Source organism: Acetobacter tropicalis, from assembly GCF_030644465.1.
Lineage (GTDB): Bacteria > Pseudomonadota > Alphaproteobacteria > Acetobacterales > Acetobacteraceae > Acetobacter > Acetobacter tropicalis.
Window position 1 is genome coordinate 1,033,798 of the sequence record NZ_JAUYUW010000001.1, and the last position, 55,947, is coordinate 1,089,744.

At 58.1% G+C, this 55,947-nt stretch carries 57 protein-coding genes and 1 CRISPR repeat array (2 of these 58 cut by a window edge); of the genes, 12 read left to right on the forward strand and 45 right to left on the reverse strand.

Features of this window, described 5'->3' with window-relative positions; all coding sequences use genetic code 11:
* The 3 genes from QWU00_RS04635 to QWU00_RS04645 form a co-directional block, all read right to left on the reverse strand.
* Nucleotides 1–995, reverse strand: the 5' portion of a protein-coding gene (locus tag QWU00_RS04635; protein ID WP_035378450.1) for a P-loop ATPase, Sll1717 family. The gene continues 457 nt to the left of window position 1, outside the view; only the first 995 of its 1,452 coding nucleotides appear in the window; its start codon is at nt 993–995; its stop codon lies beyond the left edge, outside the window.
* Nucleotides 996–1,469: 474 nt separating this feature from the next.
* The gene (locus QWU00_RS04640) at nt 1,470–2,894 is read right to left on the reverse strand and encodes an inorganic phosphate transporter (protein ID WP_035378447.1); all 1,425 of its coding nucleotides are present in this window, start codon (nt 2,892–2,894) and stop codon (nt 1,470–1,472) included.
* 125 nt (nt 2,895–3,019) lie between these two features.
* Nucleotides 3,020–3,553 carry an RrF2 family transcriptional regulator gene (locus QWU00_RS04645; RefSeq protein WP_035378446.1) on the reverse strand — a complete coding sequence of 178 codons (534 nt, stop codon included), beginning with the start codon at nt 3,551–3,553 and terminating at the stop codon, nt 3,020–3,022.
* An 84-nt stretch (nt 3,554–3,637) separates the two neighbouring features.
* Here QWU00_RS04645 and hmpA point away from each other — a divergent pair, with 84 nt between their 5' ends.
* Together hmpA and QWU00_RS04655 are read left to right on the forward strand one after the other, a co-directional pair.
* The gene (hmpA, locus tag QWU00_RS04650) at nt 3,638–4,870 is read left to right on the forward strand and encodes an NO-inducible flavohemoprotein (RefSeq protein ID WP_035378444.1); all 1,233 of its coding nucleotides are present in this window, start codon (nt 3,638–3,640) and stop codon (nt 4,868–4,870) included.
* A 365-nt stretch (nt 4,871–5,235) separates the two neighbouring features.
* Complete coding sequence (locus QWU00_RS04655) at nt 5,236–5,625, forward strand: DUF488 domain-containing protein (RefSeq protein ID WP_052051201.1); 390 nt, start codon at nt 5,236–5,238, stop codon at nt 5,623–5,625.
* Between the two features lie 151 nt (nt 5,626–5,776).
* Here QWU00_RS04655 and QWU00_RS04660 read toward each other — a convergent pair whose 3' ends face one another.
* Entirely contained in the window at nt 5,777–6,421 is a 645-nt protein-coding gene (locus QWU00_RS04660; protein ID WP_035378437.1) for a hypothetical protein, read from the reverse strand.
* A gap of 775 nt (nt 6,422–7,196) precedes the next feature.
* Between QWU00_RS04660 and purU the strand changes: the two genes are divergently transcribed.
* Nucleotides 7,197–8,042 (forward strand): formyltetrahydrofolate deformylase, encoded by an 846-nt coding sequence (gene purU / locus QWU00_RS04665; RefSeq protein WP_035378434.1) that lies wholly within the window; start codon nt 7,197–7,199, stop codon nt 8,040–8,042.
* Between the two features lie 118 nt (nt 8,043–8,160).
* Nucleotides 8,161–9,527: direct repeats of the CRISPR family, unit length 32 nt; unit sequence GTTTCTATCCACGCTCCCGCACGGGGAGCGAC.
* 319 nt (nt 9,528–9,846) lie between these two features.
* Nucleotides 9,847–10,392 (forward strand): CPBP family glutamic-type intramembrane protease, encoded by a 546-nt coding sequence (locus QWU00_RS04670; protein ID WP_081938971.1) that lies wholly within the window; start codon nt 9,847–9,849, stop codon nt 10,390–10,392.
* 4 nt (nt 10,393–10,396) lie between these two features.
* Here the strand turns inward: QWU00_RS04670 and pnuC are convergent, their stop codons facing one another.
* From pnuC to QWU00_RS04740, 14 genes are all read right to left on the reverse strand, one after another.
* A complete protein-coding gene (gene pnuC, locus QWU00_RS04675) occupies nt 10,397–10,972 on the reverse strand; it encodes a nicotinamide riboside transporter PnuC (RefSeq protein ID WP_035378430.1) in 576 nt (191 codons plus the stop codon).
* A gap of 186 nt (nt 10,973–11,158) precedes the next feature.
* On the reverse strand, nt 11,159–12,787 hold the full coding sequence (locus tag QWU00_RS04680; RefSeq protein WP_035378428.1) for a phosphotransferase enzyme family protein: 1,629 nt from the start codon (nt 12,785–12,787) through the stop codon (nt 11,159–11,161).
* 2 nt (nt 12,788–12,789) lie between these two features.
* A complete protein-coding gene (locus QWU00_RS04685; protein ID WP_035378426.1) occupies nt 12,790–15,510 on the reverse strand; it encodes a TonB-dependent receptor in 2,721 nt (906 codons plus the stop codon).
* Nucleotides 15,510–16,766: a cation:proton antiporter gene (locus tag QWU00_RS04690; protein WP_035378424.1), complete on the reverse strand. Its 1,257-nt coding sequence runs from the start codon at nt 16,764–16,766 to the stop codon at nt 15,510–15,512. The genes QWU00_RS04685 and QWU00_RS04690 overlap by 1 nt, the downstream gene beginning before the upstream one ends.
* Nucleotides 16,767–16,868: 102 nt before the next feature.
* The gene (locus QWU00_RS04695; protein ID WP_035378422.1) at nt 16,869–17,300 is read right to left on the reverse strand and encodes a hypothetical protein; all 432 of its coding nucleotides are present in this window, start codon (nt 17,298–17,300) and stop codon (nt 16,869–16,871) included.
* Between the two features lie 207 nt (nt 17,301–17,507).
* Nucleotides 17,508–17,921, reverse strand: a complete 414-nt coding sequence (locus tag QWU00_RS04700) for a hypothetical protein (protein WP_145912851.1) — start codon at nt 17,919–17,921, stop codon at nt 17,508–17,510.
* Between the two features lie 162 nt (nt 17,922–18,083).
* Nucleotides 18,084–20,702 (reverse strand): hypothetical protein, encoded by a 2,619-nt coding sequence (locus QWU00_RS04705; protein ID WP_304651027.1) that lies wholly within the window; start codon nt 20,700–20,702, stop codon nt 18,084–18,086.
* Nucleotides 20,699–21,259 carry a hypothetical protein gene (locus tag QWU00_RS04710; protein ID WP_035378417.1) on the reverse strand — a complete coding sequence of 187 codons (561 nt, stop codon included), beginning with the start codon at nt 21,257–21,259 and terminating at the stop codon, nt 20,699–20,701. Before QWU00_RS04710 ends, QWU00_RS04705 begins: the two co-directional genes overlap by 4 nt.
* 14 nt (nt 21,260–21,273) lie before the next feature.
* Nucleotides 21,274–21,801 carry a phage fiber-tail adaptor protein gene (locus QWU00_RS04715; RefSeq protein WP_035378416.1) on the reverse strand — a complete coding sequence of 176 codons (528 nt, stop codon included), beginning with the start codon at nt 21,799–21,801 and terminating at the stop codon, nt 21,274–21,276.
* On the reverse strand, nt 21,798–22,421 hold the full coding sequence (locus QWU00_RS04720) for a hypothetical protein (RefSeq protein WP_052051200.1): 624 nt from the start codon (nt 22,419–22,421) through the stop codon (nt 21,798–21,800). The genes QWU00_RS04715 and QWU00_RS04720 overlap by 4 nt, the downstream gene beginning before the upstream one ends.
* A gap of 2 nt (nt 22,422–22,423) precedes the next feature.
* Nucleotides 22,424–23,584 (reverse strand): hypothetical protein, encoded by a 1,161-nt coding sequence (locus QWU00_RS04725; RefSeq protein WP_052051199.1) that lies wholly within the window; start codon nt 23,582–23,584, stop codon nt 22,424–22,426.
* Nucleotides 23,581–24,156 (reverse strand): DUF2612 domain-containing protein, encoded by a 576-nt coding sequence (locus QWU00_RS04730; RefSeq protein ID WP_035378415.1) that lies wholly within the window; start codon nt 24,154–24,156, stop codon nt 23,581–23,583. Before QWU00_RS04730 ends, QWU00_RS04725 begins: the two co-directional genes overlap by 4 nt.
* Nucleotides 24,156–25,313 carry a baseplate J/gp47 family protein gene (locus QWU00_RS04735; RefSeq protein ID WP_392388271.1) on the reverse strand — a complete coding sequence of 386 codons (1,158 nt, stop codon included), beginning with the start codon at nt 25,311–25,313 and terminating at the stop codon, nt 24,156–24,158. Before QWU00_RS04735 ends, QWU00_RS04730 begins: the two co-directional genes overlap by 1 nt.
* An 88-nt stretch (nt 25,314–25,401) precedes the next feature.
* Nucleotides 25,402–25,755 carry a hypothetical protein gene (locus QWU00_RS04740; RefSeq protein WP_035378414.1) on the reverse strand — a complete coding sequence of 118 codons (354 nt, stop codon included), beginning with the start codon at nt 25,753–25,755 and terminating at the stop codon, nt 25,402–25,404.
* A gap of 272 nt (nt 25,756–26,027) precedes the next feature.
* Between QWU00_RS04740 and QWU00_RS04745 the strand changes: the two genes are divergently transcribed.
* Nucleotides 26,028–28,145, forward strand: coding sequence for a catalase (locus QWU00_RS04745; RefSeq protein ID WP_035378412.1), 2,118 nt, complete (start codon nt 26,028–26,030; stop codon nt 28,143–28,145).
* 123 nt (nt 28,146–28,268) lie between these two features.
* Here QWU00_RS04745 and QWU00_RS04750 read toward each other — a convergent pair whose 3' ends face one another.
* The 17 genes from QWU00_RS04750 to QWU00_RS04830 all read right to left on the reverse strand — a co-directional run bounded on the left by QWU00_RS04750 (nt 28,269) and on the right by QWU00_RS04830 (nt 42,765).
* Nucleotides 28,269–28,925 carry a Gp138 family membrane-puncturing spike protein gene (locus tag QWU00_RS04750; protein WP_035378410.1) on the reverse strand — a complete coding sequence of 219 codons (657 nt, stop codon included), beginning with the start codon at nt 28,923–28,925 and terminating at the stop codon, nt 28,269–28,271.
* The gene (locus tag QWU00_RS04755; protein WP_231551615.1) at nt 28,922–29,878 is read right to left on the reverse strand and encodes a baseplate hub protein; all 957 of its coding nucleotides are present in this window, start codon (nt 29,876–29,878) and stop codon (nt 28,922–28,924) included. The genes QWU00_RS04750 and QWU00_RS04755 overlap by 4 nt, the downstream gene beginning before the upstream one ends.
* 40 nt (nt 29,879–29,918) lie before the next feature.
* Complete coding sequence (locus QWU00_RS04760) at nt 29,919–30,254, reverse strand: phage baseplate plug family protein (protein ID WP_222941924.1); 336 nt, start codon at nt 30,252–30,254, stop codon at nt 29,919–29,921.
* The gene (locus QWU00_RS04765; RefSeq protein ID WP_035378405.1) at nt 30,251–31,039 is read right to left on the reverse strand and encodes a phage baseplate protein; all 789 of its coding nucleotides are present in this window, start codon (nt 31,037–31,039) and stop codon (nt 30,251–30,253) included. The genes QWU00_RS04760 and QWU00_RS04765 overlap by 4 nt, the downstream gene beginning before the upstream one ends.
* A 33-nt stretch (nt 31,040–31,072) precedes the next feature.
* Nucleotides 31,073–31,390 carry a hypothetical protein gene (locus tag QWU00_RS04770; RefSeq protein WP_150395665.1) on the reverse strand — a complete coding sequence of 106 codons (318 nt, stop codon included), beginning with the start codon at nt 31,388–31,390 and terminating at the stop codon, nt 31,073–31,075.
* Nucleotides 31,391–32,839: 1,449 nt separating this feature from the next.
* Nucleotides 32,840–33,298, reverse strand: a complete 459-nt coding sequence (locus QWU00_RS04775; RefSeq protein WP_035378401.1) for a hypothetical protein — start codon at nt 33,296–33,298, stop codon at nt 32,840–32,842.
* Between the two features lie 20 nt (nt 33,299–33,318).
* The gene (locus tag QWU00_RS04780; RefSeq protein WP_006558949.1) at nt 33,319–33,756 is read right to left on the reverse strand and encodes a phage tail fiber protein; all 438 of its coding nucleotides are present in this window, start codon (nt 33,754–33,756) and stop codon (nt 33,319–33,321) included.
* Nucleotides 33,757–33,758: 2 nt separating this feature from the next.
* Complete coding sequence (locus QWU00_RS04785; protein ID WP_035378398.1) at nt 33,759–34,916, reverse strand: DUF3383 family protein; 1,158 nt, start codon at nt 34,914–34,916, stop codon at nt 33,759–33,761.
* Nucleotides 34,913–35,755: a phage neck terminator protein gene (locus tag QWU00_RS04790; protein ID WP_150395666.1), complete on the reverse strand. Its 843-nt coding sequence runs from the start codon at nt 35,753–35,755 to the stop codon at nt 34,913–34,915. Before QWU00_RS04790 ends, QWU00_RS04785 begins: the two co-directional genes overlap by 4 nt.
* Nucleotides 35,719–36,093, reverse strand: a complete 375-nt coding sequence (locus QWU00_RS04795) for a hypothetical protein (protein WP_035378396.1) — start codon at nt 36,091–36,093, stop codon at nt 35,719–35,721. The genes QWU00_RS04790 and QWU00_RS04795 overlap by 37 nt, the downstream gene beginning before the upstream one ends.
* Entirely contained in the window at nt 36,090–36,800 is a 711-nt protein-coding gene (locus tag QWU00_RS04800; protein ID WP_035378394.1) for a hypothetical protein, read from the reverse strand. The genes QWU00_RS04795 and QWU00_RS04800 overlap by 4 nt, the downstream gene beginning before the upstream one ends.
* A 265-nt stretch (nt 36,801–37,065) precedes the next feature.
* Nucleotides 37,066–37,569, reverse strand: coding sequence for a DUF4054 domain-containing protein (locus QWU00_RS04805; protein ID WP_035378388.1), 504 nt, complete (start codon nt 37,567–37,569; stop codon nt 37,066–37,068).
* 29 nt (nt 37,570–37,598) lie between these two features.
* Entirely contained in the window at nt 37,599–37,919 is a 321-nt protein-coding gene (locus QWU00_RS04810) for a hypothetical protein (RefSeq protein WP_035378386.1), read from the reverse strand.
* 101 nt (nt 37,920–38,020) lie between these two features.
* A complete protein-coding gene (locus tag QWU00_RS04815; RefSeq protein ID WP_035378384.1) occupies nt 38,021–39,058 on the reverse strand; it encodes a major capsid family protein in 1,038 nt (345 codons plus the stop codon).
* A complete protein-coding gene (locus QWU00_RS04820; protein WP_035378381.1) occupies nt 39,055–39,558 on the reverse strand; it encodes a structural cement protein Gp24 in 504 nt (167 codons plus the stop codon). The genes QWU00_RS04815 and QWU00_RS04820 overlap by 4 nt, the downstream gene beginning before the upstream one ends.
* Before the next feature lie 3 nt (nt 39,559–39,561).
* On the reverse strand, nt 39,562–41,034 hold the full coding sequence (locus tag QWU00_RS04825) for a DUF2213 domain-containing protein (RefSeq protein ID WP_231551614.1): 1,473 nt from the start codon (nt 41,032–41,034) through the stop codon (nt 39,562–39,564).
* A gap of 123 nt (nt 41,035–41,157) precedes the next feature.
* On the reverse strand, nt 41,158–42,765 hold the full coding sequence (locus QWU00_RS04830; protein WP_231551613.1) for a DUF1073 domain-containing protein: 1,608 nt from the start codon (nt 42,763–42,765) through the stop codon (nt 41,158–41,160).
* Between the two features lie 321 nt (nt 42,766–43,086).
* On the opposite strand from QWU00_RS04830, the gene QWU00_RS04835 reads away from it, so the two are divergent.
* The 5 genes from QWU00_RS04835 (at nt 43,087) to QWU00_RS04855 (ending at nt 46,511) form a co-directional block, all read left to right on the forward strand.
* On the forward strand, nt 43,087–44,049 hold the full coding sequence (locus tag QWU00_RS04835; RefSeq protein ID WP_231551612.1) for an alpha/beta hydrolase: 963 nt from the start codon (nt 43,087–43,089) through the stop codon (nt 44,047–44,049).
* A 132-nt stretch (nt 44,050–44,181) separates the two neighbouring features.
* The gene (locus QWU00_RS04840; protein WP_156105400.1) at nt 44,182–44,334 is read left to right on the forward strand and encodes a hypothetical protein; all 153 of its coding nucleotides are present in this window, start codon (nt 44,182–44,184) and stop codon (nt 44,332–44,334) included.
* 57 nt (nt 44,335–44,391) lie between these two features.
* Nucleotides 44,392–44,937 (forward strand): Dabb family protein, encoded by a 546-nt coding sequence (locus QWU00_RS04845; RefSeq protein WP_035378377.1) that lies wholly within the window; start codon nt 44,392–44,394, stop codon nt 44,935–44,937.
* A gap of 14 nt (nt 44,938–44,951) precedes the next feature.
* Complete coding sequence (locus QWU00_RS04850; RefSeq protein ID WP_150395667.1) at nt 44,952–45,314, forward strand: hypothetical protein; 363 nt, start codon at nt 44,952–44,954, stop codon at nt 45,312–45,314.
* 9 nt (nt 45,315–45,323) lie between these two features.
* Nucleotides 45,324–46,511 (forward strand): glutathionylspermidine synthase family protein, encoded by a 1,188-nt coding sequence (locus QWU00_RS04855; protein ID WP_035378373.1) that lies wholly within the window; start codon nt 45,324–45,326, stop codon nt 46,509–46,511.
* Nucleotides 46,512–46,586: 75 nt separating this feature from the next.
* On the opposite strand, the gene QWU00_RS04860 is transcribed toward QWU00_RS04855, so the two are convergent.
* Entirely contained in the window at nt 46,587–46,859 is a 273-nt protein-coding gene (locus QWU00_RS04860; RefSeq protein ID WP_035378501.1) for a hypothetical protein, read from the reverse strand.
* Between the two features lie 493 nt (nt 46,860–47,352).
* Here QWU00_RS04860 and trhO point away from each other — a divergent pair, with 493 nt between their 5' ends.
* Entirely contained in the window at nt 47,353–48,369 is a 1,017-nt protein-coding gene (trhO, locus tag QWU00_RS04865) for an oxygen-dependent tRNA uridine(34) hydroxylase TrhO (protein ID WP_045542727.1), read from the forward strand.
* Nucleotides 48,370–48,478: 109 nt separating this feature from the next.
* Here the strand turns inward: trhO and QWU00_RS04870 are convergent, their stop codons facing one another.
* From QWU00_RS04870 to QWU00_RS04900, 7 genes are all read right to left on the reverse strand, one after another.
* Nucleotides 48,479–48,682 carry a helix-turn-helix transcriptional regulator gene (locus QWU00_RS04870; RefSeq protein ID WP_035378372.1) on the reverse strand — a complete coding sequence of 68 codons (204 nt, stop codon included), beginning with the start codon at nt 48,680–48,682 and terminating at the stop codon, nt 48,479–48,481.
* A complete protein-coding gene (locus QWU00_RS04875) occupies nt 48,679–49,071 on the reverse strand; it encodes a hypothetical protein (RefSeq protein WP_197056305.1) in 393 nt (130 codons plus the stop codon). The genes QWU00_RS04870 and QWU00_RS04875 overlap by 4 nt, the downstream gene beginning before the upstream one ends.
* Nucleotides 49,072–49,405: 334 nt before the next feature.
* Nucleotides 49,406–49,612 carry a cold-shock protein gene (locus QWU00_RS04880; protein ID WP_035378370.1) on the reverse strand — a complete coding sequence of 69 codons (207 nt, stop codon included), beginning with the start codon at nt 49,610–49,612 and terminating at the stop codon, nt 49,406–49,408.
* Between the two features lie 184 nt (nt 49,613–49,796).
* On the reverse strand, nt 49,797–50,414 hold the full coding sequence (locus QWU00_RS04885; protein WP_035378495.1) for a hypothetical protein: 618 nt from the start codon (nt 50,412–50,414) through the stop codon (nt 49,797–49,799).
* A 112-nt stretch (nt 50,415–50,526) separates the two neighbouring features.
* On the reverse strand, nt 50,527–52,047 hold the full coding sequence (gene terL, locus QWU00_RS04890) for a phage terminase large subunit (RefSeq protein ID WP_035378368.1): 1,521 nt from the start codon (nt 52,045–52,047) through the stop codon (nt 50,527–50,529).
* On the reverse strand, nt 52,040–52,801 hold the full coding sequence (locus tag QWU00_RS04895; protein ID WP_150395668.1) for a hypothetical protein: 762 nt from the start codon (nt 52,799–52,801) through the stop codon (nt 52,040–52,042). Before QWU00_RS04895 ends, terL begins: the two co-directional genes overlap by 8 nt.
* Before the next feature lie 6 nt (nt 52,802–52,807).
* The gene (locus QWU00_RS04900) at nt 52,808–53,215 is read right to left on the reverse strand and encodes a hypothetical protein (RefSeq protein ID WP_052051194.1); all 408 of its coding nucleotides are present in this window, start codon (nt 53,213–53,215) and stop codon (nt 52,808–52,810) included.
* A 722-nt stretch (nt 53,216–53,937) separates the two neighbouring features.
* Here QWU00_RS04900 and QWU00_RS04905 point away from each other — a divergent pair.
* Entirely contained in the window at nt 53,938–55,329 is a 1,392-nt protein-coding gene (locus QWU00_RS04905; protein ID WP_035378362.1) for a PQQ-dependent sugar dehydrogenase, read from the forward strand.
* Here QWU00_RS04905 and QWU00_RS04910 read toward each other — a convergent pair.
* Both QWU00_RS04910 and QWU00_RS04915 read right to left on the reverse strand, forming a co-directional pair.
* Nucleotides 55,326–55,505, reverse strand: coding sequence for a hypothetical protein (locus QWU00_RS04910; RefSeq protein WP_035378360.1), 180 nt, complete (start codon nt 55,503–55,505; stop codon nt 55,326–55,328). The genes QWU00_RS04905 and QWU00_RS04910 overlap by 4 nt on opposite strands.
* Nucleotides 55,506–55,697: 192 nt before the next feature.
* Nucleotides 55,698–55,947, reverse strand: partial view of a lysozyme inhibitor LprI family protein gene (locus QWU00_RS04915; protein ID WP_052051193.1) — the 3' portion only. It continues 230 nt past the right edge of the window; 250 of the gene's 480 nt are visible here — the last part of the coding sequence; the start codon falls outside the window, past its right edge — the gene reads right to left on this strand; it ends in the stop codon at nt 55,698–55,700.

Sequence of the window (55,947 nt, forward strand, 5' to 3'; positions counted from 1 at the left end):
TCCGGTTGATCGCCCGTCATCATTTCCGTATAAATTCTGGCAAACTGTATAAGCTCTCGTGGCCTAGAAAGAGTTCGTTCAACCAACCAATTATTGCAATTTGATGTTCCTACAGTTGATGGAAATATCTTATAAAACAAATCCTCTCCATTATCGAATTTTATCCCAGCTCCAATATAGTTAAAATCAATTCTCTTTCTTAAAACATCAATGAGTTTTTCCTTTTCCCATCTTATTCTTTCAATATTCCTGTACTTATCTGCATGCTGTATTTTACTCATTAAAATTGAGTATATATCATCTCTCAGAAAAACAATCGGAAAAATATGATCAATCCTTATTGCCGAGGCTGCAGACAGTAACCCTTTGAGAACCTCATTTGATATTTCTGAATTATTCCAACCTAAATCTAAGTCGTCAACTAAGACTATTATATCTACTTTATGCTCATTTTCTAAAATACACTGGTTTATCACTTCTCTCAAAACAACTATATTACTAGAATCTATTATTTCTTTTTCCATCGTTAGGCCAAACTCACCCAGACTACCAGCCTTCAATTTTAAAGACGTACTCAAGTCAGTTACATGATCTATTAACGTTTTGTTTGTAATATTATTCTGTCTTGTAAATTTATGAACTTTCCCACCAAAATTTCTTGCCAAATTAAATATAATCTCTGTATATATCTTCCTAATCCACACATATTGGAAAAATATTTCTTTCCCAAAAAGATTTACTGTAGATTGGTCGTTTACAATATTTGCAATATAATGTTGATCAGGTGTTATTTTTACAGTTATAGATCTCTTCGTTTTAAATATTTCCTCTAATTTCCTTAGCAGAGCACTTTTCCCAGCTCCTTTTCTTCCAACGACAATATCTTTCCGTTTTTCAGAAAGCCTTTTAAGTTCTGGCGAATCTACAAAATAATCAAGTAAATTAAGATCTTTTTCTGCGCTCTCATTTCCCCAATTAATATCAGATATTTGCATAATAAATCCTATTTAACTCACACTGAATCGAGAACAATTGAAGGAAAATAAAAAACTGCAGACTGCTTGAGTATGTTTATATTTGAATATTTAATATCGAATAAAATTATAAATCAACCATTTTTTAGACATCAACCTACGCAAATCAGATATAATTGGTTTGATTTTAGATATATTCAATCTTGTTTTCCACCAAGTATATCAGCATCAAGTCAGCCATTCTTCTATGTTTCGGTTACTATTTATTCATCGCGTCAAAGATGGTAGGTGGAATATTGATGCTCGTTCACGATCTCGCTGGTTACGACTGACAGCATTATATAGTGTTGACGATGGGGAACTCCCGGTCTTCTGCTCAGAAATTAAGTATGTCTCTGAGGTCAAAGGCAATCACTGTTCCAGATCATGGGCTACTTCTGCATCGAGCAAGAAAAGTCCGTCACAGTTCTTACCGTATCTGTCGGAAGAGGCGGCTTACAGGCTCAGCACGTAGAATAACAGTGCGGCCAGAATAATAGTAACCGGCAGCGTGGCCAGCCATGCCAGCACAATGCGGCTCACCATGCTGCGCTGCACCCCACTGCCGGAGCCGAGCATGCTGCCCGCAATCCCTGCGGTAACAATATGCGTGGTGCTGACCGGCAGCCCCGTATAACCGGCGGTAAGAATAAGCCCGGCCCCCACCAGTTCAGCCGAGGCCCCTTGGGCTGGGGTCAGGTGTGTGCGGCCAATTTTTTCGCCCAGTGTGCGCACGATCCGCTGGTAGCCAATCATGGTGCCAAGGCTCAGGCAGGCCGCACTCAGCAGGCGCACCCACCATGGCGCAAATTCCACCACCGGCTTCAACTCCGCCTGCAAGGCTTTGGCCGTAGCCTTGACCCGGGCCGGAACCGCCGCCTGATGCATCACCTTCTTCAGCCCCGCCACAACCTGAAACACATCTCCCCGCTGCACTACGGCCAAGGCGGCGTCCGTCTGGCCAGCCTGCGGGGCCGCTGCCCTCTGTACGGTTTGGGAGGCAACTGGATTTTCCGCAGCCTCGCTCTGGGCGCGCAGGCGGGCCGCAGCCGCAAGGGCATCGGCGCGGAGGCCGTCATGATCGTACTGCTCCAGAATCTGCTGCATCTGGACCGCGTGGGCAGGGGCCAGCGGTAGGCGATGCGCCTCATGCGGGTTCAGCGCATAGAGGGCGGGCCACAGGCCCACCACGGTAAGCATGATCAGCCCGATGCTCTTCTGTCCATCATTGCTGCCGTGGGAGAAGCTGACGGCGCTACAGGTGCCCACCAGCAGCCAGCGCACCCACCCGCTTGGCGGCGCATCACCCTCGGGCGGCGGCTGATATAGGGCGGGGTCTTTCACCACAGCGCGCAGCACCTGATACAGAAGCCCTGCCCCCACCAACCCCAGAACGGGCGAGAAAGCCAGCGCCTCCAGCACCTTTGTCACCTGTTGCCAGTCCACCCCATCGCCCAGATGGCGGCCGTGCAGGAAGGAATCGCCAATAGCCACCCCCACAATGGCCCCGATCACACAATGGGAACTGGAGTTGGGAATACCCGCCCGCCATGTGAACAGGTTCCATGTCAGCGCCGTGCCAAACATAGCCAGCAGCATGGGCACAGCGGGCGCACCATCGGGTGGGGAGAGCGCATCAGGTGGCAGCAATTCCACCAGCGCATAGGCCACACTCAGGCCACCTGCCAGCACCCCCAGAAAATTCATGATACCGGAAAGCACCACCGCCACGGCAGGCCGGAGGGAGCGGGTGTAAATGACCGTCGCCACCGCGTTTGCGGTGTCATGAAAGCCGTTCACGAACTCGAACACGCATACCAGCACGCCACAGAGAGCCAGCATGGCGATTGAAAGTGGTGAATCAGGCGTGAAGTGGAGCATGAGGAAACGGACAGACCTTCTGAGTTAAGCCGCCCGTTGCATAGAGGAAGAAAGGCCTGTTTTTAATCCCGTCCCCCGTGTTTTTTCCGCATGTGTCCGCCCCAAAGGGGGGTAGCGGCAGGGTGTCAGGCCACTTTTTCCGCAGTTTTCAGCGCGTTGGCCGGTGTTTCACTTGGTCCAGCCTGCATCAGAACTTTCCGCTCATAAGGGGTTAAAAGATCGGCCAGAGTGCGGCTATCGAGCACAGACATGAACGCGCCGAGCGCCTCGCCCAGCACGCCACGCAGATGACAGGCATTGGCCAGAAGGCACCCGCCTGCCCCAAAAGCAGCAGATTTACCGCCCGCCAGAGGGGCTGAACCGGAGGGTGCGCCGGGAGGGCTCATGCAGCCCACAAGGGCCATGTCTTCCTCCGTGTGGCGCACCACATCCCCCACATTGATCTGATCGGCAGGGCGGGCCAGCATCAGGCCGCCACCCCGGCCCCGCAGCGTATCCACAAAGCCGCCCCGGCCCAGGTGATGGATCACCTTCACCAGATGGTTTTCTGAAATGCCATAGGCCTCCGCCACCTCCCGTATGGAGACACGGCGGTCTGCATGCACGCCCAGATAGAGCAGCGTGCGCAGGGCGTAATCTGTGTAAAGGGTCAGACGCATGCGCAAAGATACATCACCTTGACATCTTTTTTCCAGCGCTCAATAAGATGTATGTAATTTACATCTTTAAAGGCACAGACTCCTATGGCTCCCCAGCTTGACGACACCACCCGCGCCATCATCACCGCCTGCGTGCCCGCCCTTGAGGCGCACGGGCTGGACATCACGCGGGAAATGTATGCCCGCCTGCTGGCAGACCCTGCCATCAGCGCGCTGTTCAATCGGTCGCACCAGAAAAATGGAGAACAGCCCACGGCGCTGGCGCTGGCCGTGCTGATGTATGCCCGCAACATCAATGATCTGGGCAAGCTGGGCGGCATGGTGGAACGCATTGCGGAAAAACATGTGGGCCTGAACATTCTGCCCGAACACTACCCGCATGTCGGCACTGCCCTGCTGGGGGCCATCAAGCATGTGCTGGGCGATGCCGCCACGCCGGAGATCATGGATGCGTGGGCCAAGGGCTATCAGTTTCTGGCCGACGTGCTGATCAACCGGGAAGCCCAGCTTTACACCGCCAACGCGGACGCCCCCGGCGGCTGGACCGGCTGGCGCGCCTTTACCATCCGCAACCGCGTGGCGGAGAGCGAAACCGTGATGTCCTTTGATCTGGAACCAACGGACGGCAAACCCGTGCTGCCGCACAAACCGGGCCAGTATCTCAGCTTCAACATCACCGTGCCGGAACAGGGTTCCCAGCGGCGGAACTACAGCATATCCTCCGCACCCAGCCAGAAAGGCTACCGTATCAGCGTGCGCCGTCAGCCTGAGGGGCTTGTCTCCAACTGGCTGCATGACAGCGCGGTTGTGGGCACGGAGTTGCTGGTATCCGCCCCTGCCGGGTCCTTCACTCTGCCCACGCCTGTTGCCGCCCCCATTGTGCTACTGAGCGCTGGCGTAGGGCTGACGCCTTTCCAGTCCATGGTGGATACACTGACCGCAGACATTGGCGCGCAAACAGGCACGGCTTCCGGCCTGCACTACATCCACGGCACGCACTCCGCCCAGACCGAAGCCTTCGGCCCCCATATCCGCGCCCTTGCGGCCAAAGGGGCTATCAAAGCCGATGTATTCTACAGTCACGGGCCGCTCCCGGCTGAGCAGACTGCTGGCACAACCGCGCATCAGGGCCGCGTGACTGTGGAGTGGGTGCGCGCCAATACTGCACCAGACGCCGTGTATTACATCTGCGGACCAGAAGGCTTCATGCAGGACATGATCTCCGGCCTGAAAGCGGCGGGCGTTCCGGAAAACCGCCTGCGGCATGAGGTATTCGGCCCCGCTACCACAGTGGAAGATGCGCTCTGCGCCGCCTGACTTGACCGCCAGAGGCAGACTTGTGACCTCTCTTATTATCAGGGAGAACATGGGTCTGTCTCACGCACTGTTTGGAACAGCCAGCATAATCAACCGCCAAAAACAACCTGACCGACCTGACCAACTTTTCAAACAGCCTTTTAACGGAACAGTAAAGCGGAGGCCACATCCGTCAGAGCGGGCGCAAGTCCGCCACGCTGGAGCAAGGAGACATAGACGCTGGTTCTGCTGCCCTTTTGCCGCATTCTCCGGCGAGTGTTCACCTGCACCGTTGACGCCACGCTTTGCCTTTCCCACGCTTTTTTCTTCACCCGGCTGAAGCCCCGCCCGCACAGTTCCGGCTCCAAAAACGAAGAGGATATGCCATGCCCCACGCCCATCCTTCACAGTCCGCAAGAGACCGCGTGCGCATTCGCCGCGTGTACGAAGACCCTCTGCCCGACGATGGCGCACGCGTTCTGGTGGACCGGCTGTGGCCGCGCGGTGTCAGCAAGGAGCGCGCGCACCTGACGGTGTGGCTGAAGGACATTGCCCCCAGCACCGCCCTGCGCCAGTGGTTCGGCCATGATCCCGCCCGGTGGGACGACTTTCAGCACCGCTACCGGGAGGAACTTGCCCAGAACCCGGACTGCGTGCGCCAGATTTTGGACCTTGCCCAAAAGGGACCAGTCACCTTGCTCTACGGTGCCCGCGACACCGAACATAATGAGGCCGTTGTGCTGGCGTCCTATCTATCCTCCCTGCAAGAGAATTAGGAAGCGACCATCCTCCGCAGTAAACTGGCAGGCATTTCAAGGCTCCAGAAACAGCGTTGAAAGCCTGCCATGGGCCAAAAGCCTTCACTCCCTCAGCAACAACACATATGCGCACTCGTTTTGTGCGGACATCATTCAACCGTTCCGGAACTTAGTGAGGCAGGAAAGACAGGCTGCTGATGTATTTCTGGAGGACAATGCCAAACACAACAGTAATTCCCCACAGGGCATACACAATCATCGCCTGCTCGGTCGGCAAACCTTCAAGCTTCTCCGTTTTCATGGCCACGCGGACAATTTTATGAATAACCCGGCGGCGTGGCGCCCCCTTGATCCACTGCGCTTCCGTGGTGAGAAATATCTCACTCAGCACTCCGGCATAAATATAGCCGTAAAAGAACAGGTTCATCCCGATCAGCACAGACTCTGCCAGGATTTTAGCCCACGCCATGAGTGTGAGGGTTTCCTGATGAACGGACAGAAAGGGATGGCTTAGCACCAGAAACGCAATGCCCAATGCGCCAATTGCACCGCCTTGCACGGCAGGCAGCACCGGCTTTGTAAAACCCTCCGCCAGGCCGCGCCGGATACCAGCCAGCAGCACAGTAAACGCATAAAAATATACAGCCATTTCGGCGCTTATGATCGCTCTTTCCGCAGCAGCATAAGCCGCAAGGCATAGGAGGAGGGGCAGCCAGAACGTCTTCAGCCCCACATGCTTCTGCGTCCTGAATATCTCAAAAAACCGGGCAATCCGACCCGTTACGGCTCCTTTGAAATAAAGATTTCCCGACATCGGCATTTCCTTTTTCTGGTTGTTTCAGAACAGTCCAGCTTGGAGACTGAGTGAAAAATCTGTCAGGTGCGTGGGTGGGACTGCATGCCTTGGCCTTTCATCCCGATGCGGCCACCCCGTGCCTGCATGCTTGGCCGTTGCTGCTACCATACTCCCTCGCCCCCACACCGGCAGAGTTTCACCCCCTCTTTTTAACCAAACGGACGCAGAGTCCTGCACCTCACACTCGCGCGAGCAGCGGGCACCAAGCAGGGAAAATCCACCGGCTGACACACCCCTGTCACCCGAGCCGTCTTGGCCGCGCGGCGGGTGTTTTCGTCTCTATCGGGCCTCCCGCAGTTCTTCTGGCCGGGCAAAAGAACAAACCGGGAAACGTGTCAGAAACAGGCTGTACACCTGTGCATCAGAAAACTATCCACAGAGTTTTCCCACACCCTATCCCCGGTTTCTGTGGATAAGAGTCATTGTTCTGTCACACTTCAATATACAAAAAATGGTGGTTTTCTGCGGCTTGTGGCTTTTCCTGCGGACTCAGACCGAAACAGGCTTGACGTGGCAGAAGTGTGACGATTCGAACAAATGCCAACTCATCCACATCCCTGGGCGCGGTTTTTACAGGCTTTGATTTTGTCAAGCGTTATCCATCGTCCAGTTGCAGACCGCCCCGTGCCTTGGCACAAGAGGCCACCAAACCAAGCTGGCCCTACCCGGTTTGCATCCGCACCGGGCGACAGGCCAGCCCGTATCATCCAGACGGGGATAACCACACAGGTCCATGCACTTCATTCTCACCTTTTCCTGCCCGGACCGCCCCGGCATTGTGGCGGCCATTTCCTCCGTTCTGGCCGAAAAAGGGGCCAATATCGCTGAAACCCACCAGTTCAGTGATCCAGATACCGGCACGTTGTTCATGCGGCTGGCCTTTGTGGCGCCCCGCACCAACAGCCTTGCGGACATGGAGCGCTGCCTGAGCCCGGTGGCGGAGGAATTCAGCATGACCATGCGCCTGCATGATGCCAGCGTGCTGCCGCGCATCATCATCATGGTGTCCCGCTTTGACCACGCCCTGCTCAATCTTCTGTATCAGGTGCGCGTCAACTGGCTGCGGGCGGAAATTGTCGCCATTGTCTCCAACCATCAGGACAGTGCCCAAACTGCCGCGCAGGCGGGCATTCCGTATTATTACTGGCCAGTAAACAAAGAAAACAAGGCCGAGCAGGAAGACAAGCTGCGGACATTAGTGAAGGAAACAGGGGCCTCCCTGATTGTTCTGGCCCGATACATGCAGGTGCTCTCTGACCGGCTTTCCGCTGAATTGAGCGGACAGATCATCAACATCCACCACTCCTTCCTGCCTTCCTTCAAGGGCGCACGCCCTTACCATCAGGCTTACGCGCGCGGGGTAAAGCTGATTGGCGCCACGGCCCATTACGTAACGGCTGATCTGGATGAAGGGCCTATCATTGAGCAGGAAACCGCCCGCGTCACCCACAACCTCTCCCCCGAGGACTACATTGCCACAGGCCGGGGCGTTGAATCGCAAGTTCTGGCCCGCGCGGTAAAACTGCATGTGGAACAACGTGTTATGCTAAACGGCCGCCGCACAATCGTGTTTTCCTGAATACAGAAGACGGCCACAGGGGAGAGAAAGCACCCGCCACCACAACGGGACTATAAGACTCGCCCTCCCCCGGCTACCGATCCGCACAACGCGGAGCGAAACAGCTTATGAACAGGCAGTTTCTATCCACACTCCCGCACGAGGAGCGACCACAAACCATGGTTCACCATCATGGGTCAGGACGCGTTTCTATCCACGCTCCCGCACGGGGAGCGACCGTCCCGCCAGTGCAGCAGACGCCAGCGCAGCGGGTTTCTATCCACGCTCCCGCACGGGGAGCGACTCGGCACCCACTAGGAACCAACCAGGCAGGGCGGTGTTTCTATCCACGCTCCCACACGGGGAGCGACACGAGGCAAGCTCATCATTGGTGATCTGACAAATGTTTCTATCCACGCTCCCGCACGGGGAGCGACCTTAGCCCGCACAGCTCGCCCAACGTGAGGTGCTGTTTCTATCCACGCTCCCGCACGGGGAGCGACCAAGATACTGGTCTTTCAGCTAATATCTTCGGCAAGTTTCTATCCACGCTCCCGCACGGGGAGCGACCATTCGTAAAACCGCTTTCTTTGACGTAATCAATCGTTTCTATCCACGCTCCCGCACGGGGAGCGACCTCAATATTTTCGGGTATAATTATAATGGCGCTCGTTTCTATCCACGCTCCCGCACGGGGAGCGACCACTCACGAATGTCTGCACGTCTGCCAGTAACAACCTCGTTTCTATCCACGCTCCCGCACGGGGAGCGACCTCGCCAAATTCTAAATCACGATAGACTTTGGCAGTTTCTATCCACGCTCCCGCACGGGGAGCGACCCCGTTACTATCCACGCCACAAATAGCCGCCGCCGTTTCTATCCACGCTCCCGCACGGGGAGCGACCTCACCAACGCACTTCTTTTCCAAACTCTTTTGCAGTTTCTATCCACGCTCCCGCACGGGGAGCGACCTTATACTTTGACAGATGAAATATCTAGGGCAATGTTTCTATCCACGCTCCCGCACGGGGAGCGACTGGTGATCTTTCAGCATATGTCGGCACGTTTTCAAGTTTCTATCCACGCTCCCGCACGGGGAGCGACCGTGCAGACCTCAACTCTGTGGGCAAGTAAACAGATGTTTCTATCCACGCTCCCGCACGGGGAGCGACCTTGGCCCTATCAATTGTGTATCCGAACACAAGTGTTTCTATCCACGCTCCCGCACGGGGAGCGACCGCATACTCAGGCACCTCAGTCTGATTGTGGCAGGGTTTCTATCCACGCTCCCGCACGGGGAGCGACCACGCGGCATGAGGCTATTTGCCTCGGCAATGAGCGTTTCTATCCACGCTCCCGCACGGGGAGCGACCCTATGAGGAATTTGATGCACGCCGCATTGCAATGGTTTCTATCCACGCTCCCGCACGGGGAGCGACCGTTTAACCATTTTGCAAATGTTGAGTAATGTTAGTTTCTATCCACGCTCCCGCACGGGGAGCGACCTGTGGGAGCATAGCAGCAGAAAAGGACTGGGGGAATGTGCGGGTGTGCGCGAACCTGTGTGGAAAGCGGGGAATTGTTACGCTTCCATCTGGCGGTTTGGAAGAAAATCTTTTGGTTTGAAAGGGTTATATCTTGCGCGAATCTGGCGGGGTTTTAAGGGGTGATTGGGGTTCGCGCTGGTCTGCCGCAAATAGGTGGGCAGTATAGCTACGTGCAGGGAATAGGGAGCGGTCAGCTATAAGGTGGCCATGGTCGTTCCTACCTGGGCCACACTATTTTGTCGCACACAGCATGATTTCATGGTGGTAGCATACTATAATGACGACACCACCCGGATTATATACTGCATCCGCCTCATCCTTTCCGCCATCAACTGACATTATGCGGGAGCCTCTCGTCAACTGGCGTATCTGCCTGCTGTGTTATGCGGTCCTGCTGGTGCTCGGCGCGGGTGGCAATACTCTGCACCTTGTGCCCCCTGCCAACCTGCCACAGGCTGAGTTTCCGCAGTTTGTTATAGCAGCCACGCTTGTTGCGCCTGTTCTTGAAACTTTTCTCTTTTTCTATCTCCCTTACCATGTTCTGAAAAAACTGATTTCCTCGCCCCGTATTGTATGGGGTCTTTCTTTTCTGACGACGGCATTCCTGTTTGTTATCTGCCACCATGGCGGTTCTCATTTATATAGAAACTGGCTGATGGCGTCTCATGTCGGGCTAACAGGGACACTCTGCTTTATGGGGTGTTTTTATCTGACAACGCAGTCCGACCGGGGCAGCCCGTTCTGGAGCACTGCTCTGTGCCATCTGTTCTATAATAGCACGCTGGCTTTTGTGCTCTGCCTATCGTTCTGGTTAGGGAACTAGGTTTTCAGTCGCGTCTGTAGTCTGCCATGGTGCCTGCCCTGCGCCACTGCCGCAGCCCTGCGGCTGCCAGCACCACAAACGCGGCGTAGAGTGCGGCGGTAAGATAGAGTTCGCGCACCAGAAAGAGGCCAGTATAGAGCGTATCCACCACAATCCAGACCCACCAGTTTGCCAGATAGCGGCGAGCCATCCAGATCTGGCCCAGAATACTGTAGGCGCTGAGCAGAGCATCCAGCAGTGGCATGGGATCATCCGTTGTGGCACGAAGCAGCAGGCCCAGCGCCATGCCTCCGGCAGCACTTGCAGCCAGCCCGTAATATAATGCTGCGTTGGAAAGAGGCATGATGGTGACTGCCCCTTTCTCCTCCACGCCGCGCAGCCACCGCCACCAGCCATAGAGGGACAATGTGGCAAACACAGCTTGCAAGGCGGTATCGGCATACAAACGCGCCTGCCAGAACACCACGCCATACAACACGGAAGCTATCAGCATAATGGGCCAGCACAGCATGATGCGGCGGCCCGTAAGCCAGACGCCCAGCGCGCTGGCGACCACCGCAGCGATTTCAAGCGGGCTCATGCAGGGAATGTCCTGTGTTGCTCACACGCCATTGCCCAACCCCGCACTGTGAAAACTGGCAGGACACCCATCAAAGCAGGGTAAAAACAAGGCTGTTTTAACAATATCTTTTGAAAATATGGCATCACATAATTCCACCCAGCCTGTTTTCTCCCGTTCAATCGGAGAGGGGCCTGACGCTGCCTTTCAGGCATGGGGACGATGCTCCGATGCAGAAGAAGCAGCCGCGTCGATAGCGGGCGAAACATGGGCCGCATATCGGGTCAGCCAGTCCAGAAGCGCCTGCCCCTCCGGCCCGGCGAACCAGCGGGCATGGCCCAGAAGATAATCAGCATACGCAACATCCGCCGAGGCATGATCCTGCAAAAGTGTTCCAAAATAAGCGACTTCCGAAAGCGCAAATTCCACATGCACCAACGGCAGGAACGCCACCAGTTGCGCCCATTCCACTGCGCCAAGAGGGTGCGTGGCATGGTATCCTTGCAAAAATGCCTCAAGTTGCGCGTAGGCTACCACCCCATGGGAGCGGGAAAGGTCCAGCCAGTCGATCATGCTGCGTTCTATGGCCACGGCCAGATCAAACGGAACGCAGGTGCGCTCGGCCATGCCGAAATCCAGAATGCAGGATACTTTGGCTTCTGTTTTCGTTTCTTCCGGATTTTGCCAGAACAGATTGGAACCGTGCCAGTCTCCATGCCCCCAGCAGGAACGAATATGGGGGAGCAGCGGGCGCAATACGGCATGGAACGGCGTAAGCACAGCCTGCACATCGTCCTCCCACGTATGGGGTGCAAGCTGTTCCGCCAGACCGGGGTGCTCCTTTACCCATTGCCGCAATGCGGGGAGCAGATCTGACTGGCCAAGGGCGTTCATGCTGGATGTCAGCGGCCTACCGGCAGGCACAGCCATACCTTGTGAAAAATCGTCTTTCCCTGAGGTATTTTCCGCCTGCGTCTTCGTGCCCTGCCTTTGTGGGGCGGGCACGGTCCCCTCTCCACGAGATGGTGCCGCATAATCAGATGCCGCCAGATGCAGGCGGCCCAGCGCCTGCCCGGCAGCGCGGGCATGAGCAGTAGAGTGATAAGGTTTCCAGGACATCACATCCCGGTAGTCATCCTGGCCGGGGGCAGGTGGAAACAGTTCATAGGTCCACTCTCCCTGCGCCAGTGCCGTATGGCCGGAGCGCGTTGCCACTGGCAGGCAGACGGGCACATCTTTGGCCGCCAGATGCCGCATGAAGGCATGCTCTTCCTCCAGCGCGGCAACAGTGCGCAGGCTGGCGTGGTGCCGTTTGAGAATAAAAGCGGCTTCTGGCTGGGATAAACTGACGTCATGTTCGGCAATCTGGCTGAACGTATGCGCCGTATTATCCCCCTCCGCCACTGCATCAGGTTGCGAGACAAGCACACGCGCCGCTGCGGAAAAGGGGCGCATGCTGTGCCACACAATCCGCACAGCGGAAGGAGCGGAAGGAGCGGAAGGATAATGGGCCAGAACGGACTGCACTTCTGCAAGGGTAAGGCAGGGCCAGTCCCGTTTGGTTTGCACACCATGCACGCCAAACTGGCCGGGCTGGGCATGATCCTCAGCAGTGGCCTTCTGGTCTCTCTCTCCCGCACTGGGTCTGTCTGCACTGGCACCCTGCACGCGGGCAGGATGTGAGGAGCCGTGCTCAGGCGCTGCTTTCTGCGGTGTTACTGAAGGCTTGGCCTGCCCCCCCCCGCTTTCCCTCAGGTTATCAGCGTTTTTCTGTTCCGCTCCGGTTGGGCCGGTGTCGGTACGGCCTGTTCCGGGTGCGTGTGGTTTCTCCGCCACGCCTAGAACCCGGTTGATGCCGTGAACAGGGCGGCAAATCCTCCGCCAATGTAATAATCAGGGCTTTCACCCGCTATGGTGGTGCCATAACGGCCTGTTGTGTCCTTGGCGTTTGATGTGGGGTCCGCCACGCCGGAGAGGTAATGCTGGTTGGTGATATTGATAAAATTCATGCGCAGTTCGGGCCGATGCAGGAATGAGGCATCATTGAACCGATACCCCACGGCCATGTTGGCCGTTACGTAATCGGGCATGCGTTCATCATTCATGAAGGTAGCATATTGGTGCCCGGTATATTTGACCGTGAACACGCCAAAGGCATGGCCATCATCATAGGTCAGCCCAGCAGCGGCCTGAAGCGTGGGGCTGCGCACGGCCCGTTTGCCGCGTGTGGGCAACAGATCACCGCCAGACATGAGATCATTATCAATGGTGGCGTGCAGATATTCACCAGACACGTAGGGGCTGAAATGGTGCCACGGGCGCAGGCCCAGTTCCACATCCACACCGCGCGATGTCTGGCCGCCCGCATTGAGGGTGGAGGACACATAGGAGCCATTGATAACCCCCAGTGTTTCAATCTGGCGGTTTGTAAAATTGTAGTTGAACAGCATGAGGCTACCCACCAGCAGATCATCCGCATAACGGTAGCCCAGTTCTTCAGAAATGGAATATTCGTTTTTGACGTTGGTGGCGCCCTGCATGCTCAACGCGCCAGACTGAGGATCATACGCGCTGTAGAGCGCTGTTTCCGCCGGGGTGCGGAAATTGGTTGTGGTATTGAAAAACACCTGATGGTGCGGCGTGATCTGATACCGCACGGCCAGACGCGGTAACGGAACCGCCGTGTTGGTGTTGGCGTGATAAGCGGACCCCGGCATGGCGTTGGTGCCGTTGCGCGTAAGCATGACCTCCTTGAACCCGGCGGAGAGCAGGAGTTTATCATGCAGTAGGGAGAGGCTGTCGCTCACAAACAGGGCGTTGGTCTGGGAAATGGTATGGTTGTTCACCGCCCGGAACAGGCTGCCATCCGCCAGTGTGAGGGACGTGCCGTGGCTGCCACCCCATATATCACGGGCATTGCCGTTTTCACTGACAGGTGTGAAGCTCTGATACTCGGCATCATCGGAATAATCATACCAGTAGCCTGCGGTCAGCGTGTTCGGGCCATGCCGCCATTCCAGAGCCGTGGTAAAGCCGGAGCGATAGCTGCGCTGGGTATAATCCGCCCGCACGGTGGCCATGCCATCCTGCGTGCTGGGCAGCGTGAAGCTGTCCGGCAGAAGCTGGTTGCCGTTCCACAACCCGGATGTGGGGATGGTTGTGCCCCCCGGTGCGTTGCCATAAGCGCCCTGTGCATATGGGGTTGTGCGCCATGTCAGCCCATGGGCCATATGCAGTTCAACCGGAGCCGCCAGATACAGCGTGCGTTCAGGCTGGCGATAAAGCCGCCAGTAATCCGTGCCCTGTGCGTCATTTTGCAGATTATAATGCCGGGCAAGGTTGTTTGCGCCGTGAATGCCATCCTCCGCCCAGCTTTCCTTGGTAGCCTGCGGGTAATAGCTGTCTATGGCCTGATTCCATGAGCCCAGCAGCGCCACGCTGTTCTGCCTGCCCCATGTTTTGAGCAGCTTGAAATCCACATGCTGGCGTTCATCCCGTCCGGGGCCGCGCCAGTTATCCGCAGCACCGTGGGAATAGGACACAAACCCGCGCAGGCCCGTCTTGCCAATCTCGCCGCTATCCAGCCGAATGAATTCGCGGTTGGTGTCATAAGACCCGTAGGAGACATTCACCATCCCCCCGGCTTTTTCCGCCGGGGTGCGGAACCGCAGGTTCATCAGCCCGCCAGCGGCATTTAGCACCGGGCTTTCAATATCTGCTGATCCCTGCGCCAGCGCCACGCTTTCATAATTCTCGCTATCGGCAAACTGGCTGGGGTAGCCGGTATAATAGGCAATATCATTCAGCGGCATGCCTTCCAGCACGTACCCAATGGCATCCCCGTTCAGCCCACGCACCGAGATATTGGTCTGGGGAGAAAAACCCAGCGGATCAGATGAGGACACGTTGGCCCCCGGCAGAACGGACACCAGATCATACGCCGTGGCGGAAGGCGCCTGCCGGGCAATGTAATCCGAACCAATCACGCTGACGGATTGCGGCACTGTCTGCGGGCGGATCATCCCGCCGCCAGCATGCAGGGCCACGGGATCTGCCGTAACCTCCACATGTTCCACGCCCTCCGCCTGAGCCGAACCGGGAGGTGCTTGCCGTGCCTGAGCCGAACGTGCTGACTGACGTGTGCTCCCGTTCCGTGCCGCATACCCTTGCCTGTGTGCGGGCGTAACCGCTGCCTGCCCGGCGCTTGCCGCCCCGGCTGGTGAGGCAGCCTGACCACCCTGCGCGCTTACTGCCGCTGCCGGACCCGTGCCCTGCCCGCTGGAAGAAGACACCGCTGATGGAACCGCCCCAGAGGATGAAGCCGCGGACGTGACGGAAGCCCCCCCATAAGACCGCGTGGGTGCAGCGGCCCCGGATGCGGCCTCAGCAGATGCGGACCCAGCCGAACCTTGTGTGGCGGCAGATGCGGCACCGGATGCCGCTGGCTGTGCCGCCGCCAGCGCCATGCCGGGAAAACCCGATATGTCACCCGCAAGCGCGACGCTGGAGAGAACCGCAGACGTAAGCAGACGGAAGCGGGCGGTAGGCCGCATGAGCATCAGGCAGAGCTTTCCTGTTCAGAAGAATGGAATTTGCGCACCACGGGGCCGATGCTTAGCCCCTGCACAAGAATGGTAAACACGACCACCGCATAACAGACTCCCATCAAGATGTCGCGCATGGGGCCTTCTGGCAGGCTGAGCGCCAGCGAGACAGAAATACCCCCGCGCAGGCCGCCCCATGTCAACACGGCCAGAACGCCCATGCGGTCCTGCCGGCTGACATAAACGGGCAGCATGGCCAGCAGCACACTCAGCCCACGTGCCAGAATGGAGAGCGGCACCGCCAGCGCCATGGCCATCAGCAACGGCACGTTGAAGGCAACATTGAGCACCTGAAACCCTATCAGCACAAACAGCATAATGTTCAGGATCTCGTCCACCAGCGACCAGAACAGCCGCATATCCTTGCGGCCCTGCGCGGAGATCATGGCCTGCGTGCGAGGTGCCGCAAGCATGAAACCCGCCATCACCACCGCTATGGGGCCGGAAAGCCCCCATGCACCTGCCAGACTGTATGCACTGCTGCACAGGGCCAGAGAGATAAGCAGTTCAAGATGGGCATCTTTCACCAGCCGTAGGGCCCGCACAGCCAGCCACCCGCAGGCAAGGCCCAGCACAACGCCCCCTCCGGCCTCCAGCGCAAAGGCTTCCGCCAGATGCACGATGGACGGAGGATGATCTTCATGCGCAACACCTAGCGCCACGGTGAAAATCACCACGCCCACGCCGTCATTCAGCAGGCTTTCCCCTGCAAACAGGGCCTGAACCGGCCCCGGCAGGCCCAGCCTGCGCAACATGCCCACCACGGAAACCGGATCTGTTGGCGCAAGAACGGCCCCCAGCACCACGCACCATGCGGGAGAGACTGAAAGCCCCACCAGCCGGAACACGCCCCATATGCCGGATGCAAACAGAATAACCGCCAGAAACGTGCCCAGAATGGCCAGCGCAATAACCGAGAACTTACGCAGCAGGAGGTAGTGCATATCCACCCCCAGCGCCCCGGCAAACAGCAGGAAGGCCAATGCGCCCTGCATCAGGCTGGTTGGCATATCAATCTGGGCCAGAAGCTGGTGGGCCATATGCGCGCCGCGCCACGGCATGAAGATATCTGCCAGCACCAGAACGCCTGATACCAGCAGGGAGATAACCAGAACCCCCACCGTAAGGGGCAGCCGCAACAGCCGATGATTGATAATGCCAAAAACCGTGGAGAGGGTAATGACAACGGCAAACAGGCCAAGGGAGGTCATGCTACGGCCCTTTCACCACGGAGCAGAGGATAAAGCGCCACTGCCGGGGCCGCCTGATGGTGCATGGTTCTCTCTACCCTCTATTTGCCTGCAGGCGAGTGCCTAGCCGGGTGTTTCTTCACCCTTGTCATTCACATCCAGAAACGTCTGGTCAGAAATGGAGAGATTCTCCAACTGTGGGCGGGCAAGGGCAGCAGAGGTACTTTGCGCAAGCCCTGCCGTTTTGGCCCGCAGGTCTGCCAGTTCTTCCCGAACATCTGAAAGGATTTCAAGCAGCGCCTGATGATCCTCCGCAGCACGACGGTCCGCCCCACGGCTGAGCACGGCATTGCCCACCATTAACGCTGGTAACGCCACAAGCTGAATACAGTTGCTGATATAAAGCAGAGTATTCTGCCATGCCGGAACAAGAACCGGCACAAGAGAGAACAGGAAAAACACATAAACGCACCAGATGCTGCCAAACAGCATGGTCATTTTGACAGCTACACTTTCATTCGCCCTGTCCAGCATGGCCTTGAAGGACTTCTCCATTTGCTCCCCCGCTCCTGTCATACCAGCGGCCCCTCCTGGAGACGGGAGCCGCCTGCGGGCGATGTATCACAGGCAGCGGCAGAAGTCCGCCTCACTCACGGCATGGCCGCAGGGCATGGGCGAGCACAAACGCCCTTCCCCGCCGTTTGGCGGAAGAAGGGCGTGTATAGGGGCCATACAGAGAGGAAATGTGCGCTCAGGCAGCCTTTAATGAGCGCTCAGGTTGAGCTTGTAAAAAGCGTTCTGGCCTTTTCGCTCCGTACCATGATGCAGAAAAACGCCTACGGTATAATTGCCATTTTCCGGCACACGGCCATGCCAGTGGTCATGCAAAGGGTGGTTCCGCAGCCCACCATCCGCCGTGGTATAGAGCAGATGGCCTGCTGGGTCCTTGACGAAAAACGACACGCTCCGTTTGCGGGAATGGCACAGAACGGACAGTTCCTGCCCCTGATGCAGGGCAAGGTGGTATTCAGCCATTTGCGGGCCTTCCAGAGTGCCCGCCATATGCTTGCTTTCCGCGTTATGAGGGAAATAGACCGTTTTGGCGGCCGCATGGGCCTGACCGAGCGAAAGCCCGGTCGCCAGTGCAAGACTTATCAGAAGGGGGGTGCGGGTCATTCCAGCTTTCATGGTGCTCTACAGCTCTGCAAAACACGGTTATGAGGTATGCTTACCATACATGAATGCAGAACCCCTCCGCAAGGTTCCCTTCCCCCGCCCTCTCCTCAGTCTGTGGCACTACACAAAACAGTCATATGAAAAATCCCGCGTTACCGGGCCTTACGGTAGGGCGCTCAGCCCCACCAGCATCCACCCGGCGGAGGTGTAAATGGCCGGGGCGTCATCCTCCGCGTCAAACACCATCACGCCGGGGGGCGGGTTGGGTTGGGCCTTGATGCTGGCGCGGGAGAGCGTGGGCAGATGCACGCCCGCATTGGGGGTGATGGTGCCTGCCAGGGTCTCGTTCCCGTTGCTGTCGAGCTGGCGCAAGGGGGTGCTGCCTTTGGCATCTGTCAGCCCTGTGGCGGTGTAGCCGGTGGTCATGACCGCCGTGGGCTCCCACGCAACGCTCTGACCATCCCCAAGCCGGAGCGCATTGGAGGTGGAAAGCCCTGTAAGATTGACACCAATGCCCGCGCTGCCGGTAAGCGTAATGGCGCTGGCTGCGCTATTGTTCAGGCTGGTGGTCATACCGCTGTTGCGCGTGCTGCCGGTTACGGTTTCATTGCCGCTGGCATCAAGCGTGCGCAGGGGGGTGCCGTTCTGGCTATCCTGCAACTGGCCGCTGGCGTATCGGGTTTGCACGGATGCCGTATGCTCCCATGAAATGGCCTGACCATCCGCCACGCGCAGGGCTTCCGGCGTTGTCAGGCCCGTGGTGTCCAGCCCGATGGCGGCGGTGCCTTTGGCCACGTAGGCCGGTGCCGTGGGCTGGGTGAGGCTGACAATGGTCTGGCTGTTTTGCAGGCTGCCCGGCAGGGTCTCGTTCCCGCTTGTATCCAGCGTGCGGGCCACACCGGCGGCGACCTGTTCCGTCAGTTTCCCGTTGGCAAAACCGCTGTGCACAACAGCCGTTGGCTCCCAGGAGAGGGTTTGGCCTGCTGCCAGGCGCAGGGCCTCCGGTGCGTTCAGGCCGGTCAAATTCAGGCCAAGCTGGGCCTGGCCGTTCAGCGTCCATGCCACGCCGCTGCCAGCGTTGCTGATACTGGTTGTGACATCCCCCTGCATGCCAATGGCCAGCAGGTTGGCGGTATCATACCAGTAGCGCAGGGTGTAAGCGGCGGAATCAAACTGAAAATGCGGTTTGTGATCATCACTGAACGCAAGATTGCGGTTGGCCCCTATGTTCAGCACCGGCGCGTTATTGACGGGCGTGCTACGGGAGAGATCAATCCCTGCGGTATCAAACCGGCCTGCGGCGTCAATCAACGTACCATATGTGCTGGTGGCATCATTATTGCCAATGGCAATGCCTTTGCCCACCTTGCCGGGTGTGCCATCTGCACTGGTTCCGGCTATCTGTAATTGCAGACCAATACGCCAGCCTACGGGATCATCCCCATTGGCGTAAACATCAACCTCCCGCCCCACCATGCTTCCGGCAACAGAGGACGCCTGCCCGGTCTCATCACGCGCTTCATCATACCCCGCCCAGATCTGCGAGCGCGAGCCCTTGCCATCAGCCAGCGCATCTGCCGGGCGCTGGGCCAGACTGGCCTGCGCCACATGCTGCCCGCCCCCGAAGGCGGAACTGTTCAAAACGGTAGAATGGCACCACACATAATCATTCAGGGCGGCTCCTTCTGCCGGAATGGTGCAGTTCCCTTTTTCCAGATTCATCACAAATCCGGTGGTGCCGCCCGTGTGGGTGACATCCAGATCCTTACGGAGCACGGGAGCCATATCCGCACGGCTTTCTCCGCGTGCAAAATACTTGCCGCCTTCAAGCGTGCTTTCAATCACATCCGTGCCGAGGCTGGTAATGGGCGCACCATCTGCCAGCGTGGTGCCGTTGATCTGCCACAGGGTTGGTGTCTTACTTTGCAGAGGGGCTGCGAGGTGAAGCACCCCTGCGGGAATACGCACCATGCTGCCCGCTGGCACCGCTGCCTTGGCGGCCTGCAAAGCGGTGCTGTCATCACTGGTGCCATCCAGCGTGATGCCAAAATCCCCAGCACTTGGCTGTTCGGCAAAACGCGCGGACAGCGGGCGCTTGAGGGCACCACTCAGCGCGCTGCCGGCTGTGGCGGCCGTGACATCCCCCGCAACTGGAGCGGTGAAACGCCCTGCGGCATCCAGCCCCGCAACACCGTTGGGCTGGTTCTTGTCAGACTGCTGCACGCTGCCGTCCGCCATGGCGCCTATCTGGCCGATGGTGGCGTTTTGCCACAACGAGGGCACAGCGGTTGCAGGATCTATGCCGCCCGGGGGCCGCGTGGGCGCATACGTTTCCGGCGTGGCGGCTGTGGCGGCTGTGGCGGCTGTGGCGGCTGTGGCGGCTGTGGCGGCTGTGGCGGCTGTGGCGGCTGTGGCGGCTGTGGCGGCTGTGGCGGCTGTGGCGGCTGTGGCGGCGAGCGGTGCGGAAACACCAAGAGTTCGCAAGCTTTCTTTCGCGCGTCCAGATTTTACCGCGCCTCGTGCTAGCGCCTCTTTGCCGGAGCGTTCTGAAGGAACGTGGGCGGGAAAAGTGGTGCTGCCAGCAAACGCGGAAGTAGAAGAGGCGCGCAAGGATGAAACCGACGCATGAGGTATTTCTGGCGCGGCTGGGTAGCTCTGTTGGTATTGTGGAAGCAGATGATTGGGGCGCGGGGCTGCAAATGTATGCACAGACCAAACCAGCAGCAGCCCGGAACACGCACTAAGCAGGATACGGGTTTTAAGAACAGGTGCCATGCTCATGTGTTTTCCTGAGAGATGCAGATATAGCCGCCATTGTTCCACCATGCGCCCGCTACGCCGGGGTCTGTGGTGGGGAGTTCAAGCGTCATCAGCACATGGCCATTCCGCACGCCCAGACATTCCAGCCCACCCAGAAGCAGGTTGCCGGATGCGGAAAGTGCCGCAAGCCCGTTGGGGGTGCCTTTTTGTGCATCCACAATGGTGGCAGCCGCCCCCGCCGCGCCAGAGGCCGCCTGCCCGGCCTGTGTTGCGGCATCCTGCGCCTGTGTCACAAGGGTGGAGACAGCCCCCTGCACCTGCCCGCTCATGGCATCCACATAGGCTTTGTTGGCCAGATGCGCAGGGGCAGACGGGATAAGAGGACAGGCCAGCAAACCAGAGAGTGTATCGCCTGTTTTATCAACCGCACCGGACCAGATCTTGCCCTGGGGTACAAACTGCCCCTGCCCGTTGAAAATACCAAAAACAAGATCCGTTGCTGCAGGCTGGGCCTGCACAGGCAACGCGGAAAGCGGCGTGCCACTTAGGGTGGCCGCCGTGGTGGAAGACCCGGACATGGGTTTTGTGTCCTTCAGGCTAGAAGATAGGGTTTTCCGCTTTCCGTAGTCAGAATAACCGACTGGGAAAGCGCAAGGGCATTGGGGGGTACGGGTGTGCCATCTGGCAGGCTGGGTGCTGTAGCAGGCGGTGTTGCAGGGCTGGTGGACAAAATGGCGATGGCAACCGGCTGGCTGAGGCTGCGCCCCTGCTGCGTGGTGATGCTCACCAGAACGGTCTGCACCGTGCCGGGAATACCGCCACTTAGAAACAAACACGCCATACCATTGACCAGCGTGGCCCACAGCACGCGCATATCCGTCTTCTGCCCCGCGGCAGTGGTTACGCTGGCCGCAACACTGGCAAGGTAATCACCTGTCCCGTGCAGCCATTCCGAGGTATCCAGGGTAAAATCCAGCGTATCTGCACTGGATTTTGGCGACCATGACACTGTAACCGCCTGCCCCAGCAGCCCGCGCAGGCGGAGGCTAGCGGGTACAACCACAGGTATGGTGCGGCCCGGTGCAGGGTGCCAGCCGCTGGAAGGTAATGGAGCAATCATGCTCCCTGCCCGGCGACGATAGACGCTGCGCGTGACGGACGCATGGCAGACACATCAGGCATGTCCGGACCGTTTGAGACACTTTTGTGTTCAGGAGCTGTTTCCTGAACAAACGAAGCCTTATGCGTGGCCGCAGAGAATGCCGCAGCGCTGATGTCCGGTGGAGTGGGAAGCTGCGTGCTGGTTGTGTCTGTGCCGTTTGCCAAAGCACGCAGGCTGGCAAGATAGCTCTGCCACACAACGGGGGGCGTTTCTCCATACATACCGTAAGTGGCCCAGCTTGTGCTGGCGGCCTGTTGCAAGGCGCGTGCGGCCTGTGTGGCAAGAGGTAGGGGTGGAGCCGTGTAATCCACAATCGCGCCATTCTGCACGGCTTTTCCGGCCGGTAGACGAAAGCCGGTGGTATTGGCCCAGTCTGCGAAGCTTACGGGTAGAAGCTGACTGGCAGGCGGCAAACCATCCACGCTGCTCATGCTCCAAGTATCATACCACGCGGTAACGGGGGTGGGTTGGGTGGCGGCGGTATCATACCCGGCGTAATAACGGGCGGGATAGGCTGCCTGCACCTGTGTCTGCGCTAGTGTGGAAAAAGGCACACTGGAAAGAACATTCTCTGTCATGCTCATTTCTTTCCTTTTGCCTGAACGTAAATGGCATTGTAGGAGCCATACAGATTAAGGGTGAAACCTGCGGCGTCCGGTTCCCACACGCAATGATAGTGCGAGATAACCCCGCCAGTGACCGCCTGCACCTGAATGGATTGTGGCGCGCCGGAGAACGCCACCGGAAAGGTGATACGCCCGGAGGAAACATTCTGCACATTGAAACACTGCATCATGTTGCCATATGGCAGGTTAATAATCCGATCATCATTTGTATAAAAATCATTGATGTAGTTTGACGTTGTCAGACACACGCCTGCATGCTCAAACGTGCTGTTCACCCATGAGGATGTTGCAAACTGTGCCGAGACCCAGGCACTTGTTGCAAACTGGGCGTTTACCCACGCAGATGTTGCGAATTGTGAACTGACCCACGAAGACTGGGCGAACTGGGAACTGACCCATGATGGTGTAGCAAATTGGGCATTGGCCCAGGCCGGTGTGGCAAACTGGCCGTTCGCCCAGCTTTGCGTGGCCACCCGTTGCCCATTTTCTGAAAAATGGCCACCGCCAAATATGGAAATGGAACCATCCGCACTGATACGCGCCACATTGATACGGGTGCCTCCCACATTGGAATAAACATCCAGCACACCATCAGACCCCACGGAGGAGAGGCGATACAGCACGCTGTATCCGCCCGTGGCATCAAAGGAATAGGTGTTGCCTATGGCAAGGGAGCCCTGCAATTTTCCACCGGCAAGAGGGAGATACTGTGCAAACAGGTTTTGCCACGCAGCCCCGTTTGCAGCGGGCGTGGTCATGTTGTTTTCAGCCATGGAAACCCAGAACGTGCCCGGTGAGGCCCCCGCCACAACCGCCCCTGCGGGATAACCGCCAATGTGGGATGCGAACGTGGCATCATACTGCCCGATCATGCCGGCCTGATAGGCCTGCAACACGGCGGACAGGCGGTGTAGAAAACCGTTCATGTCCTGCCCACGCGGCGGCACACCCCCGGCAGACCGGCCGATAAACGTTTCTGGCGGGAAACCAAGAGAGATGGATGCCGTGCCATCTCCCGCTGCGGCCTGCGTGGCCGGAATGGCGGCCAGATTACCCGCACTGGCGAAATCTGCAATGGGTTTTGCAAATCGTTCAGGAAAATCAGACTGTTTCATTTCTGCCCTTTGATGGCATAGGTCACGCGCACGCCTGCGGGGCGCGGCAGGACACCGGAATTCTGGATTATGGAAATCTGCACGGCAGAGGGCACAAACCCGAACGTATAGGTCATGCTCATGCCGCCATTATCAGAGACCCAGGCATCGCCCTGCCCGGCGAACAGGGTCATGAGAATGGCGTTCAGACTGATAATGGAGCCATCTGTAATGTTGGCCATGGCCTTGGCGCAGATCAACTGGCGAAAGCCATCATCAGACAGGCGATAATTGCCGGTCGAGACGGTGCCGGAATACCACGGCGCGGTGTTAAACCCTTCTTCCGTCAACTCTTCCGCTTCTTCAAACCCTATGAAAGTATCGGATGTTATGCTCAGAATACGCTGCACGCCCACAATGCGGCCCCATACATCCAGCCCATACCCTTGTGCGGTCTCCAGATTCCATATCTTCTGGTACCATGTTTCAATCAGTGTGGCGGGGTCAAACGCCTGATTCCATGCGGCAATCAGCGCATTCAGGCTGGGGGCACATGCATATTGGGAGAGAACGGTTTGCTGCACATTCTGCATCAGGCAAACACCACACTGATATTTGCCTGATCAAGCGTAGGGACCTGACTGACACCGAAGGTCGCACTTACGCCCCTAGGCGTAGCAGGAGTGCCCAGTGTAATATCCGCAATCTGCGCCCATGTGCCGAGTGCGGCAATGCCCGCGTAAAAACGGCTGGCATACAGTGTGGCGCCAATCCGTGCGCGGCTGCCTCCATCATTCCCCGCAAATGCGGCCTGTATGGCGGACTGCACAGCCGTTGTGGCAGTGGAGGGCACCATGGAAGACGCCACCATTGTCACTTTTACAAAAAGCGGTGTTGGCGTGGCCCGCTGAAAGCTGACACTGTAGCTGGGCGCTGTGCTGTAGGCCGTATTAGGGTCCGTTACTGTCACCGTGGTACTGCCTGTATAGGCGCAGCCGGGCGGCTTTTTTCGCAAAATAGCCTGTGCAATGGCCTGATCTGCGCCCCCACTGACACATACATACAGACTGTAGGGTGCGAGTGTGACACCTCCAACAGTTATGGCGGTGCTGGTACTGTTATCCGTTACAAAGGCATCACTCACGCCGGGCACAGCCTGAACGGCGGCAGAGATGGCATCCAGCGGGCCAATGGCGTTGGCCGCAACGGAAATTCTGCGCCGTTCTTCAAACGCGGTACGGCTTTCCACGGCGCGCCCCGTCATCCCCGCCACGGGGTTGGTGACGGTTGCCCACCCGGCCAGAGACTGACTGATGGCAATACTCTGGGCTGGGCAGATGATCTCTCCTGCCTGCGTGCAGGAAAAGGTACCGCTGCCTGTGCCGGTGGCGTCCAGCGTAATGGCGGCATCTGCCGCATAGCTGTTGCCAGTGGCGTCCTGCACCAACGCGCCTTGGGGAATGAGCGTGCCAGCAACGCCAGTGCAAAGGCAGGTGACAACCGTAGCCGTGGCAGGCAGACGGGACATGAAATAAAGGCGGCCAATGGCATCCTGCATCCGGCCAGAGGCACGGGCGGGGTCTACCCCATTGGCCAGCGCCAGAAACTGGTCATAAGCATCGCCCAGAATGGCGGTAAGCGACATGGCCAGTTGCCCCTGGGGAGTGGAAAGATCCGTATTGAGCGTATTGCCAAAGGCTGCGTTGATATCCGCCAGAACGCCTGCCAGCATGTCGGGCTCCTCAGGCATGATAAAGCCGGTGGCATCCAATACCGGAGCCGGGACAGATGTTGTGCCGCTGCCAGCCGTTTGATTTATGCTGGCGCCGGGTATGGTGTTAGAGGCTGACACTGGTCTGACTTCCATCTGCAAGAGTAAGCTGGATGACACCGGAAAGACGGCGCTGGGGGCTGATGCCGGTCAGGACACAAGTGGCGTGGGTCACGCCCTGCACCCTGAGGGCTGTCTGCTCCACATCAGCCCGGAACAGGGCGGCGGACTGGGTGCGGCCCAGAATATTGCTCAGGTAAGGCAGACCGAGGCTGGTGTTGTACCAGCACTCGCCCAGAAACACGCGCACCGCACAGGCCACGTTCTGGGCCACGGCGTAAGGAGCGGAGGCTACGGCTATGTTTCCGGCGGCATCAACCGCCAGATCCCACGTTGCGCAGTCAAGCAACATTGTTTGCATGACATAAACTCTTTATTTTCTGACGGGATATAAGGGGAAGGACAATCACCGCATTGCGCCAGGCTCATGGCTGACCTTGTTCGAGGCAAGGAAACCCTGAACAGCATGAAGGCGTTAAAGACCGAAATCAGGCACGGCTGACGGAAAAGTTTCAGCACACCACGCCCCGGCACCCTAGCGCGAGACAGGTGGATCAATGGCCACATCCTGTCTGGCAGGGTTGTGCATGGGGTGCCGCACATTTCGGGATTTTATAGGGAAGGCGCAGACATATGAGCAGCACAGATACAGACCGCAAGCCCGTGACATTGGGCGAAGAAAAGGTACAGCGCGGCGCAGGTGGCGAAACACACCAGACCGCCCACGGTGACGTGCCAACCCTGACCACCCAGCAGGGCGTGCCTGTAGCGGATGATCAGAACACACTGAAAGCAGGCGCACGCGGCCCAAGCCTTCTGGAAGATTTTCATTTCAGAGAAAAGATTTTCCATTTTGACCATGAACGTATTCCAGAACGGGTTGTGCATGCCCGTGGCTATGGCGCGCATGGTTTTTTTGAACTGACCCATTCCCTGTCTGACATTACACGGGCAGATGTGCTGCAACGTGTGGGTGAACGTGTGCCCGCGTTTGTGCGGTTTTCCACCGTGGCGGGCAGCAAGGGTTCTTTTGACGTGGCGCGTGATGCGCGTGGCTTTGCGGTCAAGCTGTATACCAAGGAAGGCAACTGGGATCTTGTTGGCAACAACATTCCCGTATTCTTCATTCAGGACGCCATCAAATTTCCGGACATGGTGCATGCCGTGAAGGAAGAGCCGGACCGCGCTTTTCCGCAGGCACAATCCGCGCATGATAATTTCTGGGACTTCATTTCCCTCACCCCAGAGAGCATGAACATGATCATGTGGGTGATGTCTGACCGGGGAATTCCGCGTTCCTTCCGCTTTATGGAAGGCTTTGCCGTTCACACGTTCCGTTTTGTCACCGCGGATGGCAAATCCACCTTTGCCAAGTTCCACTGGAAGCCCAAACAGGGGCTGCAGTCTGTTGTGTGGAACGAGGCCGTCAAAATAAACGGTGCCGACCCTGATTTTCACCGTCGTGATTTGTGGAACGCCATTCAGGCAGGCAACTACCCGGAATGGGAACTGGGTGTGCAGCTTTTTGACGATGAATTTGCTGACACGTTCGATTTTGACATTCTCGACGCCACAAAGCTGATTCCGGAAGAACTGGTGCCCGTGCAGCCTGTTGGCCGACTGGTGCTGGACCGCATGGTGGATAATTTCTTTGCGGAAACCGAGCAGGTGGCCTTCTGCACCCAGAACGTGGTGCCGGGGATTGATTTCACCAATGATCCGCTGCTTCAGGGCCGCAATTTCTCCTATCTGGATACGCAGTTGAAGCGACTGGGTGGGCCGAACTTTACGCATATTCCCATCAATGCGCCCAAATGCCCGTTCCATCATTTTCAGCAGGATGGCCACGGCGCGATGCATAACCCTAAAGGGCGGGTCAATTATGAGCCCAACTCCTGGGGTGGAGAAGCCGGTGGCCCGCGTGAAAACCCGCAGAAAGGCTTTACGTCCTATCCGCAGGACGTAGAGGGCCGGAAAGAGCGTGTGCGGTCAGAAAAGTTTGCGGACCATTACAGTCAGGCGCGGCAGTTCTACAAAAGCCAGACCGAGGTAGAGCAGACGCATATTCAGCAGGCCATTACCTTTGAACTCAGCAAGGTGGAAACACCGGCCATTCGTGCCCGGGTGGTTTCTCACCTGTTGAATATTGACACGGGACTGGCGCAGGCCGTGGCTGACGGGTTGGGGCTGGAAAAACTGCCAGAAGCCGCACCCCCTGCCAGCAAGGTGATTGACCTGCCAGAGTCCCCTGCCCTGAGCATTCTGAAAAATGGTCCAACAACCTTTGAAGGCCGCAAAATTGGTGTGCTGATTACCAACGGTGCGGACGACGCCATTCTGGAAGCGTTGGAAAAAACAGCCAAGGCTGAAGGCGTTGATCTGGAACTGGTGGCACCGCACATTGGCGGGATCAAGACATCAAGCGGTCGGCATGTTCCGGCAGGGCAGCGGGTGCCGGGTGGCCCATCTGTGTTGTATGATGCGGTTGTTCTTCTGCTTACTGAAGACGGAGCTAAACAGCTTGCGAACGACGCAGACGCCAAGGATTTTGTGACGGATGCCTATGCGCATGCAAAATTCATTGCGCATGTGCCTGAAGCTGCTCCGCTGCTGAAAAAAGCGGGCCTGACGGATGATGCGCTGGATGAAGGGGTTATTACGCTGGAAAAACCCTCCTCGGTTCCGGAATTTGTCAAAACCTGCCGTGCCCTGCGCTTCTGGGCGCGTGAAGCCAAAGTGCATGCCGTCTGACCGTATGAGTCACGCACTGCCGGAGGCCGCAGTGCAAAAGACAAGGTAATAAATAATAACAGTCTGGCGTGATGCCGGACTGTGCTGCCAAGCCGGGTAAGGCCCTCCAGCCTGGCCCGGCTTTTAGCCTTGTGGGGTGCCCGTTTCTCCATTGCCCGGTTGCACCCCTGGGTGCGTATGCTGCGTAAGCGAAATACCGGAAGCAGTAGCATCCTTGGAAACGTGTAGCGCACCATTGATGGTGGCATCCCCTGTCAACGTCAGGCTTTGTGCCATTATATCGACTGTACCAGCCGTTTTAAGAGTTACGCCTTTATCATGGAGCCAAAGATAAGTCTGGGGCGTGCCATTTAGAAAACCACCCAGATAGAGCGCATCCGCCATGTTATGCTGACGGAAAGAACCGGGAGCAGCCGGAGTGCGGGCCGTTTTGACATTGAAGATATCGCGGTCTGCCACAAGCGCCAGCCCAATGTCTCCCACGACAGGATCAACAATTACCGCACGGCTGCCTCCCTGTAGCCGAAAATAGGGCACCTGATACAGCACGCCATGCGGGGTAACTGCCCCCGCGGCATTTTGCTGGTGCACCATGGGTTGCACATCCACAAAGCCGACCGGGTTGAGGCCCGTGCCAGAAACCGCTTTAACCTGCACCACAACAACCGTACGCCGTGTGGATAAAAGGCGGGCGATGACTCTGTTCAAGGCATTGAAATCTGATGCGGCGGCATCGGCTCTATTAAAAACGGGATACGTGTTTGCAAAAGAGGTGCTCATGCGCTGGGCTCCTGAAGCGCCTGTGCCACAACATCCGTAAACCATACCCCGTTGGGGGTTTCACTTTGCAGACTATGGCGAACCTGCGTAACGACCCAGAAACCGGTGGCGACAGGACCAGACTGCGCGCCCCATCCTGCAGGTTGATAACGGCTTTTGAGAGCGATCACACTGTTAAACCCTATTTGTGGCGTGAACAGCATGCGTGCGGCCATCCCGCCCGCAGACCATGAGGGATAACCAATCAGGCCCGTTTGGGCTGATACAGAAACAGCCAGCCCTGTTCCGCTGTTGCTGGCCGCCCCGTGTACAGGCCAGACTGCCAGTTGAGCGCGCCCAAGGCTGACCCGCATGGGAAGCATTTCCACACATTGAGCAAGTTGCTGGCCGGGGCTGCCATCCAGATACGGGTTGTGCAGGGTAGAATTGAGACCATGTGAGACGAATGTCAGCCCCGCTTTTCGCGCAACGGTCGCCAGTACCGTCGTGGCTGGAACAGCCCCCCGAAAGCCGGTAGGTGTCGCGGCCATAGCATTGGGAAGTGCTGTTGAAAACGCCTGCACCATAAAGGCGACATCTGGAGCGCCTGTATAATCTGCATAGGCCAGTGTGACCCCACCCTGAAAAACCAGAACAGCGGGGGATGTCCCTTCCTCCGTTTCAACCAGAACTTCGCTTGCACTTTGGAATGTTGGGTTGGGTGCCGCGAGGCTCAGACGGTTCATCAGGTCTGGCGAGAGACCATTTATTCTCAAGGTTGCAATTTCGCCTGTTGGAAACTGCGCTTGTGTGATATCGACCGCAACGCGAAGCCCTGTGAGGATAACGGTATCCGCACCATCTGGGCCAAACGCATTAGCCAGCAGACGGAAGGTGATGCGCAAGGAACGAGATGTAAAAAAGCCGGATTGAGCCATGGATATGCCAATGGTGTTTGAAGAAGCAGGACGCACACAGGCTTTGCATCACGCGCGGCGCGGACGGATATGGCGGCTACAACCAGCCGACGCGATAAAAGAGAAGATAGCGGCTCCCCAGCTCCTCATAGGTCGGATTTTGCGTGCCCTGCGTATCGGTAAACGTAAAATCACCCGGTAAGCCCGTGGCTTCATCCCGCGCCAGCCATGTGCGGTCCTGACATAAGATGCCAGATAGCAAACGGTTATTTTCCAGCCAGAAATCTGCGTATAATCCTGTGGAACGTTGGCGCAAGGCAATCTGAACGCTTTGCCCGGACAGGGTGACCTTAAGCATCTGAGCGGCCGTAGTGGCGAGGGGGATCATCACCAGATCTGTGGTGCTACTGATTGTGAAAAAGGCGCTGCTCATAAGGGACACCCGGCAAGGCTATTCCAGCTTGTGGTATTGTGGGGTGCGCCTGCTGTTTGTGTGCTATCATACAAACTGCGGGTGAAGGACATTGTGGAAGATGATTGTGCCGGGACAACGCCACCGCATACTATCCGCTGCCCTTGGGGCCGCTGCGTTGTGATAAAATTTTCTGTAGCAGACAGGCGTACTTCCTGAAGCGTTATTTCCACCACAGGCATGGTAATGCCGTGCCGCGCATCCCTTAGCCAGCGGTAGCCGGTAATGTTTACATTCTTGTATTTCCGCTCTGGCGTGATAACGGAATAAAGTGACAGATCCGCCTCCAGCGCGGCGAGCGTTGCGAAGAACGCCTTGCGCACATAAAGCCCTCCTCCCCCAGCCAGTGTTGAAACCGGTTTTGGCAGAAGTGCCGAAAGGGATTGAGCATCCAGCCTGGTTTCGGAGCCATCACACACCATGAGTACGCGGTGTGTGCGAGGGCTGGCGACCTTGCTGTAGGAAAGAAAACTTCCGTCTTCCAAGGGAGCTGTAGCAATATGCTGTTCGCTCTCGCCAGATACGGAGAGCACCCGTGCCGCAGAGAGCACACTTTGCCCAGCACTGTTGAAAATACCCCATTGGCCAGCCGCCTGACTGATAAGGAAATCATCCAGCATCGTGCCGATACTGACGGATGCAGCCGCCTGCACCCCATGCGTGACAGATTGCCCGAGCAGGACCGGCACGCCTGCTGCTACGGGCACAGTCCAGACAGAGGGCAGTGTAACCGGCACCATGGGCATATACGAAGATCCTTTCATACAACAGGAAAGATATTATACAGCCCCATGCGTGGCGAGACTGCTAAGAGTATGGCTATCGCCTCCGCCAAGGCCACGCAGCACATGAGCAATGTCCTGCGGGTTTCCTGATGGCACGCTAATGGTGACAGGCCCAATATGTGTGGTGTTCTGCACTGGGGCTTGTGCCCCGTAAACAGGAGCGGCCGGAACACTGACCGCACGCAGCATGGGAGAATTGGGCAGAAACGGCTGTAGGGCTTTTAGGGTATCCGAGAAGAAAACAGGATCTTTCCCGCTGTGGCGTACTTGCGGCGCAGACGGACATGCAGGCGAAAATGTTCTGCGAGCCATTGACGCAGCAGGGGCACGGGAAGAGGTGAAAACTGAAGATGAAAAATGTTTTTTAGTAGGAAAGGATCTTCTCTGCTCTTGCATAAAAGAGAGGGCGTGCAGAGGCCGGGACGCAGAAACATGGTTTTTCAGTGCGGGGTGATGATCGCCACGAGAGGGTGAGGTGGAACGTGGTAGTGGAGGATTGGAGGCAATAGGCGTAACGTGAAATCTTGGAGTATTTGGTGCTGAAAACCTACTTTGAAAATAAAAGAGCTTTCTCTGCAATGCAGGTTTCTGCGTCCCCAAAATGGGGGAGTGTTCCGCCAAGGCAAGATAGGACTGAGTGGAATTGAGAGCTTTACTTCTGCTTCGGGTATCTCTGCTGGATGGAAATGTGACTAGCGTATTCCGTGTGGCTAGGTGCTGTAGTGGATGCGAGGGAAAAAGGGGAGCCCTTGCACCCGAAGTAAAAGAGGTGTCAGGAGAAATAGAAGACTCCCCACTACGATAAGAAGCATCTGCCCCCTGGGAGGAAGCGCTCGCAGTGTCCCTGATGTCTGATTTTTGCGAAATATCTCTCTTTTGCAACGCAGAATGGAAAATATTTTGCGTAAGATGTGTTGTGGTGTGGAGGAAATAACGGGGAGAAACAGATCTGTGTGGCGTTGTGCTGCCCGCAGAAGAAGACGATACCGCACGGGAAGGATGCCGCAGCAGACGCTGGGGGCGTGTGACAGACTGCCCCGCCAGAGATGCTGGCCACGGTGAAGACGAACGAGGCTGGGGTATAAAGACTGGTAGTGGCGTATGCTGTTGTTGGCGTGGGAGTAATGGGGACGCTTTGGGTTCTGCCATGTGAGATGGAAGTGGACCGCGCAGCGCATGAGGTGCCTCTGAAAAACGGTTCAAACCCGTAGAAAAACTGGAAGAATGGGGCCGTTTGGTATTTCCGCCCTGCCGCAAAGAGGTTGGTGCATTTGCTTTCTGGTTGGTCTGCGAAAGCTGTTTCAGAAGGTTTGCAAGCCCGCGACCACCGGCGAGCACACCCAGAAGGCCGATGGCCTCCTTACGCATATGGCGTAAAGAAGAAGCCGCCTGATGACTTGCTTTTCTGCTTTGAGTAGTGGCCGTTTGCGTCTTTTGGGCCAGAGCATCCAGAACAGTAACGGCCTGCTGGGCATCTTTCTGGAGGGGAGAGGTATCCAACCCAAGGCGGATGACCAGTTCATCCAGAACGGTTTCAGACATTGGGACTGTTCCTTGCGGGATATTTCAAAGCCGCCACTAGCCGGGAAGACAAAGAGACTACGTGCCGTTAGGGGACTGAGCGGGCTTGTGCTGTGTTCCAGTTGGTGACGGAGACGACTTCAAGCAATGTGTAAAGGTCCTCGCTATCATAAACCGTTTTCAGGTCTTTCAGGCTGGCCAGACCGGATGAGAGGACAACCGACAATGCGGGAGAAATATTTACACACTGGACGGGGGGGGGGCTGCCTCGCCCAGCAGGGCCGCCACAACGGGGAAAAGCTGGTGTGCGGCGGCCAGTAAAAAACCCACATGCAGACGGAACACTTCAGAACGCACCATGCCCAGTGTTTCCGGTTCTTCAAAATCGGCGGCAATAACGGCGCGGGTCAGATCCGGGTTGGCGGGGTCGGGGCGGATGGTGACGCACTGCATCAGGCGGTTGAGGGCGTTATCAAGATCGGTTTCTTCCATGAACCCGAAAATCTCTATCCCCAGACTGGCCAGTCCGGCCACACCGGCCTCTGCCAGATCAGCCCCGATGCGTGCGCCGCCACGTATGGCAGCCTGAAGGGTGTGCCGCGCCCACTGATCTGCCGCGAAGGCATCCATGCGGGTCAGGCAGAAGCGTTTGCCGTGATCGGCACCGGGTTTGCTATGTGTGTAATCGATGGTTTTCATGGGCTCTTCCTTTCTGCCGCTTAAATGGCGGCGGGCAGAACACGCTCCCACGTGATTTCAAAATGCCGGGCTTCCAGCACGCGGCCTGCGCCGGGAATGCTGACAATAGACCGCAGCAGGCCACGCACCATGGTATATTTGCGGCCAATAGCCGGAATCTGGATTTCAGCCCCCATGCGGTACAGACCTCGGCGGGAGTCCTGCGCCATGACAATGGCTTCAAATACCAAAGCACTTTCACTACTGGCGGCCAGCGCAATGGTCTGCGTTACGGGGTTGGGCACCCAGCCTGCATTGAGGTAGCCATCAATGCTCATGGCCGTTTCAGCCAGTTCACGCGCTTCTGTTTCAAAAGCACGGTCTGCGGCGTAGTTCTGCAATGTTATGGGCGCGTTATACAGACCCGGCACCGTGATGGTAAAAACCGAGTTGGCGGCTGTAATATCATAATCGGCCATAATTACTGAACCTCTACCGATGCCAGAGTGAGGGACTGCACGGACTCTCCATCCGTGTAGAAGAAGCGCCCCTGCACGGCGCCACGGCTGGCGCGGGTGCTGGCGGAAGCGGAGGACGCGCCGGGCAGCAGATACCAGCCACGGGTGGAGAGCACGCTATCAATGGTGCGGCCTGCCTGTGCGTTGACGGCCTGTGCCTCCGCCGCGGAAAGGGTGACATTGGGCTGGATGGCCCCGAACGCCAGGGCGGTATCAATGGTGCCCTGCACGGCAGTGGCGATCAGGGAATCCCCTTGTGCGGTATAGGGAATTTGGCCAACGCTGGAGAACAGGGTCAGCAGCTCTGACTGGAAGCTGGCGTTCATCCATATCTGGTTGATGTAGCTGTCTGCCCAGCCGAACGGACCGGAGACCGCCCCGTTATTGAGAAAACTGAATGTGCTGTCCGTGCTTTTATAGCTGCCGTAAAAGCTGTAGCCGTTAGCCAGCAGGGCCTCTGCCTGAGATGGCGTGAGGTTGGCCGGGGTCACGCCGCCATTGTTGCGGAACATCAGGGTGGTGCGGCCACCCGTGCGTTGCGGGTTGAGGCTGGCCGCCCAGCCCAGACACAGCGCCCCGGCCAGCAGGCCCGTGCCATCCGTATTGCACAGGCAGGTCATGCCGGGCGTGGACTGCGCCTTGACGGTTGAACCGAAACTGTCGGTGGCGTTGGGGCTGAGGATCGTGGCATCTGCATCTGGCACAACACCCCAGTATCGGTTGGGGTTGGCGGCCATCCAGGTAGCGATTTGTGTTTTTGCAGCGGCTGAGGGTTCCTGTGCAAACAGGAACGGTGCCCAGTCACTCACCGTTGCAGCAGCGGTGCTGAGGTAAGTGCCGTATTCTGCATCCGTCGGGGTGGCATGAATTTGAAAAATATAGAGTTTTTCAGGCGTATCCTGCGCGTTGGTATAGGCTGAAAAATACACGCTGGCGATGGCGGCTTCCGGGCTGGAAGCGCCACATAACGTTGCGACATCCGCCGCCGAGGTGAACACTGAAACGCCGGAGGACAGCGCGACATGCGTGGAGAACAGCATGCCGGTCAGCAGACTGACAGTGCCACCGGGGGAGATCACGCCCGGCGTGACGGAAACAAGGGAACTGATGGGTAGGGTCATGCAGAGGGCTCATCCGTGAGGGTATCTGCGCATATCAGCGCAAGGCTGGCGGCGCTGGCCGTGGTGGTGGGAAGCGTAAGAGTGGTGCGCACCTGACAATGCAGGTCCAGAAGCCAATGTTCTTCAAACTGGCGTTCACCATTTACAAAAGGCATCTGCCGTGGCGGCCCGGCATAAAGTGGGACAATGCGGGCCGGTGCGTAGCATGAAGCGGCCGGTTGTGCCGGGACCGATGCCGGAAAGGCGTTGCAAGGCTGTGTATTCTGGCATGGAGCGTTTTGAGGAAACGCCTCCGCGCTGGGAGGGGGCGTGCGTGATAAGGGTGTAAGAGGGCCCGGTTTCGAGGCTTCAGCCGGGAGAGAAACAGATTGAGCGGCAGCGTGAGGTTCTGGTGCGATGGGAGCGTATTTTTCCAGCCACTCTGCTGCTGTGCCGAGAGACGATTCTGCATCTGAGGACTGTTCTTCCTTATTATTTTGAAACAGGTTTTCAAAATAACGGCATGCCCAGTCCGTGCGAAACAGGGTAGCGATACTCTGGGCGTTATCCCCCGCGCCGGGCCCGAAGATGCTGACCTGCACCCTCACCTCCTCCGGCACGCTCAGGGTCGTTATGGTTTCTGTTTCTGTCTGGGCGACAGTAGCGAGGGGCTGGCGTGTGAGAAGAGTAAGCAGAACGAACGGGCCTGCGGGGGCGACGGTGCGGTTCTGCTGTGCCAGTTGCACCGGCAGACCTGGTGGCAGAACGGCACGGAGGAACTCCCTTAGCGCCGTGGTGATGCTGGCCGTAACGGGCTGGATGGTCATGACAGTTGCCGGGTGACGAGAAGTTTGGACCATTGGCCGCCTCCCCATGTTTCGGGCTGGCTTGTGACCAGCCATTCCGCGCCTTCAAAAAACAGACTGTCTCCCCCAAACTGATGGGTACGGTTCAGCCCTTTGATAAGACCGGGCAGATAGACCAGGCGGTTTTCAGAACTCTGGTTGAGCCCAGCCGTTTGTATGAGATCCGCGCTGGTGGCGGCCTGCACCTTGATGGTGACAAGCACATCCGTATAGCACGGCTGCACGGAGCCATCTGGCAGCGTGATGGTGCCATCCTGCACCCGCAAGGTGGCTAGGATTGATGGCAGCAGAGCCATGGTGGCCGCTGCCGCGATGCCGAACAGGCCATTCATGACTGCACCTGAAAAGAGACGCTGTTTAGAAGTGTTTTTGTGTCCTCAAGCGGTTTATCAGACCCTTTATGGTGGATGGTAGCCGGGCTGTTGGGTGGCGTATGGACGGCCTGAATGGCGCTGGTGATGCTGGCCTGCATGGCTTGGCCGGTGCGCTGCAAGGCAGTGGTGGGCATGTGCAGGATACGACATGTAGCCTCTGGTTGGTGGCTCGCTTCGAGGCTTTCAGCAAGAGCCTGGCGGAAGATTTCTTTCCATTTTGGAGCATCCTGCGCCATGGCCGCCCGCATGAATGGCCGGGGCGGAATAACGATGGATACGGCACCGCTCCGGTGTGTTGTCTTGCGGATGACAGCACCAAATTCCTGCACGGCAGCAATGGCAGCGACCGGCGTGCCATCCGGGTAAGATCTGCCCCGTAGAAACCCTGCTTTTACTGATGCGGTGCAGGACGTGGACGCTGCACCGGATGATGGGTTGCGTGCTGTGCTTTGGAATGACGTGTTTGACAGGTTGGGATTCTGGGGATGTGAACCAGACATTTCCGCATACTGTGTACCGGTTGAAGCAGAGGGGCCTGTTGTTGCGTGTGAGGGCTGGTTCCCCTGCGTGGCGGGAGCCGTATCAACACCGGGCCGGGACGTTCCGGCGGCCAGCATGCGCAGGAGGGTACGCGCCTGTGCTCCGCCTTGCAGCGTAAGGATCATGCAGGTGTCCTGTCTGTGAAAAACCTTGAGGAATAGCGGACGAAAACGCTGATGGAGCACCCGCAATGGTTTTGGGAGCGGTGGTTGAGAGGCCACTACGCAAAAGGGAGCGCAATTTTGAAGGGTGGAAACAGGTTTTGCACCCTGATGGGCAGGTGTCTGACCCAGATACCAAAGGGCTCTGCGGTGCAAAAGGACTATAGAGTTCTATCTTTGACCATTTTACAAAACCTGTTTCTGTAAAATGTAATAACGGGAGTTTATATTATCCCGGCACATAGCGGGCGGTGCGGAGGAAGGCGGTGGCTGCCCAATAGGCAGCACCATAAGGCGTTTGCATCCACCATCCCTGAGAGCCTGATACCGGGCCTGCATCGGCCTGAACCTCGATACTGCCCATGCGCGCGGACGTGATGCGGCCCACAAGTGTGGGCTGGCTTTGCGGTGTTTCCACTATTTGCGGACCACCGGATGCGGTGGCCTGCGACCATCCTGCCGCAGGTGTTCCGTTGGCCTGTGAAAGAGGGCTGGCAGGGCAAGAGAGTGTGGGAGCGGTACTTGAGCCAAGCCCCAACTGGGCCAGATGGGCGGTAATCAGCCCGAGCAATTCCGCCCGCTGGGTGAGATTGCGCACGGGGGACGTATCATCATTGGGGAGGAACAAGCTGGCGAGGCTGAAACAGGCCTGTGCGCCTTCCGCCCCCACACTGGCGAACAGGGGCGGGTATCTCTGCTGCCAGAGGGTGAGGCAAAAAGGGGCACTGGGCATTATGACGTATCCGTTCTGGCGGGGTTTATTCAGGCGGGGGTGATGCCGGGGGCCGGAGTTTGCGGGTTGATAGGTTCCAGACCAGTGCGAAGGGCGGCGTGTTCGCGCGCCTGCGCTGCGGCTTTGTCAACCGTAGGTTGCGCAAAGATCAGCCCCTGCTGCAAGGGCGGAAACGCTGCATACTGGCGGGACCACGCTGACCAGAAATCTGCCGGGACAGGGGTAAGGCCATAGCCGCCCACCACGGCGGAAGCGCGTGTGCCAGCCAGTGTGTGGCGGGTTTCACCCAATGCCAGAACAAGGCCATTGGGCAGTTTGCAGCCAATGGTAACGGTTGCGGGTGATGCCATAGGGAAGATCCGTCTGTTCGGGAAAATTTTAGGGAGGGAGATGTTTTTTCAGAGGTATTGTGAAAGCTCTGTGTAAAAACATCCCCTTGCGGGCGTGTGGTTTACAGGCCTGTCATGGTGGCAATGCCAGCGGGCATGTAGATGATGGCGCCCCATGTGCCCTGCGAGAGTTTCTGCTTCCAGGCGGAGGCATCTGTCACCACCGCGTGGGCGCGCAGTTTTTCCGTAAAGGCGGTTTCCGCCGTTTTCTGGGCGTCCACATGGTCGGCCATGATCTGCATGGTCTGCACGGTGCTGCCGGTTGCATCTCCATACTCAACAGCCTGCACAAAACGCAGATTGGGGTAGGTATCTTTCAGCAGAGAAGCTGCAGAAAGACCAAAGCTGTTACGGCGGGTGAGCAGGCCCATGCGCGTGGGGGAAAGGCCCAGCACCATGGGAGTTTCCGTATCCACCAGCCCGGCGGTCTGTTTACGGAGCTGGTTGATGAGGGCGATCACATCATCCTGCCGTTCTTCCGGCGTGGCGGTATCCCACGTTGTGCCGCCTGCGGCCTTGATGGCGGGCGTAATGGCGGCGGGCAGGCGTGGATCATTCAGGTAGCCATACAGGCGCAGGCCACTGACACCGAAAAAGTAAGTCTGGTTCTGGAACTTATTGAGCTTGAGGGCTGCGGCTTCACGTAGGCTGGCCACCCATTGCAGGCGCGCCTGCCCTGCCAGCGCCAGTTCCATTTCCCCCCAGGAGAGGAAGACCTGATAGTGGTAGGACTGACGTTCAGGGTAGGAAGGGTTGAGGCTGACCTGCCCGTTTGCGTTCCAGTCCCCATAACTGCTGATTTCACCAGTGGTTTCAAGCATGGGGAAAATGGCGGTGCGGGTAACCCAATCGCCCTTGCGGACCTCGCCCAGCAGTTCTGCCGCGCGCATGGGGGCGAAGGCCACCTTGATGAGGGCCGGATCAACCCATGCGCTCATGAAAGCCGGAATACCGGCATTGGCACTGGTGGACAGGGCAGGCTGGGCATCCAGCGCCATGGCATCTGTTGCCAGCAGCGCGTTGGCGATCATGCCGCGGGCCTGCGGCATGATGAAGCCAAGGCGGTTGAGTTCCGCTAGTTCTGAAGGGAAGAGGCTCATACTGCGTGGCTCCATGTGGAGAGTTTGACAAGTTCACCCGCGCTACAGGTGGAGGCGGTGACAAAAGACGTTTGCACGGCATCTGGCACTGTGCTGCCCGCCGTGCCGGTGGCGATGCTGCCGTTGGAGGTGGAGGCAAACACTGCCTGCCCCGGTGTGGCGGCCGTGGTGCTGGTGGCCCAGAAATCCCCCGCCGTGAACAGGGTTACGGGAAAGCCTTCTGGAATGATCAGGCTGGCTTCATCAGAAAAACTGCTGATCTGGCCTGTAATGTCACGATGCACAAAACCATCTGGCGCGGTGGTGGTGCCGTTGGGCGGGGTGTTGGCCACGCTGCGGCCATCACTCTGTACCCACCCGAACGCGCCTACTGCACAGCCGCCGCTGGCGGCCACCAGAGCGCCCTCGCCTGCAGGGAAGGTTGCGGTGGGGTTGAGAGAGGCGAAATCTCCCGGCACGGCAGGCGCGGGCTGGCTGGTGATCTGTGTCTGAAACGCCATGAGTTATGCTTTCACCGTAATACGGTTGAGACCGAATTCTTCACGGAAGGAAACGGTTTTTGAGGAATCCATTCCCAGTGCAGCGCCCTGCCCTGCTGACTGCGTTTGCGCATGCAGACGGGCGAACTGCTGGAACAGCGGCTGAAGCGCGGCTTCTGGCAGAGCGGTGGTGTCCACCCCGTTTTCACGCAGGGCAAAACCATAGACAGCGGCGGCACTGTCCATGGTGACATCCCCCACAAACGGGCGCACTGCGGCGCGGGCCGTGTGCAGGGCTTCCATGCGGCGCATGGCCCCGGCCTCGGCCTGCTGAACGGCCTGCGCGATGGCGGCATCCATGCTGAGGGCGGGCTGAGCCGCCGTGCAGGACGGTATGGTGGTAGAGTGCGGTTGGGTACCGCCTGAACCTGCCAATGGTGCCGCTGCTGGCAGGGAAGATACGGTTCTGGCGGTGGCTTCAGACGATGCTGCATTGGGCGTGTGTGCAGCAGCCGGAATGGCTGAGGCGTCTGTCTGCACGGAGGAAGATGCGGCCGGATGGGTGTGAGAGGTGGCGTGTGCGTGTGTGGGCATGGCCTGCCTTGTGCTGTTGGATGTGAGGGCGCCCTGTTGCAGGCAGGGCTGCGACGAACTGGACGGGGCCGTGCCGCCTGATGCGGCGATGAACGAGGAAACAAAGGCCGAGGATGGCTGGATGGCCGGAGCACGCACGCCAGCCATGGACGACGGACCGGAGAGTCGCGCGCCGGTGTGGGGCCTTTTGCCGTTTGCGCGTGACGAAATGGCGGGAGACGCATCACCAATGATGGCTGTTTTGACACGAGGTTCCGTGACAAGGGCGAGGTGATTGAAGACGATATCCGCCATGACAAGTGTGTAGGGCGTGCCGTCATGCGTGCCCGTTTGCGCGACAGCGCGGTAGCGGTATCCGGCAGAGACGGCTTTCTGCTGGCCGCTCTGAATGGCGGCAATGGCAGCGCTTTGCCAGATGGTCAGGCTGCCGATCAGATTGGGCGGGGTGAAGTGGACATCACTGCCCACCGCGCCGACTGTCAGCATGCTGGGGTGGGCCTGCGCGGAAACCGGCTGGTGCCGCATGAGGATGGGTTTGCCCGCCATGCTGGCCGCTGCGGCCTGTAGGGCTGTTGCGTCCCGATACACCTGATATAGCGCATTCGGATCAAGGCCGAGGGCTGCGGCGTTCGGAATTTCGTGCCCGTAATAGGGGCAGACCGTGGCTGCGGAAAGGATGCAGGCCGCAATATGCAGGTGACCATCTGCATCTATGCGCCGCACGGACCGGTCCAGCGCAAACTCGACTGTGCCATGTGGCGGCCCCGGGGCTTCTGCAGTTTGCGGCTGAGTGGAGGCAGCGGGACTGGTGGTAATCGATGTGAATGGCCGCGCTAACTGTGGGGAAGCAAGAGGAGCTGGCGTTGACGCAGATAGAGCGTGGACATGGGACTGAGGGGTCATGCAAGGTACCGGAGGAAGGAGCGGGAAACCGGAAGGAACTGCCGTGCCGATATGGCAGAACCTGCTTCTGAATCTGCATTTTGCAAAAAGGGGAAGCGTGACAAAAAAGTATGGTCTGAACGTTTAGAAATTGGGCGTTCTGTTTGCGGGGATGCCATCGTAGGGGCTGTGCAGATCATGGGCCGTGCGGCTGCGGGCTTCCTGAGGGGTGACGATGCCGGCGCGGATGTTCTGGGCATCAATTTCCGTGCGGGTTTTCTGCACGTTAGCCTGTGTGGCCTCATCCATCTGCCACAGGGAGGCAAAGCTGAAGGTGATATCCGGGTCAATCTCGCCCCACAGGTTGAGCATGATCAGGTGCAGGATGGTGGTAAGCGGGGTGCGGAATACGTTTTCCTGAAAGGCGTGGATGCGGTCATAGAAAACGCGGATTTCACCTTCTGCCGAGGCGTTGAGCCCGCTGGGGGTAATACCCGTGAACTTGACCAGCGGTTCCTGCGCAACGCTGCACATCTGTTCCTGCGCCTGGGCCTGCAAGCGGTCCAGCCCGGAGAGCGGTGCTGCCAGAAGGTCCAGTTTTTCACGCTCCTTATCCAGAACGAACGTGCCGCGATTGGACCGGAAGCGGTTGAAGGCTTCCACTCGGCTGAGCAGGCCCTCCGGGTCTTGCGCGTAGGCCGCCATATCCGTTGAGAGCGCGACGATGGAAAAGGCGTTGAGCAGATCAGACACGGACTGACGGGTGCGCAGCCAGTTGTTGACATAGGGCTGGGCCATCTGGCTGAGGGACAAACCCCCGAAATTATAAGCCGGTTTAAGAATATCCGGCACATCACGCGAGACAAAGCGCAGAAGGCGTGTGCTGTGGATCAGGCTGCCCTGCACCCACCAGTGGGTCGGCTGGTAGAAATCCGGGCTGAGGGGATCTGTCGTGCCGTAACTGTCTGGCGTGGTCCATACGGGGTCTATGGGCACAAGGGCGCGCAGGGTGCCTTTGCTCACGGTTTCCGGCTTGAGAAGCAACGGGGCTTCACGCCCGCCGGTTGTCTGGCTGAGGCCGGTATCAACATACAGCAGGCCCATGCCGTAATAGCCATCATACTCCGCCATGCGGCGCAGCACATCACGCACGTTCAGGCGGGTGAATTCAGCCTCGATTTCGGCAATGCGGGCCTGTTTGGTGGTTGCGCCCCGCGTGCGGAACACAATCCATTCGCGCGTGGCCTCCGTGGCGATCACTTCCACCATGTGCCGGTATTCCGCCCGCTGAGCCAGTTCAGCCAGATGCGGATAACCGGGAAAAACCGTTCCTTCCCCTGCGGCGTTGCGCAGCCAGGCCAGTGTGGCGGGCTGGCTGCTGGCGACGCTATCAAACGCCAGATGGGTGCGGTTATCGCCGCGCACGCCTTTTGGGGGCTGATAGGGGCGAAACTGCGCGTGCGGAGGAGATGGTGCGTTGGAAGAACACAAGGCATCTGCCATGCCGTTTGGCAGAACGCCATTTGCAGCAGGTTTGCGCAGGTGCTGGCCAAGAGGGGGCGTGAGCGTGGGTTCCCGTCGGTCTGGCTGAAACGTGCGTGTGTGCGGCAAGGCGTGTGAAAGTCGTTTGAAAAAGCTTTTGAATGGTCCTGTTGTTTGAGGCGGCCTGTTTTCCGACCGTGCTTCCGGGAGGCTTTTTTCTGGGTCAGGCTGCTGCGGGCTGGCAGGACAGGCTGGAAAAAATGGCGGCATGTGCCCTCTTGCGTGATGGAATGGCATGGACGGAAAGCGGATAACGAGGCGGAGAACCGGATGAGCGGTTTTCTCCCCGGGGCGCTTGGCAGGAAGAAATGCAGCGCCATGCAGCAATTTTGCGTGTGCGGAAAAGTGCTATGGGAGGCAGCAATGGTCCGCTCGTTAAGCCAAGCGTGGGTGTTTTTTGAATGTTATTGTGTGCTCACCGGGCACAGGCTGATGTGTGACAGATATGAGACCACGTATTTTTTGGTTTCGTTTTTGTAAAAAACCGGGTGATACTCCAGCACTGGCGGCGTGACGATTGGGAGAGATGGCGTGAAGTTGAGAACGCGTGTGGTGGGTGCCCTGATGGCCGGGGCGTTAATGGGGGCATCCGGCTTGGCCCACGCGGCGACAGATGAGGATATTTCCGCCCCCGGCCCGCTTGGGCTGCTGAAAGGCACCCTGACCCGCGCGGGGAACAATGCGCCCGTGATGTTGATACTGCCTGGTTCCGGCCCGACAGACCGGGATGGCAATAATCCGCTGGGGGTAAAAGCTGCCACCTATAAGCTGCTGGCGGAAGGGTTGGCGGCGCAGGGTATCTCCAGCGTGCGTGTGGACAAACGGGGATTGTTTGCGAGCCTGGCCGCCGTTGCCAACGGAGACAGTGTGACCGTTGACAACTACGTTCAGGACACCCGCAACTGGATGACCAGTATTCAGAAACAGACGGGCGCGCATTGTGTCTGGCTGATGGGCCACAGTGAAGGCGGGCTGATTGCGCTGGCCACGGCCGCGGCCAACCCGGCACAGATTTGCGGTGTTGTGCTGGTGGCAACCAGCGGCAGGCGTGCCAATGACCTGTTAAAAGCCCAGATGGCTAAAACGCCTTTGTCTTCTCAGGTTAACCGGATTGTTGATGCTCTGGCCAGCGGGCAGCAGGTGGATGTGAGCGCAGAGCCCCCGCACCTGCGCGCAATGTTCCGACCAAGCATACAAGGGTTCTGGATAAGCGCGTTTTCATATGACCCGACGGACCTGATTGCAAAAATCAAGCTGCCGGTGCTGATTATGCAGGGCGAGCGTGATTTGCAGGTGGGTGTGGAGGATGCGCAGAAGCTCAAGGCGGCAGACCCGGCGGCCAAGCTGGTTTTGCTGCCGGACACAAACCATGCGCTGAAAACGGTTTCTTCCGATATTCCGCGCGAAAATCTTGCGACCTATGCAGACCCCAACCTGCCATTAGCCCCCGGCGTGGTGGACTCGATTGCGGGCTTTATCAAAAAAACACCGTAAGGCGTGGGATGGCGTATGCCGGTGGAAGACAGGGTCAGGACGCCTTTCTCAGCAAGGGTCGGACGGTGGCAAGGAATACGCCTGAGACGCTGCTTCCAAAAAATCTGGTGGTGAAAAAGGCGTGGGTGTTCTGTGGCTGATAAAGAGGGCTTGGCCGCCATGAAACGGGGATCTTGGAGCGGGCAGATAAGGCTTTCAGGTGTAAGCCGCCCCGCCTGCTCTGACCTGCTGATTTTTAAAACCGTGCCTAAAAAGGAAGACCCGATTGCGCTAGGCGCGTTTTGAAACACCCTTTAAGCTGTGCTCCGGTTTCTCTGCAACACGTAAGGTTTTTCTGTTTTGATGATGCGCTGTTCTCGCATATTTGCACTTTCCTCCCTGATGGTTGGGGCTCTGATAACAGGTGTGCCCGTAGTGGCCCCGTATATGGCGCGCGCTGCTGCCGTGCCCTCGCTGGATAAAGCCGCGCAGGCTGTACAGGCTCTTGTGCAGCAGGTGGGGGAAGACCGCTTTACCGCGCCAGATTTTCGGCCCGGTGTGGTGCGACATATGGTGATGTTTCAGTTCAGACCAGAGACCACGCAGGCACAGCGGCAGGAGGTGACGCGCCGTTTTCTGGCGCTGGCTCAGGCTTCCCGCCGCCCTGATGGCAGCGCTGTCATTCAGGCACTGGAAGCTGGGCCGCAAACCAGTGGGGAAAATGCAGATCTGGGGTTGGATTACGGGTATCTGGTTACGTTCCGATCAGAAGGGGACAGGAATTATTATGTGGGCCGCCCTATTGTGCAGGGTCACGGCCATTATGACCCCGCCCATGATGCCTTCAAGGCGTTTGCCGCCCCTTATCTGGCCAAGGCGGTTGTGTTTGACTTCACGGTAACGCCGTAACGGAGAGAAATAAGGTGGAGAAAGACCCTCTTTCAAGACGTGTGCTGGGCTGGACGGTGGTGCTGGGTGCGCTGGTGGGTTCAATCGGGGTGATCGGGTTTGGGAATTTTCAGCGCAGCAGAGAGGCCGCGCAACGGCAGCATGCGGCAGCCTGCGCCCAGGCGGACCCGGCCCGACGGCCTGAGGATTGTGACGACACTGAACAGCGTGGAGGCGGTGGCCATGGGGTGTTTGTTTCTTCCCGCCGTTATGGACATGATGGGGCCGACGAGGGTGATGAGGGAGAAGGCCGACGTGGCGGCGGCGCTGGCGAAGAGTCTGCTGGGCATGCGGGATTTGGCGAAGGGGCCGCGGGCCATGCGGGAGGCGGCGAGTAACCTGACCTGATGGGTACTCTGCGCCGCCTTCCCTCCGCCCCGCGACCAGACTGGCAGGCCCGCGCACGGCAGATTGGCTATACGTATTTTCGCAATGAAGACGGTAGCCCTGCCTGGCGGGAAGATGTGCGTTACGACTTCAGCCCGCAGGCGGTGCAGACTTTGCGCCGGGTAACGGAAGACCTGCACACATTATGCCTGCGTGTTGTGGACGACGCGATCAACACACCGGGCGGGCTGGATGTGTTTCATATTCCGCCGCGGGTGCAGGATGTTGTGCGGGCCTCCTGGCGGCGGGATGAGCCGTTTCTGTTGGGTCGGTTTGATTTTGCCTGGTGCGATGGTCAGCCCAAGCTGATTGAATATAATGCAGACACCCCGGCCACAGTGCCGGAAAGCACCCGCATGCAGAGCCTGTGGCGGGCGGAGGTTGCGCCGCAGGCGGAGCAGATGCCGCTTGATGCCGGGCGCATTGTGGCGCGACTGCTCCAGTTGCGGGCCGAAGCGCGCGTGAGCCAGACGCTGCATATTGTGCCCTACCCTGACAATACGGAAGATGCGGTGCATGCCCGTTATTACCGGGACTGGGCGCAGCAGGCCGGATTGGAGGCCGTGCAGTGCGAGTTGCGGGATCTTGAGATCAGCACCCGTGGCCGTCTGCTGCACAACGGCCGCGTGGTGCGGAGCATGTTACGGATGTATCCGTGGGAGCTGATGTTTCGTGACCCCGGTGCGCGGCATCTGGCGCAGTGTGGGTGCGTTTTTCTGAACCCGCCCTGGACGGCCCTGCTCTCCAACAAGGCGTTGTTGCCTGTGTTGTGGCAGCGTTACCCGGAGCACCCCAACCTGTTGCCTGCGGGGTTTGACCCTGCGGCCGTAACGGCGCATCGGCCCGGAGGCTGGTATGTGGAAAAGCCGATCCATGCCCGTGGGGGCGAGAACGTGCGGCTGCTAAAAGCGGACCGGATTTTGTGTGCGGAAGGCGGCACTTACGGGGCGTACCCCAAAGTCTATCAGGCGTTTGCGGACCACAGCATTCAGGGCGTTACGGCCTCTGTTGGGGCGTGGGTGATTGGGCATAGTTTTGCAGGCATTACCATGCGGGAGAGTGCTGACAGGATTATCCGCCATACATCGCCCATTGTGCCCCATACCATCCGGCGGAGCAGTTTTGTCTCCCGGCTGCTGGGCCGGTGACAGAACCGGACACGGGGGTTGCCCCCCGTGCGCCACGCCTGAGAGGCTGACGTGGCGAGAAAAAGGAGAGCCGGTTCAGGCCTTCTTGTTTTCTTCTTCTTCGTCTTCTTCATCATCCCAGTCATCATCATCGCCTGCTTCGAACACGAGTTCGACGGTGACAGTGCCGGTGGTGTCGCCATCCTGAAGGGACTTTGCGTCGGCTTCAGCTTCTTCCTGTTTTTCGTACAGTTTGGCTTCGTTAGGGTCTTCCAGCCATTCATTGGTGGGGTCCCAGAAGGTGATTTCCCCATCATTGTCTTCGCGCTGGATCAGGTAGCCTACGACAACTTCATCGGTATCTTGCATGGTCGGTCCTTTCTGACACTGCTCTTCTCCATATGAAGCATGCCGCGAAAAAGAAAAGAGCTTCATGACAAGATGGTGACAACGCAGGCCGGCACGCGGCGTTGCAGGCGGGGGTGCAAACAGAGCGCGGGCTGGCTTTTTGTGGCGTTTGGGCGGCTGTTGCCTCTTGTCCTGCCCATGGGCGGAGGAGTAAGTCTGGGGTGCCTTTTGATGGCCTGACGTGACCCTGATTGCAGCAGGGGCCGGCATGTGCCGCGCCCGGAGTGGCCTGCAATCCTACCAGTGGATAGTTGTTGCCGTGACTGACCCCAAGAACGCCCCCCATGCCGACCCTGCCTGTGGAACCGCGACCACACCGGCGGCTGGCCCTGCTGCGCGGACGCCTGCCAGCAGCACTGGTGTGGCGGCTGCGGTATCTGACGTGACGCCGGATGGTAACGAACGGAACGGAACGGCGCACGCGGCGCAGGGTGATCACGCTGGCGAGCAGGATCTGCCCTTCTGTGTGGCGGCGCTGTATCGCTTCACCCCCTTTGAGGATCTGCCCGCATTACGCGAGCCCTTGCAGGATGTGTGCGTGGCCAATGGCGTAAAGGGCACCTTGCTGCTGGCGCATGAAGGCATAAACGGCACCATTGCTGGCACGGATGAGGGTATTGCCGCAGTGCTTGCCCATGTGCGCGCCATGCCGGGCTGTGCGGAGATTGAGGTCAAATTCTCCCGTGCACCCGCCATGCCGTTTTTGCGCATGAAGGTGCGGCTGAAGAAAGAGATCGTGACCATGGGTGTGCCGGGGCTGGACCCTCGGTCTGACGTCGGCCATTACGTGCAGCCGGAAGACTGGAATGCCCTGCTGGAAGACCCGGACACCATTCTGATTGACACGCGCAATGACTATGAAGTGGCAACCGGCACGTTTGTTGGGGCGATTGACCCCAAGACAAAGACCTTCCGCGAATTTCCGGACTGGTTCCGCACCCACCGCGAGGAACTGCTGGCCAAGGGCCGCACACCGCGCATTGCCATGTTCTGCACCGGGGGAATCCGGTGTGAGAAAGCCACGGCCTTTGTGAAGGCTGAAGGGCTGGATGAGGTGTATCACCTTCAGGGCGGTATTCTGAAATATCTGGAAACTGTGCCGGAAGAAAAGAGCCTGTGGCGTGGTGAATGTTTTGTGTTTGACCAGCGTGTGACGGTCAAGCACGGGCTGGAGCCGGGTTCTTTGGAACAGTGCCATGCCTGCCGGTCGCCGCTGACTGCGGAAGAAATGGCCTCCCCCAAGTATGAGCATGGGGTAAGCTGCCCGCATTGTTACGATGAGCGGGATGAAAAGCAGCGCGCCCGTTATGCCGAGCGGGAACGGCAGGCCAAACTGGCCGCCGAGCGTGGCGAAGCGCATCTGGGTGCTGAAATGGACGCAATCCGTGAGCGCAAACGCCGTGAGCGGGACGCGGAAATTGAACGCCAGAACATGCTGCGGGACATGGCGCTGGCCCGCTTGCAGGAGTAACGCCCAGCAGCCAGCCCTACCGAAAGATGAAGGACTGGGACTGAAAAAAGGTAACAGATCAAGAGATCTTCGGCCTGCGGACGAAAGCGTGAGGCATGATACTCAGCGCCTAGGCCTCTTCTCCGTCATATTCAAAAAGGTCTTCTATTGGCTTGCCGAAAAAGCGGGCGAACCGGAAGGCAAGGGGCAGGCTTGGGTCATAGCGGCCTGCCTCTATGGCGTTGATGGTCTGCCGGGAAACACCAAGCTGCGTGCCCAATGCTTCCTGTGACAGGCCGCGTTCCGTACGGAGCGATCGGATGATGTTTTTCATCCGTAGCGCCGCTTGGCGACAATCATACCGACACACCATAGCACCGCCATAATCCCCCAGACCGAGAACATGGAAATCTTGGCAAACCCTACTGTTTCCAGAAAACCGTAAGAGAACGTCAGCAAGGCAGTGCCTGCAAAGGCAAAAGCAAGTGCTTCAAACTGAATTCTGCGTTGCAGTTCATCCATGCGCCCAAACTGCCGCAGGATGACCCAACAGAATCCTGCCCCGGGCACCATAGGCAAAAGCGCCATAACTGGCTGCCAAGACGCCCCCACCGCTCCATGATCAAAAAGGCTCATAACCAGAAAAACCGTGAGGGCATACATCCCCAAACAGAGACTGAATTCAGCCAGATAGCGCTTTTTGGCCTTCATATCGGTCAGCATGACTTTTCCTTGCATGTAAAGAACACTTTACACACCATCTTGCATCAAGATGGAAATGTAAAGCTTTCTTTACACGATTCGGGACAGAATAGTGCCACACACACCGGAGAGGGTCTGTTCAAGCTCTTTTTGAACGCCAGCAGATGCAGAACTGGCTCAGGATTTTGTGGAAAAACAGGAGGATTTAAAAACTGGGGGCGGAGCATAAGGCTGAGGAGAGACGTGACACCCTGCACAAAAAACATTCCGTGATGATGCGATTGGCGAGAGGGCATAAAAAAAGCCGCCCCGGAGGGCGGCTTTCTCTACATCACGCATGTGAGTTAAAGCAGCATTATACCGCTTTGATGCTCACGGCTGATGTTTTGCCGTTACGGCCAGCTTCAAGCTCGTAAGAGACCTGCTGACCTTCCGTCAGGGTGTGCATGCCAGCGCGCTCAAGTTCAGAGATGTGAACGAACGCATCTGCTCCCCCGCTGTCGGGCTGAATGAAACCGAAACCCTTTGTGGGGTTAAACCATTTTACGGTGCCTGTTGCCATAACAAGGCTCCTTCTCAAACAATAGCGGTCGTGCACAAAACACACACGAAATCATAACTTTTAAGGAGAAAAAGAAACGCAACATGCGTCAATAACTCGGATAAAAGCACCCGCTGACGCCTTGATGCGCCGATGTAGGGACGAATGCAAGGGAAAACTTACCAAAGCCGGGCTGGTCTATTTTTCAGGACGACAGCGGTTTGGGCAGCGAAGCGATAAAGGCATCGAACGCTTTGAGATCATACCGGCCTGGGTTCACAGTAACAGGCGGGATTTTGAAATCCTTGGGGAGCCCCCATTTTACGCGCGTGGGAAAGACTGCCTCAAGGGCGCTATACCACTCGATAAGAAACCGTTGCAGGCGGAAATGGAGGTCGAACCGGGAGCGTGTGCGGGTGATATCCGTTTCCATTTGATGCCGTGCGGTAGAGGCATCAATGGGTTTGATAAGGACCATATCAGCAAAGCCAAGCTGGCGTTGCGCTATGGCGCGCCGGGTTTCCTGCAAAGAGAACTGCCAGTCTGCCTCCTGTTTTTCACCAAGCTGCCACAGGCCCCAACTATAATGGAGCTTCAACGGATCTGTATCGCAAACTGCCATGCCTTTGGAGGCTTCAAGAGCAAGAGCGTTACGCCAACGCTGGGTGTTCCACTCTACCCAATATGCAGCGACCTCTGGCCCCTCCAGCGGCTGGTTGTGCCGGTCCGCCGGGAAGGTTTCTGGCAAGAGGGTGTCACCCGCAGCCTGACAGCACCATGTGGTTTTCCCTGCGGCACTCATTCCTTCCACAACCACAATCACGCACGCGCCCTCCTGGCTTTGATTCCGTTTCTCTAAATGCCACAGCCATGGAAGAGGAAACAAGAGTTCTTGATTTCCAATTTTGTGACAAAGAGGTTTCCTATTTTCTTTCTCAAATTCGTGCCAGAAAAGTGCGGTTGAAGCTGGGGAGTGGTTTGGTTTCCGTGAGCGCCGTGAAGGCTCCGGCGGCGGCATCCACCTGATCATCATGTGCGGCGGCGGGGAAGGCTGCGAGTTCTTCCAGAAAGGCTGGGGTCCATGCGGCACGCAAAGCGAGGACATTCCCGGCATTGACCTGTGCCGCAAAAGGCGCGGCGCGGGTGGCTTTGTCTCCACTTTCGCGCACGGTGCGGACACGGTAGCCCGCCAGTCTGCCAGTGAGGTAACGGGCCTGCGCCACGCCTGCCTGTCCGGGGTCCTGGGGTAGAATGATCTCGGTTTGCGGGCCGTCCTGCGCGGCGGTGGCGAGGATGGCGGCTTCAACCTGTGCGGGGTCTCCGCGCAGGCGGGCGACATCCGCCACGCAGAAGCGGCCATCTGACAGCCGCATCATTTTGACGCCCACCGTCCAGTCCGCATTCGGGCGCGTGCTGGCGCGCGTGGCGGCCAGATCCCACCGGCGGACGGTGGCTTTGCCAGACATGGGGGCCGGCGCGCGATCAGTCGTGAAAGGGCGGGCCGGATGAGTGGGGTCAGGTTGAGTGGGGAAAGACCCTATTGGAATGGCATCCACCACGGAAATGAAAGCTGTTTTGAACAAAGCGCCTTCTGCTGGCGTGGGGTTTTGCTGATAGAGCGCGCTCCACTCCCGCGCGCCAATGGCCAGACGGATGTGGGCGAGGTCTTCTGCCGGGAAGGCCTGCGGCCACAGAGGTGCGCCAATGGGACGACCCAAGGCATCCTGCGGGCCAGCGAGGGCAGGAAGAGAAAGAACATCCCATGCCTCGCCCGTGTTGTTCTGCATGTCATCCAGCAAGCGGCCTGCGAGATCATCCGGGGACCAGCGGGTCATGACCAGCACGATGGCACCGCCGGGCATAAGGCGAGTGCGCAGCACGGCGCGATACCAGTCCCACACGGCGGCGCGGCGGGTTGGGCTTTCCGCTTCCTGCCGGTCTTTTATGGGATCATCCACAATGGCGAGGTGCGCGCCCTTGCCTGTCAGGCCGCCGCCAATGCCCATTGCGGCATAAACGCCGCCCGCGTTGGTGTGCCAGACATCTCGCGCGGCGCTATCTGCCGCCAGCGTGACAGAAGGGAACAGAGCGTGGAAGCGACGGGAGGCCACAAGGTTACGCACATCGCGCCCGAAATCCTGCGCCAATGTGGCCCCATAGGATGCGGATATGACCTGTTTATGGGGGTGACGCCCCAGATACCATGCCGGAAAACGCCTGCTGACAAGCTCGGATTTTCCATGCCGTGGGGGCATGAACACCATCAGTCGTGTGATAGTGCCACGTTCCACTGCATCCAGTTTCTGGCAAAGCAGATGGTGGTGGGCTCCGGACTGGTAGTCGGGCATGGTGTAGCGGGTGAAATCAAGCAGATTCTGGCGCGCGTGACTGCGATTTTTCAGTTCAGCCTGTGCGTTCTGACTGACCTGCCTGTGCAAGGGCGCTGAGTTAATCATCCGTGAAATCTTCAAGACCTTTGCGCACAACCGCGTTCATGGACAGGCCAGCAAGTTTGGGGTGCAGGTAAGGGGCTGCCACCTTTGCGGCATCAAACTGTCGGTCCGTTATGGTCTCGTCCCCCTGCATGACACGGGTGAAAATTTCCAGCGGCGTGACGGGCGGTGCAGCCGACGGAAGAGGTGCAGGAGAAGACGCGAGGGGAGCGGATGGTTCAGCGGCAGGCGGTTGTGGTGGCGGAGCGACGGCCTGCGTGGATGCTTGTGAAGTGGGCGGCGCTGGTTCCGATGCCTGGGAGCGTGAGGACGGCTCGCGGGAAGTGTTTTTTGTGGGGTGGGTGGAAAGTGGCGCGGATACGCGGGCTGAGACTGAGGGAATGGTGGGGGTATCGGGCAGCAGAGGCAAGCGTGGAGACGAGCCCTTGCTTGGTGGAACAAGGGAACTGGGCCCGGAAGGTGCTGGTTGAGGGGATAAGGAGAGATCAGGACCGGCATCGCGGGGTTGCGGTGCGCCTGTCGCTGTAAAAGCGGGCGTGGCTGCAACAGAGTGGGCCGAGGAGGTAGAACGGGTTGTTCGCCGTTTGCGGGGGGCCTGCTTTTTGGTGGGAAGCTGTGTGGCAGGCGCGCCGTGGGGGAGAGGAGATGCGTCTTCCCTTGTCTGCATGGCGGGTGGGTGTGGTGAAAGGGTTGCCGGATGGGCTGGGGGGTCTTCCTGCAAAACGGAGTGTTCCGGGTTTTTCCGTGATAAGGCCATGAAGAGTCAGGAAAATACGATATGGAGCGGATGCCGGGGCAGCCGGACATGCGAGGCTGCCAGAGCGTAAGGCGCTTTATGCGGTGTTTCCGTACGGCGCTGGAGCAGTTCCGTTGCCAGAGCGGCGCGGGCGTGGCGGAAGCAGGAACGGCTGAGAGTGCCTATTTTCTGCATCCCCTGCCCTGCTAGGCGACGCACCGGGCGGCATTGCACGACATAGTCCCCCATGCAGCCGAGGTGCAGGCCATCCTGCCACGGAAGGGGCACATCCGCGCGGTGACGGGGAGCCCCCGCGGGCTGGAGAGGACAGAGCAACAGGTGTGTGCCCTGATGATGCATGATAACCCAGCGTGTGTGGGAGGTTCGCACAACGTCTCCACACGCAAGGGCCGCAGGGGATGCAGACACAGGCATGCAAACTCCTGAAAAAACAGAGAGCGGGGCAAGGGGAGCGGGAGGGCTCCGGGCGGCTTTTTTGTGAGGATGAGTGGTTTCTAAGACTGACCACGCGCGCTGGCAAACAGATTTGGGCCGGAGAGACTCTACCCCGCAAGGAGACGATTTCCGTAGGACGGGCAATTGACAGACGTGTGATAAGAAAACAGGTTTTTGTGTTTTTTCTAACAGTTAGGGTAAAGTTCGTTTCGGTTTGTGCGGGGAATACGGTGCGTTTCTTTGTTATTACACAGATAAGTGATATGCGTTTTTTATATAAATAAACATAATGACCTCAAGCCCCGCACAAGAGGGTGTTTGATATAACACTGTGGACCAACCACAGGATCTGAAGCCCACTCCCTGCCTGTCTCTCCCACAGGCATGCCGGGTTTAGCCCCTTGCCCGGCAGTCACTTCCCGGCTTTACACTGGCGCGTTTGCTCTTCCCTCCTTCTGCTGGGCGCGCCGGTGTAACAGCTCCAGGCCACGCTGCATTTTGTCTTTCCCCTTGAAGACGCAGACGTGGCCTGGCGTGGGTGCTTTTTACAAGAGCTGTGTGGAACGCAATGAGAGAAACACCGTTTACGCTTCATTCTTTTTCTTTCAGTGCCCCATGAGGCTTACAGGTGCTCGGACCCCGTTTTACCCGGAAGGTCTTGATGCGGCCTGGTACGGCACCCTGCAAAGGACGCAACCATCATGAATCGAACAAGCCGGTATCTTCTGGCGGCGGGACTTATTGTTCTAGCTGTGGGAACAGCCACATATGCGCTGGTGATCCGGCCGGAACGCGCGCAGTTGCCTGTAGGTGCGGGTGAAGGAACCCGCCCCAAACTGCCCCAGCCCAACGCCACCTTTATCCCTACCGTAAACATTGCCCGCCCCATTGGATGGAAGGACGATGAAGCCCCGCACCCCACGCCGGGGCTTGCCGTAAAGGCGTTTGCCAGAGGGCTGAACCACCCGCGCTGGCTGTATACTTTGCCAAATGGGGATGTTCTGGTGGCGGAAACCAACGGCCCCGGCACGGATGCCCCCAACCTGAAGATGCGTATTGCCAAGCTGATACAGGGCATGGCAGGCGCGGATACGCCAAGCCCCAACCGGATCATGCTGCTGCGGGACACGGATGGAGATGGTGTGGCGGATGAGCGCACCGTGTTTCTGGACAAGCTCTATTCGCCCTTTGGCATGGCGCTGGTGGGAGACAGTTTTTATGTGGCAAATGCCAATGCCATCTGGCGTTTTCCGTATCAGGAAGGGGAGAAATCCATTACCGCGCCGGGCACCAAGGTGGTGGATCTGCCCGCGGGGTATAACCACCACTGGACCAAGAATATTCTGGCCAGCCCGGATGGGCAGTATCTGTATGTAACGGTAGGCTCAAACAGCAATGTGGGAGAAAATGGCCTGCAGGCGGAAGAAGGCCGTGCACGCATTAACCGTGTGACGTTGGCCACGGGCGAGATGGCCCCTTACGCCACCGGCTTGCGTAACCCCAACGGGCTGGCATGGGAGCCGCACAGCGGCGCACTATGGACGGCTGTGAATGAACGGGATGAAATTGGCAGCGATCTGGTGCCGGATTACATCACTGCTGTAAAAGAAGGGGCTTTTTACGGCTGGCCCTATAGTTATTATGGCGGCCATGTGGATGAACGCGTGCAGCCACAGAACCATGATCTGGTCAGCAAAGCCGTTGTGCCGGATTATGCCGTGGGGGCGCATACGGCATCTTTGGGTATTGTGTTTGGACAGAGCAGCAGTTTGCCAGAAATCTGGCGTAATGGGCTGTTTATTGCCCAGCATGGCTCCTGGAACCGCAGACCGAAAAGTGGCTACAAGGTTGTGTTTGTGCCTTTTCAAGGTGGATTACCCAGCGGGCAGCCGGTGGATGTGCTGACGGGTTTTCTGGCCCCCAATAAAAAGCAGGCCCATGGCCGACCGGTGGGGTTGGCGCTGGACCACGCCGGGGCGCTGCTGGTGGCCGATGATGTAGGCAACGCCATATGGCGGGTAGGCGGGGTACCGGAACAGGCGCAGCCGGGGCAGACAACCAGCCCCGAAACCCAGCCCCAGATGCAGCCTTAAGTCTGGGGATGGTGGGCAGCCGTGCGGGCGACAACGGCATTGGCCTCCCGCACGGCACGGCCTTCATCTCCCGTGCGGTCCAGACATTCGTTTGCCACTTTGGCCCAGAGAGACTGGAGTGTTTCCGTTGTGGCCTTGTGAGTATGGCGTATAGCGTCTTCAGCAGTCCAGGGCATGAGGATTCTCCGTGAGTGAAAAAAGAGGCGCGTTGGCTAGACCCTTACTTGAGGTGGACTCAGGCATTTTTTAAGGGTGAAATCGTAGTTTTGAAGCCTCCCTTCTGGGATCTGGTGGCGTGGAGAGAAAAACCCAACGTATGCCTCCATAAGAAGATCCGCCCGCCAGACCGGACTGACGTTTCCGCAGCCTTATCTGTTATGGGAGTTATCGTCCGGGAGGTCGGTCTCTGGGCGGGGCAACACGGGTGGGGTACTATCCTGAAACGTCAGCCAGTTCTGCCATATGGTGTAAGTGCGCTGGCGGGTCAGGCGTCTATCACACCCCAGTTGCATCATGAACCGGATTGTACCCTGCTGCCAGTTTGTAAATACGGCCCTGCATTCAGCGTCCCGATAAGCCTTCCATGCGGTTTCTGAGTGCTGGAAGGCTTTCTGGCTC

Excerpts from the sequence above, each read along its gene's own strand:
- QWU00_RS04875 (WP_197056305.1), bottom strand. The coding sequence starts at position 49,071 with ATGCTGACCGATATGAAGGCCAAAAAGCGCTATCTGGCTGAATTCAGT.
- QWU00_RS04795 (WP_035378396.1), bottom strand. The coding sequence starts at position 36,093 with ATGAATGGCCTGTTCGGCATCGCGGCAGCGGCCACCATGGCTCTGCTG.
- QWU00_RS04870 (WP_035378372.1), bottom strand. The coding sequence starts at position 48,682 with ATGAAAAACATCATCCGATCGCTCCGTACGGAACGCGGCCTGTCACAG.
- terL (WP_035378368.1), bottom strand. The coding sequence starts at position 52,047 with ATGATTAACTCAGCGCCCTTGCACAGGCAGGTCAGTCAGAACGCACAG.
- QWU00_RS04810 (WP_035378386.1), bottom strand. The coding sequence starts at position 37,919 with ATGGCATCACCCGCAACCGTTACCATTGGCTGCAAACTGCCCAATGGC.
- QWU00_RS04670 (WP_081938971.1), top strand. The coding sequence starts at position 9,847 with ATGACGACACCACCCGGATTATATACTGCATCCGCCTCATCCTTTCCG.
- QWU00_RS04740 (WP_035378414.1), bottom strand. The coding sequence starts at position 25,755 with ATGCAAACAATGTTGCTTGACTGCGCAACGTGGGATCTGGCGGTTGAT.
- QWU00_RS04690 (WP_035378424.1), bottom strand. The coding sequence starts at position 16,766 with ATGACCTCCCTTGGCCTGTTTGCCGTTGTCATTACCCTCTCCACGGTT.
- QWU00_RS04815 (WP_035378384.1), bottom strand. The coding sequence starts at position 39,058 with ATGAGCCTCTTCCCTTCAGAACTAGCGGAACTCAACCGCCTTGGCTTC.
- QWU00_RS04685 (WP_035378426.1), bottom strand. The coding sequence starts at position 15,510 with ATGCTCATGCGGCCTACCGCCCGCTTCCGTCTGCTTACGTCTGCGGTT.
- hmpA (WP_035378444.1), top strand. The coding sequence starts at position 3,638 with ATGGCTCCCCAGCTTGACGACACCACCCGCGCCATCATCACCGCCTGC.
- QWU00_RS04705 (WP_304651027.1), bottom strand. The coding sequence starts at position 20,702 with ATGAGCATGGCACCTGTTCTTAAAACCCGTATCCTGCTTAGTGCGTGT.
- QWU00_RS04800 (WP_035378394.1), bottom strand. The coding sequence starts at position 36,800 with ATGATCCTTACGCTGCAAGGCGGAGCACAGGCGCGTACCCTCCTGCGC.
- QWU00_RS04905 (WP_035378362.1), top strand. The coding sequence starts at position 53,938 with ATGAATCGAACAAGCCGGTATCTTCTGGCGGCGGGACTTATTGTTCTA.
- QWU00_RS04775 (WP_035378401.1), bottom strand. The coding sequence starts at position 33,298 with ATGAAAACCATCGATTACACACATAGCAAACCCGGTGCCGATCACGGC.
- pnuC (WP_035378430.1), bottom strand. The coding sequence starts at position 10,972 with ATGAGCCCGCTTGAAATCGCTGCGGTGGTCGCCAGCGCGCTGGGCGTC.
- QWU00_RS04645 (WP_035378446.1), bottom strand. The coding sequence starts at position 3,553 with ATGCGTCTGACCCTTTACACAGATTACGCCCTGCGCACGCTGCTCTAT.
- QWU00_RS04860 (WP_035378501.1), bottom strand. The coding sequence starts at position 46,859 with ATGCAAGATACCGATGAAGTTGTCGTAGGCTACCTGATCCAGCGCGAA.
- QWU00_RS04655 (WP_052051201.1), top strand. The coding sequence starts at position 5,236 with ATGCCCCACGCCCATCCTTCACAGTCCGCAAGAGACCGCGTGCGCATT.
- QWU00_RS04845 (WP_035378377.1), top strand. The coding sequence starts at position 44,392 with ATGATGCGCTGTTCTCGCATATTTGCACTTTCCTCCCTGATGGTTGGG.
- QWU00_RS04910 (WP_035378360.1), bottom strand. The coding sequence starts at position 55,505 with ATGCCCTGGACTGCTGAAGACGCTATACGCCATACTCACAAGGCCACA.
- purU (WP_035378434.1), top strand. The coding sequence starts at position 7,197 with ATGCACTTCATTCTCACCTTTTCCTGCCCGGACCGCCCCGGCATTGTG.
- QWU00_RS04805 (WP_035378388.1), bottom strand. The coding sequence starts at position 37,569 with ATGCCCAGTGCCCCTTTTTGCCTCACCCTCTGGCAGCAGAGATACCCG.
- QWU00_RS04785 (WP_035378398.1), bottom strand. The coding sequence starts at position 34,916 with ATGACCCTACCCATCAGTTCCCTTGTTTCCGTCACGCCGGGCGTGATC.
- QWU00_RS04855 (WP_035378373.1), top strand. The coding sequence starts at position 45,324 with ATGGGTACTCTGCGCCGCCTTCCCTCCGCCCCGCGACCAGACTGGCAG.
- QWU00_RS04780 (WP_006558949.1), bottom strand. The coding sequence starts at position 33,756 with ATGGCCGATTATGATATTACAGCCGCCAACTCGGTTTTTACCATCACG.
- QWU00_RS04790 (WP_150395666.1), bottom strand. The coding sequence starts at position 35,755 with ATGGTCCAAACTTCTCGTCACCCGGCAACTGTCATGACCATCCAGCCC.
- QWU00_RS04730 (WP_035378415.1), bottom strand. The coding sequence starts at position 24,156 with ATGCAGAATGTGCAGCAAACCGTTCTCTCCCAATATGCATGTGCCCCC.
- QWU00_RS04770 (WP_150395665.1), bottom strand. The coding sequence starts at position 31,390 with ATGGCTCGCAGAACATTTTCGCCTGCATGTCCGTCTGCGCCGCAAGTA.
- QWU00_RS04750 (WP_035378410.1), bottom strand. The coding sequence starts at position 28,925 with ATGAGCACCTCTTTTGCAAACACGTATCCCGTTTTTAATAGAGCCGAT.
- QWU00_RS04825 (WP_231551614.1), bottom strand. The coding sequence starts at position 41,034 with ATGACCCCTCAGTCCCATGTCCACGCTCTATCTGCGTCAACGCCAGCT.
- QWU00_RS04880 (WP_035378370.1), bottom strand. The coding sequence starts at position 49,612 with ATGGCAACAGGCACCGTAAAATGGTTTAACCCCACAAAGGGTTTCGGT.
- QWU00_RS04760 (WP_222941924.1), bottom strand. The coding sequence starts at position 30,254 with ATGAGCAGCGCCTTTTTCACAATCAGTAGCACCACAGATCTGGTGATG.
- QWU00_RS04830 (WP_231551613.1), bottom strand. The coding sequence starts at position 42,765 with ATGCCGCCATTTTTTCCAGCCTGTCCTGCCAGCCCGCAGCAGCCTGAC.
- QWU00_RS04895 (WP_150395668.1), bottom strand. The coding sequence starts at position 52,801 with ATGGCCTTATCACGGAAAAACCCGGAACACTCCGTTTTGCAGGAAGAC.
- QWU00_RS04900 (WP_052051194.1), bottom strand. The coding sequence starts at position 53,215 with ATGCCTGTGTCTGCATCCCCTGCGGCCCTTGCGTGTGGAGACGTTGTG.
- QWU00_RS04735 (WP_392388271.1), bottom strand. The coding sequence starts at position 25,313 with ATGCCTGAGGAGCCCGACATGCTGGCAGGCGTTCTGGCGGATATCAAC.
- QWU00_RS04695 (WP_035378422.1), bottom strand. The coding sequence starts at position 17,300 with ATGGAGAAGTCCTTCAAGGCCATGCTGGACAGGGCGAATGAAAGTGTA.
- QWU00_RS04725 (WP_052051199.1), bottom strand. The coding sequence starts at position 23,584 with ATGAAACAGTCTGATTTTCCTGAACGATTTGCAAAACCCATTGCAGAT.
- QWU00_RS04765 (WP_035378405.1), bottom strand. The coding sequence starts at position 31,039 with ATGCCCATGGTGCCGGTTACACTGCCCTCTGTCTGGACTGTGCCCGTA.
- QWU00_RS04715 (WP_035378416.1), bottom strand. The coding sequence starts at position 21,801 with ATGATTGCTCCATTACCTTCCAGCGGCTGGCACCCTGCACCGGGCCGC.
- QWU00_RS04745 (WP_035378412.1), top strand. The coding sequence starts at position 26,028 with ATGAGCAGCACAGATACAGACCGCAAGCCCGTGACATTGGGCGAAGAA.
- QWU00_RS04720 (WP_052051200.1), bottom strand. The coding sequence starts at position 22,421 with ATGACAGAGAATGTTCTTTCCAGTGTGCCTTTTTCCACACTAGCGCAG.
- QWU00_RS04700 (WP_145912851.1), bottom strand. The coding sequence starts at position 17,921 with ATGACCCGCACCCCCCTTCTGATAAGTCTTGCACTGGCGACCGGGCTT.
- QWU00_RS04820 (WP_035378381.1), bottom strand. The coding sequence starts at position 39,558 with ATGGCGTTTCAGACACAGATCACCAGCCAGCCCGCGCCTGCCGTGCCG.
- QWU00_RS04710 (WP_035378417.1), bottom strand. The coding sequence starts at position 21,259 with ATGTCCGGGTCTTCCACCACGGCGGCCACCCTAAGTGGCACGCCGCTT.
- QWU00_RS04660 (WP_035378437.1), bottom strand. The coding sequence starts at position 6,421 with ATGTCGGGAAATCTTTATTTCAAAGGAGCCGTAACGGGTCGGATTGCC.
- QWU00_RS04640 (WP_035378447.1), bottom strand. The coding sequence starts at position 2,894 with ATGCTCCACTTCACGCCTGATTCACCACTTTCAATCGCCATGCTGGCT.